Below are 55,619 nucleotides of genomic sequence, written 5' to 3'. Positions count from 1 at the left end.
CCCCCTCCGCTGTGGGCGAGGCCGGCAGACGGTCGAGCGTAATGGTTTCGCCATAAGGGGGCTTACGGCGGGGCAAAGGGAGCCGGGGTACTTCCGGAAGCGACCTTGCAGATATCTGGCACGGCGGATCCGCGCGATCCGTCGATACCCGCCAGGCGCCGGACCCGAACCCTGATCGGGTCCCACTATCCAGACAGGGCTCGGGCGCTACCTGTAGCCCTGCACCAACCTTCATGATCACTTCCGGGCCGTAGTTCCACGCAATACCCAACGGGTTATCCCCGTAGTCACAACATCCTCCGCCCAGTTGCAGCACCACAGGCCAGAGCGTCACGGAGCCGGGTATCAAGCGCCCCTGCAGCACACCACACCAGGTCAGACGGCAAACCAGAGCTACATATATGTAACTCAAATACCCAAGGTCAGCGCATCGAGCATGTCGTAACTAGAGAGAAAGTCGACAGGCGGGGAAAGTGCGCAGGGCGGGGAAGGTGGCTTGTCGGCCCTCGCGCAGGGGCTTCTGTCTTTTTCTACGCCGCGTGATCCGGCGATTCTGGCACGGTTCATGAGCCTGCGTGTTCTCCGGCCGGAAAACACCTATTGGCGTGCCGGAATCCAAGCAGCCACCCGCTACGTGAAAGAGAACGGCGATTTGCGCGTGCCGTATGCGTTCACGACTCCCGAAGACTGGGATCCCGCCGATTTCCCGCTGGGGACGTGGATTGCGGACCAGCGCAGGTTTTTCCATGCGGGTCAGATGAAGCCGGTGCGGGCTGCCGAACTGGGCGATCTGGGTATGGTGTGGTCGCACTGGGACGTCGCCTTCGCCGAGGGACTGTCCGCCGCGGCGGAGTGGGCGGCCGTGCACGGGCATCTGCTGCCGCCCGCCACCGCGGTCTGGAACGGGTACCCCGTCGGCGTCTGGATGAAGAACCAGCGGACTGTCGGCAGGCTGGCGGACGTCATCGCGCAGCGGCGCGAGGCCGGTCTGCCGGTCGGCTCCACCGCCGGCGCGTTGTCGGAGGAACGCAGGGATGCACTCGAGGCGATCGACCCGTCCTGGTGCCCCACCTGGCCTGTGGCATGGCAGCGCAGCTACCGGCTGTGCCGGACCCTCGTCGAGGATGGCCAGTCGCTGCCGACCGTGCCGGGACAGGTGAGCGTGCAGGGCGAGGACCTGGGCGCGTGGGTTAAGGCGCAGCGCCTGGGCTGGGACGCTCTGCTACCCGCGCAGGCATGGATGCTGGAAAACATGCTCCACCTCAGCCCCGCGGCACCTGACGAGTGGCCGCCGGGACGCCGTACGCAGGCCGACAAATGGGCGATCAACCTACGCGCCGCCCGCCAGTACCACTCGCGGGAGAACAGTCTGCAGGTGCCGAGGAAGCACGTCGAAAGTCTCACCGAGCCCGACGGCACCGTGACCGAGGTCAAGCTGGGCCAGTTCGTGGACAACACCCGCCGCCGGGCCGCGAAGCTGACCGAGGACCGGCGGGCGGAACTCGACGCCCTCGGCATGCGCTGGTAGCAGCAGAGCGAAGGGCTGGCCGGGGGTCTCAAAGGGAATCCCGGCCTTGCAAGCCTACTCGGCGGTTGTAGCTTGACGGCTCTTGGCACGTTCAATCTGCCGCAGGAGCAAGTCGGCGAACTGGATGATCTCGGCCGCCTCGATCGGGTCATCGAAGTCGACGGTGCGGTGGCTGGAAGGGTTCTTGAACGCACCCATGGCGCCAGCGAAGAGCGCCGACGCCGCTTCCTGCTCCCCACCCTCGGCTCCCGCGTGGGCGAGCGGTCCGCCTTCCTTCCCGTTCTTGTGAGGCTGGAACGCCGCGCGCATTAGGTGCACACCGACCAGGGAGTTGTCGAGGCCGGAGGCGTCACGGACCGCAACCTCGACAGCCTTCATAGCAGCGAAGCACGCCGTCTCGTAGTCGCCCAGGTGGAAGTTGGTGCGTACCGTTCCTTCCAGTGTCGGATGCAATGAGCCGGACAGCCGTTCGCGGGCTTGGAAGCGCGTGATGCCTTCCGGATCTTTCACCAGGTCCATGCCGTCGCGGGAGATCCGGCGGAAGGCGTCCGACTGGCTGGGTTCCCTGGAGAGAAGCGCACGTCCTTCCAGCCAGGTCCAGGCGTCAGACAGTCTGTCTACGAGCGCGTCCCTGTCTGGCTCATCCTGGAACGCTTGACGCGCCGAACCCATCGTGCCTATGTACTGCTGATAGCCGGTACCACTAGCGAGATGCTGCAAGAGCAGGAGAGCAACGTCACGAGTCGGCAACTGCCGGATCTGCTCCGCCTCGACGGGCGCGACGTACGTGTATCTCATAGGTCCTCAAGGTACGGGTCGAGCCGACACGCCACTCCGGACTTCCTACCGAACGACACCGGGAACGCGGTGAGCCTGACATTCAGCCCAGGGGAGTTCGGTCCAGCCTCCTGGGTCGGTCCGCGCAGGTACTGCACCGGCAATCAAGTGACCCGCGTCAGTTTTCGGGTATGCGCATCGACCTCAGACACTGATCACTACCGTCTTGACCATGGCGAAGGGGAAGACATTCATCGGCCCGGTCGACTGGGTCGATGCGACCGGTGGCACATCTGTCGCTTTTATTGGGATACCGAGGCGTATGGGAATCTTTCGCCATATATGCGGCCGCTGGGGCCAGCAGTTACCCGCCGGTAACCTGCGTTTCTGGTTGCCAATCGTCCTTCTCGGCGCAGCGCTGGGTTGACATGGGGGGCGGGTGAGCTGCATTGGTGTCTAATATCAACACATTGCAGGCGAAAGTTGCTGAACTGGAGCGGGATGTTGCCTGGAAGCGGAGGCGTGCACGTCTGCTCGCGATTTCTCTTGTTGTTGCCATGCTGAGCGTCCCGGCGCTTGTCGCGTGGAACGCCCTGCACGCCGGTGACCATGCCGTGCTCCTGGCTGGGAGAGCTTTCCTCGTCACTCCGTTGGCTGCCAGCAGCCTCACAGTCGCAGTGATCTGTGTAGATCACGTTTTCCAGCGTGACCCGCTTGACGTTCGGAACCTGCACTCACCGCCGGACCGCTACGCGTACAGCCTGGCGCAGCTACGCGACAGTCTTGCCTCCAAGCGTGAGGAGCTTCGCCGCGCGAGCCTACGGGCGCATCCACCGCTGACGGAGCGGCGCAGCATGTACCGCGAAGATACCGTTGCGGTCATTGCCCAGTATGGGCGGGAGAGCCGCCACTACCGACGCGTCCACAACACCCTGCAGTCACTGATCATGATCGGCTCGACTGCGATGACCACGATCGCAGCCCTCAGCCAGCAGGACTGGAACTGGCAGACCCTGTCCGTCGTGGCTCTGGGCTTCAGCGTCACCCTCGCGTCCGCGTTCACCGGGTACTACAAGTACCGCGAGCGCAGCTACTTCCTTCGGCAGACGGCTGACGCCATCGAAGAAGAACTAAATGCCGTGATGCTCGGGATCGGTGACTATAGCCAGTTCTCGGAGGAGCAAGAGAGCGAATCTCTCGCCAAGTTCACCCAACGTGTCGAGACGCTTCGCGGTGAACAACGACGGCGCGAACAGCAACTGGACCAGCCAGCCGAGCAGGCCGCGCCCGCCACACCGCCGCCCGCTATGTGACCGGCACCGCCCTTCGGGAAGGGCCCAGGCCGGCCGCACTGAGCTGCTCACTGACCCGAGACGGCAAATCCCACCTGCCGCTGACACGAGGCAGCACACCGGGCTCGCACGGGAGGAGCACCCGGTGTCGGCGAGCGATGCAAAGATGGTGTGTTTCCTGGGGAGGGCGGGGCCGTGGCCATCGAGTGGGACCGGATCGGGCAGCCGGAGTTCGACCGGATCGTGGAGGCGCTGGTACACCGGCTGTACGACCAGACCGCGCGGGTGCGCGCGGTCAACGGGCGCGGCGGGGACGGCGGGATCGACATTGAGGTCGTCAGCGGCGGGCGGCTGCGGATCTTCCAGCTGAAGTACTACCCGGACGGGTTCCCCGCGTCGTCGTTCAAGGGACGGCAGACCTCGATCAAGAAGTCGTTCGCCCGGGCGATGGCGCACTCCCCGTACGAGTGGGTGCTGGTGGTGCCGTGCACCCTGGGCCCGGGCGAGCAGGCGTTCGTGGACGGCCTGGCGGCCGGGCGTGGCGTGCGGGTGCGCGTGATGGACCGGGCCGAGCTGGACGACCGGATGGCCGCGCACCCGGACCTGGTGGACTTCTTCACCCGGGAGCAGCTGCTGGAGAAGGCGAAGGTCTTCGGCCAGGAGCAGGCGGTGCTGCTGGGCGGGGATCGGGACCTTGCCGAGCGGGTCGCCGCGCTGGGCGCGGTGGTCGACGGCCTGGACGATCATTGGACGGTGGACTTCTCCCGTGTCGAGGGCATGGTGGTGCACACCCTGCGGGCCAAGCATCCGCGTGCCCACGAGGTCAGCCCCGTCACGTTGGAGCTGAAAGGCAGGCCCGGCGGGATGGACGCGGACCTGACCGCCACGCTCACCAGGGCGCTCGGCTTCGGGCTCGCCGAACAGGTCGTGCTGCCCGCTGAGGCGATCGCGTCGCTGACCGTCAACGGGCCGCAGTGGCTGGCGAAGACCCTGACCAACGTGGAGGTGGTCTGGCGGCCCGTCGGGCCGCTGCCCGGGGCCGGCGCCCCGGCGGAGCTGGCCTTCCACGACGAGGCCGGTGCTACCGTCGCGTCGTTCTCGGGGCAGGTGCACGGCCTGGGGAGCGGCAGTATGGGCCGCTCGGTCGACGTCGACCTGCACGGCAGCCGACTGCAGCTGCTGCTCCCCCACGACCTGGACCGCCCTGCCAAGCTGAACTTCTCCTTCGACCTGGCCGGGGCCACCCCTGCCCAGGCGCTCAAGCGGCTGGGGCTGCGGCGCAGGCTGATGTCCGGCGGCACCTTCGCTCTGACCGTCGAGGGCCAGGACGCGGGCGGGGGCCAGCTGGCGGCCGCGAGTACCGGCGAGCGTGACGAGCTGGAGCAGCTGCGGCTGTATGCGCAGGACCTGGAGGTCCTGCAGCGGCACTGCGAGCAGGAGTTCCCGCTTCCCGATGACATCACGGCCGCCGAGCGGGTCGCGCTGCGTGTGGCGCGGCTGGTCGTCGAGGGGCACTGTGTCATCTCCCCGTTTGCCCGCGCTCTGACCGTCACGCTCAACGGCGAGGACCACCCGGCGCTGCGGGCGGTCCTGGGCGGCGAACCCCAGTCGGTGCGCGTCCTGGACCCGCAGTTCACGCTGACTCTGGCCGGGCGCACCTTGTCACTCGGCGAGGTGATGGCCTTCCACACCCAGGTCGTCGCCGAAGACGGTCCCGCTGCCCTGGCCGCCCTGGACGCGGGCCAGGCCGAAGGCCGGCGCGTGGCGCTGCGCCCCATCGACGGTCAGCGCTACCGGCTGTGTCTGCGAAACGTCGACCCGCAGCGGCCGTTGGTGCCTGTCCCGCTCGGGCTGCCCGGATACCCCGAACCGCACTGAACCGCACGGCGCGAAAAGCCGAGCCCGGTGGCCATGTCCGTCGGCCGCCGCCTGTGCCATTCCGGAGCGCCGCAGCATGGGCAGCCAGTCCGCTCCCGTACGTTGACAGGCTATGGGGAACGCTCTCGTCCACGAGGCCAGCGGTTTCATCAACTTTCGGCACTACACGTTCGAGGATCCGCGCGAGCACGGCTTCCGGTGGGTAGACAGCAAACACCTACGTCTCACCGGTGAAGCCAGTGGTGACGTGCAGCTACTCGCGGCGCTCATCCGGCATGAACAGTTCCGGGACGACTACGCCGGCGGCGGGGTGCTGGCAGACGGGCCCCGGCACGGTCCGTACTGGCTGAGGCGGGTCTGTACGGTCTTCGGTGTAACTCCCGATCAAGGAAGAACACCTGATGAGCGACGTGACTGCCTCCGTCGAGGCGGTTGAAGAGGTCCGACCGGTCGAGTTGTCGACGGACGTGCTGGATGAGCAGTTGATCGGGCAGTTGGTCGACCGGGCCCGCGCCGGCGGGCTCCAGCTGACCGGCGAGGGCGGACTGCTGCAGCAGCTGACCAAGCGGGTGTTGGAGTCCGCCCTGGAGGGCGAGATCACCGACCACCTCGGCTACGAGAAGCACGACTCGGCCGGAGCAGGCAGCGGCAACTCCCGCAACGGGATCCGGTCCAAGACGGTGCTGACCGACGTCGGACCGGTCGAGATCGACGTTCCCCGCGACCGGGAGGGCAGTTTCGAACCCCAGATCGTCAAGAAGCGGCAGCGCCGGCTGACCGGCGTGGACGAGATGGTCCTGTCCCTGTCCGCCCGGGGTCTGACGCACGGGGACATCTCCGCGCACCTGGCCGAGGTCTACGGCGCGAGCGTGTCCAAGACGACGATCTCGACCATCACGGACAAGGTCATCGACGGGATGGCCGAGTGGCAGAACCGGCCTCTGGACCCGGCTTGAGTTCTATTGGTGGTTGCGAACGCCCGCGATCAGGGAGATTCGCATGCTTCGACGTCCTCCGATCAGAAGATCGACAGGGGTGAAGAGGAGGTACTTCGAGCTCCTGCGGCAGGGCCTCAAGGGGGCAGCGGCCGCCCGGATCGTTGACGTCTCCACCAGCTGTGGGTCCAAGTGGTTCCTGGAAGCTGGTGGGATGCTCGTTCCGGACCCCGGCCCTATATCCCCGCGCTTCCTGACCCAGGACGACCGCATCACTATCGCCGACGGCCTGCACGCCGGGCGGAGCGTGAAGGAGATCGCCGCCTCGATCGGCAAGAGCTTCCAGACGGTCTATCGAGAGATCAAGCGAGGCAGCAAGCCGGACGGCGGCTACCAGCCCTGGTGGGCGCACAACCAGGCACTGCTTCGCAGGAAGCGACCCAAGGAACAGAAGATCCGCTGCAATGAGCCGCTGCGGACCATCGTGCGCAAGAAGCTTGACGAGCAGTGGTCGCCGCAGCAGGTCTCCCGGTTCCTCGCCCGCGCCCACCTCGGCAATCCGGCGATGCGGGCTTGCCCAGAGACGATCTACCGGGCCCTGTTCGCCGGCCTGCTTGGCAACAGGGACGGCAGGCTCCGGACGGGCCGGACCCGGCGCAAGAAGCAACGCCGGGGTGTTCCCACACCGAACAAGATCAAGAATATGACGTTGATCCACCAGCGTCCGGTCGAGGTCAACGACCGTGCTGTTCCCGGTCATTGGGAAGGCGATCTGATCATCGGGGCCAACCAGGGCTCAGCAATCGGCACCCTGGTCGAGCGGACGACCCGGTACGTTCACCTCCTCCACCTGCCCGACGGCTGGAAGGCTCCACAGGTCCGTAACGCGCTCATCACTCAGACCGCGCACATCCCGCCTCAGCTGCGGAGAACGCTGACCTGGGACCAAGGACGGGAGCTGACACTGCACGAGGACGTCGAAGCCCTCACCGGCTTCCGGATCTACTTCTGCGACCCCCACTCGCCCTGGCAACGCGGCACGAACGAGAACACCAACGGCCTGCTCAGGCAGTATTTTCCCAAGGGCAGTGATCTTTCGGTTCACAGCGCCCATGACCTACGGCAAGTCGCCCGACGGCTCAACCGGCGACCTCGCCTCGTGCTCGGAGACAAGACTCCCGCCGAAGCCATGAGAGACTTCCTGCAGCACGATTGACCTGGCGATTCGCAACCATCGATGGAAACCGCCCGGTCTATCCGGTGATCTTCATCGACTGTGTGCACGTCAAGGTCCGTGACGGGCAGGTCGCCAACCGTCCGATCTACGTGGCGCTTGCGGTGACGGTGGACGGGACCCGCGACATCCTGGGCCTGTGGGCCGGTGACGGAGGCGAGGGCGCCAAGTACTGGCTCCAGGTCCTTACCGAGATCCGCAACCGCGGCGTCGAGGACGTGTGCATGGTCGTCTGCGACGGGCTGAAAGGCCTGCCCGACGCGATCGGCACGGTCTGGCCGCAGGCGATCACGCAAACCTGTGTCGTTCACCTCATGCGGGCGTCGTTCCGTTACGCGGCCCGCCAGGACTGGGACAAGATCTCCCGCGCCCTCAAGCCGATCTACACCGCGCCGACCGCGAAGGCCGCTGAGGACCGCTTCTTGGACTTCCAGGAGGAATGGGGTGCCAAGTATCCGGCGATCGTGCGCCTGTGGGAAGTCGGTTTCATACTGCCTGTCCTGTCTAGTAGTTGGTGTTCGCTCGCCGCTTGAGGTGGGAGGATGTGGCCACGCGCTGTTTCCAGTACGCCTCGGTGCCGCTGTCCCAGGTGATGCACCAGCGGCGGTGGCGGGCCTGGCGGGCGGCCATCTCGCCGCTGCGGATCCAGGGGTAGATCGCAGCTTCGTGGACGCCGAGGATCCGGGCGGCCTCGGGCACGGTGATCTCCCCGGGCCCGGTGGGGTCGTTGCGCCTGGAGCCGATCGCGTGCTGGGCTCGGATGTGACGGATCGAGTTCACCGTGAAGGGACGACAGTTCCCGGTGATGAAGCCGAGGCTGTTGAGGTGGTCGGCGATCTCGGCGTCGCTGCGGCTGTCCAGCAGGTTGCGCACGATGTCGACGGCCTGGGTGGGGTTGCGGTTGGTACGACGGTCGCAGGTGATCTCGTCGACGGAGCCGGTATGCCAGCGCACCCCGATGTCAGCACGAGTGTTATCGACGTGCCGCACGGTCACGTCCGCGATCAGGGTCCGCAGCAGGCGCTTGCGGTCCTTGGCCGTGGTCGTCGGCGATTGCCACAGAGCCGGCACGTCTCGGGCGAGCTCCCGCAGCCGTGCGGGCTCGGGCAGAGCCAGCTCGGCGGCGATCAGGTCCGCCAGCGCCGCTTCGGCCTGGGCCAGCGCGGCAAGTTTCGCCTCCCAGCGGCTCTCCAGTGAGCGGGCCACCAACCGGTTTTCCGGCTCGACCTGGCCAAAGGCCCGCTCGGCGCGATGGGCCTCATAACGGGCCCGTTCCACGGCGAGTTCGGCGGCCCGGTGCGAGCGCTGGTGACGGTGGTGGACCTCATCGGCCGCGGCCAGGGCGAGGTCCACCTGCTCGGGTGTCAGCGCGGCCAGCAGCAGATCGACCACCTGCGGGTCGACGGCCGCGGCGGCGATCGAGTGGCAGCCCGGTGTGAGGAGCGCATCGCTGCGGGCCCGGGTGCACACATAGTCCGCGGTGCCGTCCGCACGCCGGTAACGGGTGCTCATCGGGAAGCCACACGAGCCGCAGAAGATGATGCCCTGACACACCGGCACCCCCTCCCGCGGCGGCCGGGCCTTCGCACGGGTGCGATTGGCGGCCAGCTTCGCCTCGATCTGCAGATACTGCTGCCAGGAGATATAGCCCTCGTGGTGGTCACAGATCAGCACGGCCCACTGATCGCGGGACCGCTGGTTGACGGTGGTGATGACAGTGCCGTCGGGCCGCACCTTGCGAGAGCTCACCGAGCGACCGAAGACATAGGCCCCGGCATAGACGGGATTCTTCAACACTGCGGCGGCCCGGCCATGGGTGAGCCGTCCCCAGGCCAGCCGCCCGTCCCACACCCCGGTATCCCGGCGGGGGAAGCGACGTCCGGCGAACGCGCGGACCACGGCGAGAGCGGAGCCGTGCTGGTCAAAGAGGGCGAAGACGTCCGCGACCGCAGCTTGCACCTCTTCATCAGGGTCCACCACGATGGTCCCGTCGTCGGCATAGACCATGCCGACGGGCAGCGGCAGCCGCAGGTCCCCACGCTCGGCGGCCGCCTTGCGGGCTCCCTGCAGGCGTCCAGCCAGGATGTGCAGCTCGGCCTCGCTCATCGTGGACTTCAGGCCCAGCACCAGGCGGTCGTTGAAATCGCCGAGGTCATAGACGCCGTCGGCGTCGATCAGGAGGGTGTCGGTCAGCCGCGCGAACTCCAGCAGCCGGCCAAACTCGGCCGAGGAACGGGCAAGTCGGGAGACTTCCAGCCCGAAGACCGCGCCGACCTCGCCGAGACAGACCCGGGACACCAACTGCTGGAATCCGGCCCGCATTCCGGAGAATCGGCCCGAAACCCCCAGGTCCGCATCCACGACCTCGATGTCGCATGGGGCCCAGCCGAGCTCCCGCGCGCGGTCGGCCAGCCCGTACTGGCGGGCAGTCGACTCGGTGTTCTCCCGTGTCTGCAGCAAGGTTGACTGCCGCACATAGATCAGTGCCTGCCTCGACCGGTGCGAGGACGTGATCTTCTGCAGCCCGCTCACCGCCGTCCTCCTCCCCTCGCACCGAGGACTCGACCATGTTCGCCACCAGCAGCACGACGCTCCGGCTCCAGTTCTCCACCATGGTCACCGCCCGTCACCGATGCCCGGGCGCCGAAGGCCACAAGAAGAAGGGCACCCTTCACGAGGATCCACCATCCCCCGGCTCGACACCACGGCTCATCAGGGCATCCACCAGCGCAGACAGCGCACCAAGCCCGTCGGTTGCGAGCCGGTTCTCACCCGGCGCCGGGCCGCGGTCCGTCCACCCCTGCGGGAGTGTCACCGTCACGCCGTTACCGGCAGTGCAGATGAACACCAAACCGCTGGAGCGGCGCACCGCGCGGCATACACGCAACCGCCGCCCCGCCAGCGGATGGAATGGATGCGTGACCAGCAGCGTGTCCTCAGAAACGCCACGAAGAGAGGCACTATGCGATGCCCTCTGGGAGAACTCCTGGGCCGAGTTCGTGCCGTTCCTGCAGTTCGACACCGAGATACGACGTGTCGTCTGCACCACCAACGCCATCGAGAGCGTGAACGCCCGCATACGCAAGGCTGTTCGGGCCCGCGGACACTTCCCGAACGAGGCGGCAGCACTCAAGTGCGTCTACATGGCCGTCATGAGCCTGGACCCCACCGGCAAGGGCCGCAAACGCTGGACCATGCGATGGAAGCCGGCCCTGCAGGCCTTCGACATCGCCTTCGACGGCCGGCTCTCCGTCGGCCGCCGATAACTCACACCACCCGAGTTACACCGTTGACTGCACCCTATCGGCGCGAGTTGCTGACAGCCGCCGTGGTCAGGGCCTTGCGTCGGTGGAAGTCCCGGCCCATCTCGTCGAGGACCATAGGGCAGCGCACCCCAGCTACAGCGCGCCCAGGGCCGGCCTCCCTTCCGGTAGGCCGGCCCTGGGTGCGATGGTGACGACGGGAGTCAGCAGGTCCGGTAGTTGTAGCCGGCCTTCCGCCAGTTGCCGTGACTGTCGACGAACTCGTAGTTGCCGTCCCCGAGGCGCCTCATCTTGAAGTTGTTGACCGTGCCGTCGTATCGCAGATTCAGCGTCTGGCCAGGAGCGTCACTGCCCGACACGTACGCGATCTGATAGTCAGCCGCGTAGCTCCAGGTCGCCTTGCCGGCACTTCCGTCGACTGTCAGGTAGTCGGTGTCATCTTGATACGCCGCGGTCGCGCTCTTGGTGTTGGTTCCGAAGACGCCGTCGATGTCCGATGCCAGGTAGCCGTTTGCCCAAAGGACCATCTGCCAAAGGCAAGTAGCGTTGGAAGATGCGTTCGTGTTGATGTCCGTGACGCCCTCGTCGCCCCAGTCGTTGGTGTAGACGCCGGTCCCATACACGTAGGCCAGGCCGCTGTATGTCCCGCTTGCCGCGGCCGGGGTGGTGCTCACAGCGAGGAGGGTGGCGGTCAGTGCCCCCACCGTGCACGCGCCCAGCTTGGTGCGCATCCCGTGCCAACTCATGAAGACTCCCGGACTCAGGCCCCCCCTTGGAGCCAGATCGCGCCATTACACAGCAGCTCAGGCCGAATTCGCACCTAAAATTCAGGCCAAAAATACGCCATGTTCACGCCAACCTAATTGAGCGTAGACGCGTTGAGGATGAGTCAGGCGAACGACTCCCCCTTCCTGTTGCACTGTGTTCGGAACTTTGGCCCAAGCGGGCTAGCGGTGGTTTGTTGACGGCGGGTCAGGGTTGCAGTGGGCCGGTAGCAGAGGAACGTCGCCTCGCTGCCTGGGGGCTTGTGATGACCCGTCGTCTGCCGTGTCCGCCCGCACCTGGCCCGCTGGAAGCCTACGCCGCATGCTTCGATGACCTGTTCTCCACACTGGCACAGCGCCGCGGGTTCCGCGAGTACCTGACCGGACTGCTGCTGCCGCGGGACCGTAACAAGGCGTTGACCTGCCTCGCAGGCACCGCCACGCGGCGGGGTTGCCGTTCGTCATGGCCCTCAAACCGAGCCACGGCACCTGGGCCCACGGCAAGGACGCCTACACCCCCGTCGACGCCGCCCGCGCCCTGACCTGGACGGACCCCCAGCATCCCGGCGACTGGACCCCGGTCCGGCGGACCTTCCGCGACGGGCACACCGAGACATGGTGGGCCGCCGACGCCCACCTCGGCTGGTGGGGCCCCGACGGACACATCCGCCTGGTCGTGGCGACCGCGGACCCGGCCACCCTGCCCGCCCACCGCCGCAACCTGCTCACGGGCCACACGCGCACGGCCTTGCAGCCGGACCGCCCGGGGGCACGACGGCCGCCGGTCGGCACTGCGGTGCTGGCTACGCCAAGTCCCCCGGGGCCTGAGCCGCTGCAATCGCTGATCAGGTGCACGGTGGCAGGAAACTGCGGTCGTGCGCCCGTGCGGAAGCATCACACTCATCCGGTACGGGAATGCCGGTAATGTCCCGCTGCCGTACGGAAGCGGTGTGGCTCTGGGGGCGGGATGCGGGGACGGACATTCGCGGCGGTGATGGTGGTATTCGCCGTCATCAACCTGCTGCTGGCAACCGCTGTGGCGATTGCGGCCAACCCGGCCACCAGCGCCACGTACAACGGCTAAGGGGGTGTCGCCCCGAGCTCTTCGGAGTCAGCGTGGCGTAGGCTCCCAAACGGCTGGGGTTCAGGTGCCCCAGCGAAGCAGCAGGAGAATTGTGTGGCCGGGCAAGACAACACCCACGGGTTGGAGATGCGCTCCAACGTGGTGGTCAAGCGGTTCCGGTCGTGGGGCCGCGGTGAGCCGCAGCGCGAGTGGCGGGCGCTGACGCTCCTTGCAGAGCACGCGCCCGGTCTGGCTCCGCAGCCCCTGAAGGCCGACCTGGAGGGGGATCCACCGACCGTGGTGATGTCCCGACTGGCCGGGGTCCCTTTGCGAGGCACCGTGGTCTCCGGCCGCAGAGCGGCCGCCTTGGCGGAAGCTCTGGCCACCTTGCACGGTGCTGTTCCGCAGGACGTACTGGCGGCGGTTCCCGAGGGTGCCTGGAACGTGGTCAAGGCCGTCGACAAGGCCCGGGACTGGTGCACGCAAGCCCAGCAGTTCGGGCCGGATCCGCAGGTTGAGAGGGCGTTCAACGAGGGCTGGCGGTGGCTGGACGCTGCGCCGCTGGATGACCTGGTCAAGGCCGATCCTGTACCGGTGTTCGGTCTTACAGACGGAAACCTCGCGAACTACCTGTTCGACGGCGAAGTTGTCCGGTTGGTTGACTTCGAGGACTCTGGCCGCAGCGATCGCGCCTTCGAGCTCGCCGAAATCGTCGAGCACCCCTCCGGCTGGGTGGACAGCACCCTGGATGTGCCAGGCCTACTGAGCCACTTTCCTCTGACTGGCGCGGAGGCTGCCCGGCTACGGGACGTGCGGCGTTTGCTGGCGCTGCTGTGGCTGATCATGCTGCTTCCCGGACGGCCTGGATTCGACCGCAACCCCGCCGGCACTGATGAACGGCAGGCGGCCCGGCTGCTGGCCCTGCTGGGCTGAGACCCGCAGCCGGGCGCGGGATGGTCACACGATGGGCGGACGGCCCAGTCGCGTCATCTTCCATACGGTGCGCCAGCGCATGGGATGCCGCGGCGGGCACGGCGTGCGCCAGCCTTCGGCGAAACCGCCGACCCACGCCCGCAGGCCGGCGGCCGATGGTCTGCGGGCGAGCGTGAGCGCTGCCCAGATACCGAGGTAGATCGGCACCAGCACCGAGGGCAGGTGTCGCCGGGCCAGCCAGACCCGGTTGCGGGCGACCATCCGGTAGAACACGGCGTGCCGGGTTGGAGAGGTGCGTGGGTGCTGCAGGAAGTGCTCCACCGCAGTGATCAGTCCGTGCCAGGCCACACTGGACACCGGATGATCCGGAAACAACTTGTCGTCGCCGGACAGACTGCTACCCGGCTCCACCCGTGCTGGCCCGCTGTCGTCCCCGCTCGTTCGTTTCGCCCACAGCTCGACGGCGCTCTTCATCCGGCCCAGTCGGGCTTCCCACGATGCATGTTCCGACATGGCCGGAGGTTAGCGATCCGCAGGTTCGAGGGGCCAGGCAATTCTGCACGCGACGGACGGAGGCGCTCCTTCAGGCAAGAGTCACGGCGTCCAGGAGGTGGGCCCGTTGTTCCGGACGCTGTTGACCGCCGTATCTACGGGCCGGATCGATAGCTGACCGTCCGCGGGCGCGGTCAGCAGGGCGCGGAATTCGTCGGGGTCCTGGTGCTCGGGATCTAGCCAGGCGTCGTAGTCGGCGGCCGCGACGGTCAGCGGCATCCGGGGGTGGACCCGGCTGGCGGCTTCGGTGGCCTCGGTGGTGATGATCGTGCACGTGGCCAGCCAGGCGCCCGGGTCGTCGTCACCGGCGACCTCCCTTGTTCCGCCACCACTCGTACAGGCCCGCGAAGGCCAACCAGTGCCGCGATGACCTCACCAGCTTCCTCGCCAACCTTGGTCACCCTGCCCCATAGCAGTGCCTCCGGATCGCGGTCCCGGTTGTCGGGGTGGGCGTCGATCCACCGCGACACCGCGACACCGGCGTTGATCCGGCCTGGATGTTCGGCCGCCCCGGTGGCGGTCACCGGATGTCCACCCCGGTGTGCGGCGACACCATGGGAGCGGCGACGGCCAGAACGTGTTCGGAGGTGCCGAACACTGGGCTGGTCCTCCAGACGCCGCAGGGCGTCGAGGACCTGGGCACGGCGGCCCGGGTTCTGCAGGCGCTCGGCGAGATCAGACAGCAGCTTGGGCGGGACCTACGGCCCCAACCGGGGCCTACGCGGCCCCGGACCCCACGCCAGCGCCTAGGGCGCGCTGGACCGCCCTTTCCTGCCGCCTGCCCTGCGCTCCGCGCACCCCTCGGGCGCTGGGCGCCCTCGGTGGGCAGTTGCCCTTGGTAGGCCGCCCCCCTCCGCTGCAAGCGAGGCCGGCAGACGGTCGAGGGCAATGGTTTCGCCATAAGGGGGCTTACGGCGGGGCAAAGGAGCCGGGGTACTTCCGGAAGCGACCTGCAGACATTTGGCACGGCGAATCCGCGCGGTCCGTCGACCGCCAGGCGCCGGACCCGAACCCTGGTCGGGTCCCACTATCCAGACAGGGCTCGGGCGCTAGCCCTGCACCAACCTTCATGGTCACTTCCGGGCTGTAGTTCCGCAGCACCCAAAAGGTTATCCCCGTAGTCACAACATCCTCCGCCCAATTGCAGCACCACAGGTCAGAGCGACACGGAGCCGGGTATCAAGCGCCCCTGCAGCACACCACACCAGGTCAGACGGCAGACCAGAGCTACATATATGTAACTCAAATACCCAAGGTCAGCGCATCGAGCATGTCGTAACTAGAGAGAAAGTCGACACTCGGGGAGGGCATCGACACACCGGGATGCGATTCCGTGTTCTTCGGCGACGTGCACGGATCCGCCGTCGACATCCTCCAGATCGTCGGCCGGGCACTGCGCATGCAGCCCGGCGAGGGCAAGGTGGCCAGCCTGGTCGTGCCGGTCTTCCTCGCCCCTGGCGAAGACCCCGACGCCATGCTCACGAGCAAGGGCTACAACAACCTCGCAAAGGTGATGGCCGCGCTGCGCTCGCACGACACCGAGACCATCGAGCAACTGGCAGAGCAACAAGCGCACAGCCGCGCCACGAAGCCGTCGGCTGCTGAGAGCGCCGCAACCGGCGGCCCGGGCGGGGAAGGCGAGCAGAGCGGTGAGGGTGGGGTGTCGGCTCCGGCGCAGGGGCTCTTGTCGTTCTCCACGCCCCGTGATCCGGCGATCCTTGCCCGGTTCATGAACCTGCGTGTTCTCCGGCCGGAGAACACGTACTGGCGGGCTGGGATCCAGGCGGCTACCCGGTATGTGAAAGAGAACGGGGATTTGAAGGTCCCGTACGCGTTCACGACTCCGGAAGACTGGGACCCTGCCGCTTTCCCGCTGGGGACGTGGATCGCGGATCAGCGGAGATTTTTCAACGCGGGTGAGATGAAGCTCAAGAGGGCTGCTGAATTGGATGATCTGGGCATGGTGTGGTCTCACTGGGACGTCGCTTTTCAGGAGGGATTGTCAGCCGCGAGGGAGTGGGCGGCCGTGCACGGGCACCTGCTGCCGCCCGCCACCGCGGTCTGGAACGGCTACCCGGTCGGTGTCTGGATGAAGAACCAGCGGACCGCCGGGCGGCTGGCGGACAGCATCGAGCAGCGGCGTGAGGCCGGGCTGCCGGTCGGCTCCACCGCAGGCGCCCTGTCAGAGGAACGCAGGGACGCTCTGGAGGCCATCGACCCGTCCTGGTGCCCGTCCTGGCCCGTGGTCTGGCAGCGCAGCTACCGGCTGTGCCGCAGGCTGATCGAGGACGGCCAGCCGCTCCCCACCGTGCCGGGCCAGGTGAGCGTCCAGGGCGAGGACCTGGGCGCGTGGGTGCAGGCGCAGCGCCTGGGGTGGGAGCAGCTGCTGCCCGCGCAGGCCTGGATGCTTCAGAACATGCTCCACCTCACCCCGGCAGAACCCGGCGAGAGGCCGCCAGCGCCCCGTACACAGGCCGACAAATGGGCGGTGAACCTTCGGGCGGCCCGGCAGTTCCACGCCCGCGAGGGCGCCCTGCAGGTGTCGCGTAAGCACGTAGAACAGCTCACCGACCCGGACGGGACCGTGACCGAGATCAAGCTCGGCCAGTTCGTGGACAACGCCCGCCGCCGCGCCGAGAAGTTGACCGAGGACCGGCGGGCAGAACTCGACGCGCTCGGCATGCGCTGGTAGCCGGAGCGCGGTGGCGGGCTGGGCCGGACTTCGAACGGGGCGTCCCGGACCGGCCCTGCCTCAGCGGAGATCAGGGTACGGCCTCGCGCAGCTGGGCGTCGAATGGGCGTGACATCGGCGGCGGCCGGTCGTTGAACCCGCGACTGTGCACAGCGAGACTCCCGGAACTTCCCCCCGGGGTTCCGGGGTCTCGTGCCAGCGCGCAGCGTTGGCGGTGTTCATCGGCGATGACGGTGGTGAGGACCCGGGGACGCAATAGAGCGCGGCGCTGTGTGCGTGGTGGTCAGCCTGTTTCGCGAAGGGCTTGCCCGCTGCTACGCGGCCGGCACCGGTCTGCAGGTGGGTTATGGGCAGGGGGTGTCATCGAGCGGCTAGGACGGTTCAGCCGCCAGACCACGACGATCCCGCTGCCGGAGGGAACTGCGGGCGGTGTTCCCTGCTCACGCAGGACTTCGCTGAAGCCCAACCGGCGCGGTATCGCGGCGCTGGAGGTGTTGGATAGGTCGTGCGCGATTTCCAGGTACTCCACGTCGGGCAGGGTGAACATCTCGGTGACCATGGCTGCCGTTGCTCTGGTAGCTATGCCCTGGCCAGTGGCGGCAGGGTGCAACCAGTACCCCATGCGCCGGCCCTGGGACTCGACCCCACGGTAGGTCTGGCACATGCCAATGAGAGTGCCGTCTTTGGCGATGGCGTAGTTGTACACGTCACCGCTTGCCCACTTCGACTCTGACATCGCGAGGAACTCGCGGGTGCTCTTCGCGCTGTGACGGGCGACCCACGACTCCCAGGGGCGCAAGTGGTCCAAAGACTCCTCGATCAATTTGAATGCCGGAGCGAAGTCCCTCTGCCCCCGCCAACATCGCAGGACGAAGTCTCCGCACTCGATGATCTGCCTTGGTCGCTCCATGACGGCCATGCTGATCCGCAAAACGGCCCGCTGCAACGGTAGGAGCAGCCACCCCCACAACTGCGATCTCTCGCGCCCACAACAGCATGCGCACCTGCTGGATAACACCGCATGGCAGTCGCCCCGAGCCAGATCTCTCACCCTCGTGACAGTGGCCCCACCCCCATTTACCAGCAACAACACACCAACGATCAACTGTCTCTCGCAACCACTGCCCCGAAACCGAGAGATCGCAGCGTGTGCGATGCCCTGTGAGCCAGTTGAGAATGAGGTAGGGGCCGGAGATCAAGGAGGTGTGGCCATCTGGCCCGCCGGCCTCCGGCACGAAAGGAGGCGGTCCCCGTGACGTCGGTGAAGGAGATGCTCGCCACCTACCCGGCCGACCTCGGTCGCGTCGACCGAGAGAAGCTCACCAAGTGCATCGAGGAATGTATCGCCTGTGCCCAGGCGTGTACCGCGTGCGCCGATGCCTGCCTGTCGGAGGGCATGCCGGCCGAGCTGGCCAAGTGCATCCGCACCAACATGGACTGCGCCGACATCTGCAATGCCACCGCCTCGGTCCTGTCCCGCCACACCGGCTACGACGCCAACCTCACCCGCGCCATCCTGCAGGCGTGCGCCACCGCCTGTAAGGCGTGCGGAGACGAATGCGGCCGCCACACGCACATGGAGCACTGCCGCCTATGCTCCGAGGCCTGTCGCTCCTGCGAAACGGCGTGCAACGAACTGCTCCAAACCCTCGGCTGACGAACGCGCGGCCATTGCCGACGCGCCCGAGCGCGGTGCTCATGTGCCCTGGGGGGTATGCCCCGCCGGGCACCAGCACACCGCTTGCGTACGGCGGTGGTGACACCGCTCTCCTTGGCCAGCTGATCCAGCCGACCCAACGCACCGCGCCGCAGGGCCACGGCCACGGCCACGAGCGGTCCCGAACTGCAGGAACAGTCGCCAGTCGCAGGCCTTGGTCATCAGGGGACGCAGTTCGCCGAACGAGAGACGCTCGTACACCGGCCTTGTGCGACGGCAGACCATCATTCGCCCTTTGGGGCAGACCAATGGAGGTGCATCACAGTGTCAGAGCAGAACCCAATGCACGCGACCCCTGCCGAGGGGCACGAGGTGTCGCTGCCGCCCGAAGTCAAGTTGCTGCAGGAAGTCACCCCGCCCTTCTTCCCCGAAGGTGGTTCGGGAATGACCATCCTCGTCGACTGGCCCCCCGGTCACCCCGGCCTCCCTCCGCACCGCCACTCTGGACCGTCATTCGGCTACGTGATGGAAGGCGCGCTCCGGTTCGAACTCGAGGGCGAGCCGGAGCGTGTGATCAAGGCCGGCGGGACGTTCTGGGAGCCAGGCGGTGACGTGATCCACTACCAGGACGGCAACGCCCTGTCAGACGCACCCACCAAGTTCCTGGTGACCATGGTGTGCGCGCCGGGCCAGCCGATGCTCACGCTGGTCGACGAGGAGGAACTGAAGGAACGGGCGCACCTGCGCGCCCCGCGTCCCTCCGCAGGCTGAGCTGCGGCTCCCCTGCCGGATAGCGTTCCTCGATAGGGGAAGACCCGGTGACCGCCGCTGGCAACCACGGCGCTGAGGGACCTACCGGCGTGGCACGCCCCTCTCGGCTCGGTTCATGGGATGTGGAACGGTACTGGAAGGCAGACGACGCAAACGAATCTCAGTTGCCGTCCCCTGCGGGATGCCGAAAGTCGCGCACTGCCTGTGACCTGGCACTTTGCTATGAGCTGCGGTGGCGGCACAATCCCCGCCCTGGCACTGACATGAGGCGGCACACGGCCGCGCAGCCGCCCTGCGGTCCGTCTTCGCCGTGCCCCGTCGGGCATTGACTTGGGCCAGCAGACGACGCAGGGTGAACCCCGGGGGAATGATCAAGGGGGTAACCGCGTGGTGGAGTACCGCTTCACGCCGGCCCGCATCGTGCCTGCCGGGCCGATCACCGCGCACGCGGTCCTGGACGAATGGGCCCACGGGCAGATCACCGTCCCCGTGCCCACGCTCGCCCTGTCACAGATCAGCGGACTGACCCGGCAGGAACTGACGGGGGCGGTGTTCGAGATCATGGCCAACACCGCCGCCGCAACCGACACCGACGTCGACCCACACGGCTGGCGCCTCCTGCCCCGCCATGACAGCGAACAGCACCTCGCGGTGGCGCAGGCTCCACCGCCGGCGCCCTGTCGGAGGAGCGGCGGGATGCGCTGGAGGCGATCGACCCGTCCTGGTGCCCGTCCTGGCCCGTGGCCTGGCAGCGCTCCTACCGGCTGTGCCGTCGGCTCATCGAGGACGGCCAGCAGCTCCCGACCACGCCGGGCCAGGTGAGCGTGCAGGGCGAGGACCTCGGGGCGTGGGTCCAGGCGCAGCGCCTGGGCTGGGAGCAGCTGCTGCCGGCGCAGGCTTGGATGCTGGAGAACATGCTGCACCTCGCCCCGGCGGACCCTTCTGAGAGGCCGCAGGCGCCCCGTACACAGGCCGACAAATGGGCGGTGAACCTTCAGGCCGCCCGGCAGTTCCACGCCCGCGAGGGGGCATTGCAGGTGCCCCGGAAGCACGTAGAACGGCTCACCGAGCCGGACGGGACAGTCACCGACGTCAAGCTGGGTCAGTTCGTGGACAACGCCCGCCGCCGGGCCGACAAGCTCACCGAGGACCGGCGCGCGCAGCTCACCGAGCTGGGCATGCGCTGGTAACCACCACAGCGCAGGGGAAGAGTCGGACCGGAACTCCGAACGGAGAGTCCCGGCCCAGCCCCTGTCTGCGGCTCATTTGTCAGGATGTCGGCGTAGCGTCGCAGCGTGGCACGGTCCATGCACGACACCCGGGCGCCCAGCATTCGGCCGTCCCTCGCGGCGGCTTCCAGCAGTCGGTTCTGCGTGGGGAAGTCGCGCCGTGCTCGAGGTGGCCGAGGTAGAGCCGGGGCGCGGGTTGGAGTTCCCGGCGCCACTCAATGGTCTCCTTTGCGCGCGCGGCGCCCTCGCAGGAGCGGTGCCGCTGTACGAGGGAAGTTCATCAGGCCGGCGGTCCGCCGGCGCTGTATCGCCCCTCACAATCAGGCCTGGGAGATGCTGAGTTTGCCCTGATCATCCACTACTGTGACCTTGACAAATGCTGTGCCGCCGTTGGCTTCTTCCACAGAACACTCGAAGGTGTTGCCTTTCTTTGCGTCCATCGCGGCCGGACAGAAGACGCCATCCCTGGACATGTTCCTCTTCCCTTGCACGGTGGCCGCGACCTGCCGTTCCACCGCTTCCTGGTCCAGCAGACGCTGAGGGTGGGTACCCACCACCACGACCGTCACTACGACGGCGCATGCGGCAATGACGACAGCTGAGAACCCGATGAGGGCACGAGTGAACTTTCCTTGATCAGTCACACCGGTTTCCTACCGCCCACGTCACGGCTGCGACAAGAGGCGTCTCAGACTACTGCTGAGAGCAGCCACCTCCATGACAGCCGGCCCACCTCACACTGGCCAGAAAACAGCAGCCGCCTGGTCACTTCATGACAGCAGACCTGCCCGCAACGACCTCGTGACCAGGCACCCGACATCCCGCCCCGCTGACGCCCACCCAATGCCACCAACGCACCCACTCACATGGGCCTCCGGGTCGGCAATGGCCCGGCGGCCCACGCTGTCAGCTCACGTCTTCTTCGTCGGGGCTGCTATCGGTGCGGTGAAGGGCGCGGGCAATCAGTGAGATCGTTTCATCCTGAACTTGCAGGTCACGGGGCTGGTGTGGCCGGACATGGGGGTGCTCATGCTGGTCGGTGGCGTGATCGGTAGCAGGTGATCGTCTGGTCATGGAGCGATTCGCCGGAACTGCGGCCACAGGGCGTCAGTGCCGTTTACTGACCACGGAATCAAGGGAGTTCACGGGACGGGAAAGGGGGGCGGCGGGTGGCTGCGGTGCTGACGTGGGCGATTCGGCGGCGGGTCGTGCTGGCGGACCGGTTCGAGTAGCTGGGCAAGGAACTGGCGGAGGCGGAAGCCGAGGTGGCCCGCCTGGAGCAGGCCGCAGTGGCGGGCCGTCGCCCGGCGCGAGGCACACCAGCGCCACTGTCGGCGGCCGAGCACGTCGGGGAGGCGCTGGAGCGGATCGCAGCCCCGAGGTGGCGCCGCAGCTCACTTGAAACGCGCTGCACCACGTGTCCTGCCTCACAATCGAGGTCGCTAGGCAACCTCTCCACCGCTGGAATCTTCTCCTTTCGAGTGAAGATCCTGAAGAGGCGGCCTCGCCTGCTCATACTCCTGACCCTGGCCGTGGTGGCGGCCGTGACGGTGACCGTCGTCATGGTCATCCAGGCGAACAAGATGGAGACGCTCTCCCCGGGCGAGGAACGCGGCCGGGCCGCGTCAGGAGCACGCGTACCGTCGGGGCAGGTGGACTGCCGGAAGGACAAGTGCATCGCGCTCACCTTCGACGGCAATCCGGGCGAACCCACCGACCGGCTGATGGACCTCCTGAAGGAGTACAAGGCGCCGTCGACGTTCTTCCTTGAGGGCCGGCGCATCCACAAGTTCCCGGATGTGGTGCGGCGGATCGCCAAGGACGGCCACGAGATCGGGGACCACACCTGGACGCACGCGGTGCTGACCGATGTCGCTGATGCGCAGATCCGCGACGAGCTGCGCCGCACGGCACGGGCCATCTCCGGCATCACCGGCAGCGAGCCGATGCTGATGCGCCCGCCCCAGGGCCGCACCGACGACCGCGTCTCCAAGGTCTCGAAAGAACTGGGGATGGCGCAGGTGCTGTGGACGGTGACCGCGAAGGACTACGAGACGGATGACACCGCGCTGATCACCAGGCGCGTACTCGAGGGCGCCGGCCGCGACGGGATCATCCTGCTCCACCCGCTGCACAAGGGCACCGTGCCGGCCATGCCTTCCATCCTGGAGGCGCTCAGCAAGCAGGGCTACACCTTCGTGACCGTCTCCCAGCTGCTCGCTCCGTCCAAGGCCGAGCCCGGCAAGATCTACAAGTGACTGACTGACGCGCGAAGCGTCCGCCTCCTTGGGCCCCTCGCCACCGCGGGAGCGGCGGCCACCGGTTCCGCCGAACTCCGGCGACTCGTTCGGCATCCCATTTCAGGTGTGGTCGGTCGTGAGGTCCCTGCGGCCCGCTCTCTGCGGGCCGCCATCCCACCACCGGCCCAGCGCGGCGGCTCCCAGGCCGCCTCCGCGACGGCCGGAGAGGCGGGCGCACCCCCGCGCAAGGAGCCGGCTACGCCACGCCCACACCCCCATACAGGAGAAGTCAGACCGGCACGCGCCCGTAAAACCGCCTGTGACCAGGGCGAATACAGCTCGGCCGCCGGACTGTGCGCAACGCCCGCCGCAACCCCTGCCACGACGCCACAAGCGGCCTCCAGCCGGCATGCCGCCGCCCCCCACGCGCGGCCCCGACCCGGGGCCGCCACAACCCCAGGCCCGGGCGCCGGGCCAGCGGCGCGCCCTCGCCCCGCCCAGCGGCGGGGAAGCGTTCCCCACGAACCAGCCCTCTCCATCCTGTTCGTGGATCCAAGGGGCGGTTCCAGGGGAAGTCAGAGCCACACGCCTCACTCACCACCGGGTCTGGCCTGCGGCAACAGACCGGTGAGTCACCGCAAAGCCGCAGGTGATGGCGCAGGTAATGACGCAGGCGTTGCCGCAGGTGATGGCGCAGGCAATGTCGCGGCCCGAGACCGGGGTGCAAGCGATAGCGCAAGGGATAGCGCAAGTAATAGTGCAAGGGATATTGCAAGGAATGGTGCCGGGGTCTGCGGGGACGTTCGCTGTGCCCTGCCGGGCATTGACGTGGGCCAGCAGACGACGCAGGGTGACACCCGGGGGAGTGATCAAAGGGGGGTGACCGCGTGGTGGTGGCGTACCGCTTCACACTGGCCCGCATCGTGCGCGCCGGGCCGATCACCACGCACGCGGTCATGGACGAATGGGCCCACGGACAGATCACCATTCCCGTGCGCCCACCCTCGCCCTGTCCCAGATCAGCGGACTGACCCGACAGGAACTGGCGGGGGCGGTGTTCGAGGTCATGGCCAACTGCGCCGCCGCCACGGACACCGACGTCGACCCGCACGGCTGGCGCCTGCTGGCCCGCAGTGACGGCGAACACCACCTCACGGTGCCGCGATCGTGGAGCGGCGTAACCACCTGACCGGAGGCCGTTCCCGCCCCGCGGTCGACACCAGATACCTCTCCCTCCCCTGCGGCTATCGCGCTGGGCAGGAGGTGTCGCCGTCCCGCACCGGCTTGCCCACCGGCCATGACCAGCAGCAACACCACCGCACCGAAGACGGGCCTGGCTACCTTCGGTCCCACCCCCGGTGCACCCCTGCACGCAACCGTCCAGACCACCCTCCAGCCCACCCTCCAGGCACCCCGCCAGGAGCACCAGGAGCTGGTCGCGGCAACCCGCCGCCGCAGGCGCGCCCGCCGGTCCGCAGCGTGGGCAAGCCCCCGGGAACGGGCTTGCCCACCAGAGCGAACGTCGCGTCCCTGGCGCTGGCTGCTCTGCGCCAGTGAGGGCGTGCGTGGGCGGGCGATGCAGGCGCCCTACCCGAGACTTCGGGCCCTGCTGCGGGCGGTCGGGGACACCCCGTACGAGGCGGACGACGCCCGGGACCTACGCTTCCGCCTGCCCGATGCCCAGGGCAAGGAGCGCTGGCTGAGGCTGGATGAGATCCCGCTGCCACCGACGACTCCCGCGGCCTGGCCTCGCTTGTAGCGGTACCGGGCCACCCCTGCCCGATAGGCTCGGCGGTACCTCTTCAGGTCCCATGCGAGACAGTTGGGCAGGCGTTGTGAATGACCTTCTTTCGGTCGAGGTGACCGAGTCGGGCCCCTGCCTGGTGGCGAGGGTGCACGGGACCATGGACTATGTCTCGCAGCCAGAGCTGCGCGGGCGGCTGACGCAGGTGATCGATCGAGCGGAGCGGGCCGTCGTGCTGGACCTGACCGATGTGTCGTTCTGTGACTCAGCGGGTCTGAACGTGCTGCTGGGAGCCCGCCGTGAGGCGGAGGCCGCAGGGGTGGTGCTGGTCCTGGCCTGCGTCCCGGACCAGTTGCGCCGGATCCTGGAGATCACCGGAGCCGATCACGTCCTTCGGGTCTTCGACACCGTCGCCGACGCCGAGGCCGCCCTGAGCAGCTGACAGCACCTTGCATGAGCCAGCCACGGTGTACACGAGGCTTCGCTGCGATCTCTCGCGCCCACAACAGCATGTTCACCTGCTGGATAACACCGCATGGCAGTCGCCCCGAGCCAGATCTCTCACCCTCGTGACAGTGGCCCCACCCCGCGAAAACAGCCATTTACCAGCAACAACACACCAACGATCAACTGTCTCTCGCAACCACTGCTCCGAAACCGACAGATCGCACATGGCTTTGGCCATTCGTGTGGGGTGACGCCCGCAGGGTTCCGTCGTTGAACTATCCGAAGCACAGCCCCGCTTGGCCCCCCAGGGACGCATGGGCCTGGGGGCCACGTGCTGCCGGGACCGTAAAATCCTTGACCATGCCCGCTTCCGTGACTTTGCCGGTGGCTGTAGCTGTGGCGGTCCCCGCGCCCCGCCGACCCGCACGCTGGCGGGTGCGGCACGGTCAGGCTTCGTGTGCGGACTACGGCTGTACCCGGCCGGTGTGTCGTCAGGCCGCCCGGCGCTACGGCATGAAGATCATCGCGGCAGCGCCGAGCAGGTCGACGACGAAGCACCACTCCGCCCACGCCCGAGGTCTTGGCCCGGTGGTGGGCGAAGTCCCAGGCTTCGACCAAGCTCAGGCCCGCGACCCCAGGCACCCACCGGCGCGGGATCACGGTGCACGTCCTGCTGGACTTCGTTCACGTTGCCGAGTACGTCTGCGCCGCCGCGCACGCCTTCCACAGTGCGGAGCCGGAGGACGGCTTCGGCCCCGGGAAGGCCCCAGCGGGCGCCGGTGATGTCGAGTCCCGCGGCTTTCGCGCTCGGCCTGGAGCGCGGCGACCCTCGCGTGGCTTTCGCAGTCCTCGCACAGTTCTCTCTCCCCGTGGTTCCCGGGAGCCTCGTGCCGTTCGGAAAGCCCGCGGACCGCCACCGCGGCCCGCCCCGCCGGGCCGCACCCCGCTTCTCGTCAGCCCCGCGCAGCGGCCCCCCGGGCCAGGTCCCGCTACGGGCGAGAGCGGGCGCGCCCGCGCAGGGAAACCCCGCCTACCCCCTCCCACAAGGGGAAGTCAGGACCGCGTGCTTCGGGAAAATGGGCTGTGACCTGGGAAAACGCGGGGCGGTCGGTGGTGCGTGCGCAACGGACGCCGCAACGGCCCGCGCAACCGGCGCCGCAACGCACAGCGCAACCCCCGCCGCAACGGCAAACGAAGGGCCGCGCACCGGTGTTGCGCCCGCTCTGTTTGCGGATGATGGGCCCGCCACGGACTCATCCGCCAAACCGGACCCGCCAACTACACCAGCCAGGGCAACCCATGAACCCATTGCCACCAGCACGAATACGTTAACTACCCGGCCTTGCATCAACCCCCGGTCTCAGCTGGCTCATACCGCTCTTCCCACGGGCCGCATGAGCCAGCTGATGGCACCGAGAACGAGGCACGATTCCTGGACCGCTCGCGGACGCGGCCGTGGACGGTCAGCTGACCCGGAGACCGACCGCCAGAGTCAGCTCAAGGACCCGGTGTGGCGATGCGAGATCCGGAAACAGCTCCCGCAGCTGCGACATCCGGTACCGGACTGTCTGGGGGTGGACGAACAACGCCGCCGCCACCTCGTCCCGCCTGCCCTGGTGCAGCAGCCACGCCCGCAACGTCTCCTCCAGCCGCTGTGCGGTCGCGACAGGCAAGGTCCGCAACGGTGCGAGGGCTTGGACACGCAGGTCTGCGAACGCGTCCACGTCGGCGCTCAGCACCAGCTCGGGCAGGTGGTCCTCGGTGTCGCGAATATCAGAGGAGAGGGAGCGCGCGCGTACGGCTCGTGCGTACGAGGCGGACGCACGAGTCCATGGCCGGGCCGGGCCGACCACGGCGGTGCGGCCGGTTAGCTGCCGCAAGAGATGTGATCGGTCGGCATCCGGGACGAGCAGCACACCGGTGGCATCCGGCAGATCGTCGAGGACGAGGGTGCTCGGGTCGAGCGCGCGGTAGGCAGGCCTGGCCTGCGCGGCAGGCAGCAGGACCGCGGTCAGCGAAACCGGAGGCTGCCACCCGGCCCGTTGAACAGAGGCCAGCAGCACGTCCGGGCTCGCGCCGGCGAGAAGGTCGCGGGCCAGGTGTTCCAGCTGGCGCTCGTGGGCCCTGCCCCGGGCAGCCAGTTCGTCAGCGTGGCCCGCGGCGCTCGCGGCGGAGAGCTCGTCGATGTAGGCGAAGGTCAGCTCGGCGAACTTGGCGACCTCGGCGGCGGGCAGACCTGCGGACACGGCACCCGCTGCCAGGCATCGCCAGGCCACGCGGGCGCCGACGCGGTAGGCGCTGAGCAGGGCGTCCATCGAACGGCCGTCGCGCACCTCGCCGCGGCCCAACTCGTAGGCTGCGTCACCGGCGTCGCCGCCTGTGGCGTTCCCGCTCGCGAGGTCCAGGTAGTGCCCCAGGGCGGTGCGGACGGCTCGGCGGATGGTGCCGCCCATGCTGCCCGAAAGGGCGTTGGCGTAGGAAGGGACCTCGTCGATGATCGCCTGGACGACCTCGTCGGCGGTGGTCTTCAGCGCGGCCCGAAGTGCGGTGACCGTCGTCTCATCCAGGGCCAGTCCGCTGGCCCTCCTGATTGCATGGCTCACGTTTTGTTCCCTGCGAACAATTCAGCCGACCAGATTCACGTCCTGCGGTCAGGACTTTACGCCTTGAGGCGCAGCAAGCTGGAGTCATGACGAGTGCAGCCCTCCGCAGCAGGGCGTGGAAACTGCTGGAGATGGTCACGACGCCGCTGCTGCCGTCGGACTACCTCGACCTGGTCAGCCCGCTACGTGCGGGCGCTGACCTGCGTGGGCGCATCGAGGCCGTGCACCCCGAGACGGGTGACGCCGCGACTATCGTGATCAGGCCAGGACGGGGCTGGCGCGGCCACACAGCCGGTCAGTACGTGCGGATCGGGGTCGACGTCGACGGGGTGCGCCTGTGGCGTGCCTACTCCATCACCTCGCCGACAAACCGCCAGGACGGCCGCGTCACGATCACCGTGAAGGCGATCCCGGACGGCAAGGTCAGCAACTACCTGGTCCGCAGGGCGAAACCGGGCACGCTGATCCAGCTCGACCAGCCGACCGGTGACTTCGTGCTGCCGCAGGCCAAGCCCGACAAGGTGCTCTACCTGACGGCCGGCAGCGGCATCACGCCCGTGATGGGCATGCTGCGCGACATCGAGTTCGACGACGTCGTCATGGTCCACTGCGCGCCACAGCCGCAAGACGTGATTTTCCGCAAGGAACTGCACGACCTGGTCGCGGACAAGAAGCTGCGGCTCAGGGAGGTGCACACCGACACAGACGGCATGCTCGACATCGCCCGTCTCGACGAACTCGTGCCCGACTGGTCCGAGCGCGAGACCTGGGCTTGCGGGCCCGCGGGCCTGCTCGACGCCGCCGAAGAGCACTGGACCGAGCACGGCGTACAAGAGCGCCTGCACACCGAACGCTTCCGCCCCAGCATCGTCGTCGCCGGCGACGGCGGCGAGGTCACGTTCAGCGCCACCGGCAAGACCGTCGACGCGGACAGCGCCACGCCGTTGCTGGACATCGGTGAGGAGGCCGGCGTGCTCATGCCCTCCGGGTGCCGCATGGGCATCTGCTTCGGCTGCATCACGCCGCTCAAGGCGGGCGCCGTCCGCGACCTGCGCACCGGCGAGATCACCGAGGCCGAGCCGGGCGTCCTCATCCAGACCTGCGTGTCCGCCGCGGCGGGCCCCTGCGACATCGAACGGTAGGAGCACCTTGACCGCCATCGACCCCACCGCCCACCTGACCGCGGAGCAGATCAAGGAGCTTGGCCGTGAGCTGGACGCGATCCGCGACGAGGTGATCGCCAGCCGCGGCGAGAAAGACGCCGCCTACATCCGTAAGGTCATCTCGGCGCAGCGCAAGCTCGAGCTGGTCAGCAGAGGCGTGCTGCTGTTCTCGATCTTCCCGCCCGCGTGGCTGCTCGGCACCGCCGGGCTGTCCGTGGCGAAGATCATGGACAACATGGAGATCGGCCACAACGTCCTGCACGGCCAGTGGGACTGGATGCGAGACCCGAAGATCCACTCCACCACCTGGGAGTGGGATCACGTCTCGCCGTCCGAGCAGTGGAAGCACTCGCACAACGAGCTGCACCACACGTACACCAACGTGATCGGCAAGGACAACGACCTCGGCTACGGCATCATGCGCGTCGACGAGGACCAAAAGTGGCACCCGTTCCACCTCGGCCAGCCGCTGTGGAACTTCATCAACGCCTGCTTCTTCGAGTACGGCATCGCAGCGTACGACCTGGAGCTCGGCAAGAACCTGCACAAGCGCCGCCGCAAGAACCCGGAGTTCCGCGCGCGGGCCACGGCCGTGGGCCGCAAGATCCGTAAGCAGGTGCTCAAGGACTACGTGATCCACCCGCTGCTGTCAGGTCCGTCGTTCCTCACCACGCTTACCGCCACATTCACCGCGAACCTGGTCCGCAACATCTGGTCCCATTCGGTGATCATGTGCGGGCACTTCCCCGAGGGCGTACAGGTCTTCGAGCGCCGGTCGATCAAGGGCGAGACGCGCGGCCAGTGGTACCTGCGCCAGATGATGGGCTCGGCAAACATCAGCGGCAGCAAGGCCATGCACTTCATGACCGGCAACCTGTCGCACCAGATCGAGCACCACCTGTTCCCGGACCTGCCGAGCAACCGGTACGCCGAGGTCGCGGTGAAGGTGCGCGCGCTGTTCGAGAAGTACGAGCTGGAGTACGTCACCGGCCCGCTGCCCAAGCAGGTGTTCTCCGCGTGGCACAAGGTTGTCCGGCTCTCGCTGCCGAACAAGAAGCCCAAGGTCACGACGCCGGACTGCGAGCAGGAGCTCGTCGCGGCCTGAATTCCCGGTATTGGTTCAGATCTTCCGGACGTACCGGCGGCACCGCCGGGTTCGGTGAGATCCGTTGCGGACGGTGGGCGACCGCGACATCAGACCGTACGACACGGGATCCGGGCAGCCCGGTGTCCGGCTGCGCTGCCTGGACGTGCGCCAGGAGCTCAGCACCCAGCCCCCGGCGAGGTGTTGTAGTGCGCTGACCTGCCGTGGTCGGGCCCTGTCCGGTCTCCGGTGGAACTCAGGCCGGCCCGCTCCCGGCCCCGGCTCGTCACGGCCTTCGTCGTCCGTTTCCGCCTCGACCCTGCCGGATCCGGCAGCAGGGAACAGCCGTACTACTGTCAGGATGGCCAGGACTTCCCCTTCTTGTTGGACAGCCTGGCCCCCTACCTTCCCGCCCAGCCCTGCGTGTTCGAGGAACCTCAGACACGTTTCGCCGAGCTGCACAGACGCGCCTACGAAAAGCGTGTGCACCGGGCGCTGGTCTCCGGCGCGTCCGACTCCCTGACGCATCTGTATCTCCGCCAGGGTGAGCTCACAGCCCTCCTGCTGCTCGAGTACAGCCGAAAGCGCCAACCCAGTGCTCTCAACAGGCTGCTGGCCGCCGACCTCAGCGCCCGCGCAGGCCGACCCCCAGAAGCCGCAGAAACATACAAGAGGGCCCTCCAGGAAGCAGACCACCGCCGCCGACAAGAACCATGACCCCAGGCGGGGAGCGAAGAGGCAAACGCGGCGGTCGCTGCCGGCTCTCTACGCCGCCTCGACAGCCTTCTCCAGGTACTCCCTCACGGCCCTAGCCTTTGGGCAGCTCAGCCCACACGCGTGCGGCCATCTCATCGGCCTCGTCCTGTGGGGTCCCCGCCTGCACCAGGATGATCCCGCGGGAGTGGTCCGGGAATGTGATCTCCCGCATCTCCGTACCCAGCGGGCCCATCGGCTTATCCGACATGGCGGCCTCCCTTCGACGGCTGCCCCCAGACTAAAGGGACAACACGCACAAGACGAGGACCCTCCACCCGATGGACTACAACCCTGGTGTCAAAGACAGCCCGGCACTACTCTCAACAACCGGGGATGCTGAGCTGTACTGAGATTTGTGGAGTCCCCGATGCCAGGGTTGCGGTCCCTGCGAAGGAGATCCACCAGCACCATGGCAGCACCGTAAATACCCGGACGAGCTCCGCGAGCGCGCGGTCTGCGAGGTCCGCATCACCGGCCGCCCGATCGCCACGTCGCGAAGGACCTCGGCATCTATAAAGAGGCTCTGGCAGGTCGCGAACCACATGAGGACTGAACTGCCCTGGTTACGCTGGAGATGGCTCTGTGGAGACGCCGGATCAAGGCAGGCTCCGGCCTCATTCATCACAGCGACCGCGGGTCCCGATACGTGCCAATTCGGTAGGGTGCGGCTCGTTTCGAGGGAACTCGTGACCAGCCGGTCGTAGGTGCCTGGGCGCCTGGAGCACTCGATATTCCGGTGTGGGCGGTGTGACCTGGGGTTACTGTGCTGCCGTGATTCTGACTGACGCCGAAATTGCTGACTTGCTCAGACCCGCGGGGCTTCGACTCGTGGAACGGGTCCAGCAGGAGGTTCTGCTGCCCCCGCTGCCGCAGTACGTGTCGCCTGCGAGCGCCCGGCCTGAAGACGGGCGCTTCGACTCCGACCCGGATGAAGTCGCCGACCTGGATGCTCCGAACTTCGCGGACAAGGTCAACGCGAACTGGCACCGTATGGCCACGGAGTATGGGCTCCTCGACGACCAGCGGGAGTTCCTCCTGTCGCTGGGCCGCGCACGCCTCGGGGAAGACCCAGACGATGAGCCCTACGAGGTGTGAAGTTTCCCCGTGATCTCGGACACGTGATCGTTATGCCGCGAGCGTGTGCTGCTGACGTTGCCTGGTCTCGGCCGGGGTGAGGTAGCCGAACGTGCGGTGCTTGCGTAGGCGGCGGCGGTTGTAGAAGGTCTCGATGAAGGAGAAGACCTCGGCGCGGGCGGTGGCCCGGTCGGGCCAGGTGCGGGTGCCGATCTCTTCCTTGAGCAGGGCCCAGAAGCTCTCCGCGGCGGCGTTGTCGAAGCATGATCCGGTGCGTCCGCAGCTCTGCCGCAGCCCCAACCTCCCTATGCGCTCACGGAATTGGGTCGAGGTGTATTCGCTGCCGCGATCGCTGTGGACCACGCAGCCGGGCTCGAGTCCGCCTCGGCCGTGCGCCATGTCGAGAGCGTCGACCACCAGCTCGGCGCGGTGGTGGTCGGCCATGGCGTAGCCGACGACTTCGCGGGTGGCCAGGTCCAGCCAGCAGGCGAGGTAGAGCCAGCCCTCGGCGGTGGGCAGGTAAGTGATGTCGCCGACCAGCTTGGTCCCGGGGCGTTCGGCATGAAAGTCGCGGCCGATCAGGTCCGGGGCCGGCTTCGCTTTCGCGTCCGGCCGGGTCAGCGAACGCCGTCTGCGCCGGGTGACGCCGCGGATGTCGCGTTCACGCATCACGCGGGCGACGCGCTTGCGGTTCACCCGTCGGCCCAGGCGGCGCAGTTCGGCGTGGATGCGCGGGACGCCGTAGGTGTGCCGGGAAGCGATGTGCACCACGGTGATCTCGTGTGCGAGTGCGTCGTCGGCGGCCCGCTTGGCACGGCGGGCGGCCTCGCCCTCGCACCAGGCGTAGTAGGAGGACCGGGCGACCTTCAGCACCCGGCACAGCAGAATGATCGGATAGTTCGCCTTCTCCGTGTGGATAAACCGGTACAGCTCGCTCACCGGTCGTTCTCCTTCGCGAAGAAGGCCGTCGCTTTTTTCAGGATCTCGATCGTCTGCTGCTGTTCGCGGACCTCCTTGCGCAGCCGCTTGAGCTCCTCGCGCTCGGCGCTGGTCAGCTCACCGGACTTGCCCTCGCCCTGGTCTGCCTTCGCCCGGCGGTACCAGCCGCGCAGGGACTCGGAGCTGATGCCGAGTTCCCGAGCGACGGCAGTGACCGTCTTGCCCGAGGAATCAACGAGCGCGATCGCATCCCGCTTGAACTCCTCGGTGTAACGCTTCGTGTACTTACTTCCCACCTGGTGCTACTTCCTCTGGAACCTCAAGATCCCAGTCTCCAGGTGTCCACGATCGAGGGGAAGCTTCAGTGTGGTTCCGGGTCCAGCTGCTCGATGAGTGGAACCTGGTGGGGAGCGAGGTGGACTTGCTGCGGAGCGGGTTCGCGACACTCTTCACTGATCGTTTCGTTCCGGAGTTCACGGTGGCTTCCCTGGACGGTCGGATGATGATGCAGACCACGGTGTGGGGTGACGGCACTCTCAGCAGCATCGTGATCCGTCCGTAGCTGTCCCCGAACGAGACAGCCACTCCCGCTCTGGTCTGCTCGTCTCTACCGTGGTAGCGGGAGAGGAGCGGTGGATGGGCTCGCTGTTCGAGGAACTGGAAGCCCGCGAGGCGACTGCCCGGACGCGGGTGGAGGCGCTGGAAGCCGAGCTCGCCGAGGTGTCCAGGCGGCTGAGTGCGGCCCGGGAAGGGCTGGAGCGACTGCGGATCGCTCGGGAGACGGTCGCCGAGGTGCTGGCGGAGATGACACCGCAGAAACCGGGGGACGCGGTCGACACCGATCGGTCGAGCGCGGTTGATTCCACGGCGTCGGCGTATGCGGGGGCCGAGCGGCACGTGATCGGGGTGCTGACGGTGCCGAACTGGCAGCCCGGGATGGGGACGGAGGTCCTGCCACGCGTGTATCGGGACATTCTGGAAGTGGTGGCCGACGCTCCGGGGCCGGTCCGCGCCAAGCAGATCGTGCCGAGGATCGGGCTGCCGGCCGAGGCCGGGAAGATCGAGGGCACGCGGTCGAAGCTGAAGCGGCTGGTGGAGCGCGGTTGGCTGGACGAGGACACGCCGGGCATGTTCGCTCCGGCTCGCCGCCGGGGTGGCGCTTCACCCAACTCCCGTTAACAGCAGGGCTCTTCCGCGCCTACATTCGAAGGTGCGACCCAATCGATGCTGGACGGGAAGAGCCCTGGAGATGACACCGTACGACACGCATGCCACCGCTGACCCCTTTGCCTACTCCCTCAGTGCCTTCGAGACGCTGATACGCACCCTGTCAGGCGGCGATGCGAGCACCTGGACCCATGCCGAACTGGAGGAACACCTTGAAAAGGCCGGGCGGGACCTGCTCCGGCTGCTGCTGCAGGACCACCTGGACCTGCGTGCGGCGCGCGAGGAGAAGCAGGTCCGCGCAGGTGCCGGCCCAGTCGTGGTAGGGTCGGAGGGCCGGATGCGCCCCTGGCGCGAACCAGGCCACCAGCGCTGGCTGGCCACCGTGTTCGGGATGGTCCGCGTCACCCGGGTCGCCCACCGCGGCCCCGGCGCCTGCAACGTCCATCCCGCCGACACCGCGTTGTCGCTGCCCGCCGGCCGGCACTCGACGGGTTTACGGCGACTCGCACTCACCGAAGCCGTCCGCGGCTCGTTCGACCAGGCACACGACGCGATCGAGCGCCGATGCGGGAACGTGCTCGGCAAGCGCAGGCTGGAAGAGCTCGTGGTCGCCGCCGCGGTCGACATCGACGGCTTCTACCAGGCCAGGATCCCGGTCCCGTGCAGCCGAGAGATGCCGCTGGTGGTCCAGGTGGACGGAAAGGGCGTGGTCATGCGCCCCGAGGCTCTGCGCGAAGCCACCAGACGAGCCGCCGAGAAGGCAGCCAGCGGCCACCGCGGCCGACTCGCCCCCGGCGAGAAGCCGAACCGCAAGCGGATGGCGACCGTGGCCTGCATCTTCGACACCCGCCCGGCGCCCAGACGCCCGCACGACGTGATCCACCCACCCGGCGGCCGCAGCGGCGAGCGTCCCGCCCGCCCAGGACCGAAGGCGGAGAACAAGTGGTGCAACGCCTCGCTCGTCCGCTCGCCCGAACAGGTCATCGCCGACGTCTTCGACCAGGCCCAAGCCCGCGACCCGAAGCACCTGCGACCGTGGGTCGTCCTCGTCGACGGCGCCCGCCACCAGCTCGACCTCATCGCAGCGGAGACCGCCCGACGCGGCGTCACGGTCCACATCCTGCTCGACTTCGTGCACGTCGCCGAGTACACCTGGGCTGCCGCCCACGCCTTCCACAAACCCGGAACCACTGAGGCAGAAGCCTGGGCGGCCGACCATCTGACGGCGATCCTGGCAGGCCACGCCGCCCGCGCGGCCGCGGAGATGACCGCTCAAGCCGTTGAAGAACAACTGCCCGCCGCCCGGCGCGAGGCCGTCGACGCCTGCCACCGCTACTTGACCGGGCACCTCGACCAGCTTCGCTACGACACCGCACTCAACAACGGGTGGCCGATCGCCACCGGCGCGGTCGAGGGCGCCTGCCGACACCTGATCGCCGATCGCCTCGACATCACCGGCGCCCGCTGGGGCCTACCCGGAGCCGAAGCCATCCTGCGACTACGTGCCGTCGTCGCCAACGGCGACCTCGAACCCTACTGGCGCTTCCACACCCGCCATGAGCACGCGCGCATCTACCCCGACTCCTACCCGCAGCAAGTCGCCCTCACTGCTTGATCAACGTCGTCCCTCGAAACGAACTGCACCCAATTCGGTATACCGACCGGCTCGCCGACATCGGTGCCGCCGCCTCCGTCGGCTCCGTGGCCGACTCGTACGATAACGCGATGGCCGAGGCGCTGAACGGCACCTTCAAGGCCGAGCTGATCGAGATGCAAGGGCCGTGGCGGGACTTCGACCAGGTCGAGCGGGCGATCTTCCAGTGGGTCACCTGGTACAACGAAGAACGTCTTCACTCCGCGCTCGAGTACGTACCGCCCGCCGCCGACGGCGCTCACCCCGGAGGGGAAGAGGACCTTCGACAAGCGGCTGCCCAACACCGAGCCGAAGCTCCGCGAGGTCTTTGCCAAGCTCCAGGCCAAGCACGGCACCGTCCTGGTGATGGTGGACCCGCCTGCTTCCATAGGTGCACTGCCTCTGGCGGTGGCTCGTGACGCGGGCTGTCGTGTCGCCTATCTGCCGGGCCTGACGATGCGGCGGATCGCTGATCTCTACCCCGGCGAGGCCAAGACCGACGCTCGCGACGCCTATGTCATCGCGGACGCGGCCCGTTCGATGCCGCACACGCTGCGGGCCATCGAGGCGGCTGACGAGACCGTGGCCGAGCTGGAGATGCTGACCGGGTTCGACGATGACCTGGCCACCGAGGTGACACGGACCAAGAACCGCCTGAGGGGCCTGCTGACACAGATCCATCCGCCGCTTGAGAAGGTCCTCGGCCCCCGCCTGGACCACCCTGCCGTGCTCGCCCTCCTCGAGCGCTTCGGCTCTCCTGCCCTGCTGAGGAAGGCAGGGCGGCGCAAACTGGTCACGCTGCTGCGGCCGAAGGCCCCGCGGATGGCCGAGCGCCTGGTCGAGGACATCTTTACCGCGCTCGACGAGCAGACCGTGGTCGTCCCCGGCACCGACGCCGCCGCACTGATCATCCCCAATCTCGTCTCCAGCCTCGGCTCCCTGGTGGACCAGCGCAGACTCCTCGCAGCCCGGATCGAGGAACTGCTGGAGGCTCACCCTCTTTCCCCGGTCCTGATCTCGATACCTGGCATCGGGGTCAGGACCGCCGCCCGGATCCTCATCGACGTCGGCGACGGCAGTGGCTTCGCCACGGCCGGACACCTGGCCGCCTACGCCGGCCTGGCTCCGGTCACGCGCGCCTCCGGCTCCTCCATCCGCGGCGAACACCCCGCTCGGCGAGGTAACAAGCAGCTCAAACGCGCCTTCTACCTCGCCGCATTCGCCTCGCTCTCGCAACCGGAGTCACGGGCCTACTACGACAGACAACGCCGCGAGGGGAAACACCCCGTCGCAGCCCTGATCGCCCTCGCCAGACGCCGCATCGACGTGCTCTTCGCCATGCTCCGCGACGGCACCTTCTACGACCCGCCGACCCCTACCGCGGCTTGACGAAGGCCATAGGGGCACCTTTTCGTGCCCCGGCGGCATGCTGGTGGGCTCGCACGATGGTGGAGTCGACGGACACCATCCAGTCGACGGCCCCGGCCGCATCCGCCTTCGCCTGGGCGGCCCGCAGCATCCGGTCGAAGGTGCCGTCGGCAGCCCACCGGCGGAACCGGGTATGCAAGGTGGCCCAGGACCCGTACCGCTCGGGCACGTCCCGCCAGGCGGACCCGGTCCGGAACTTCCACACGATCCCGTTCAGGACCATCCGGTCGTCCAGCCGTTTCCGCCCCGTCTCGGCATGGGGTAGCAGCGGCCGCACGAACTCCCACTCGGCGTCCGACAGTTCATGGCGACGTATCAGGCAAGATCGTTTGACGACACGCTCTAGGGTCGCCCTCGCGCCGGGGTGATGCGGCTGTGGACGCGGAACCGGGCGGGCGTGTCACCTGGAGCGGGCCGTAGGTCGACGGCGACCGGGCCGGCGAAGGTGTATCCCTGTTCGGCGGCATGACGGCACACCTGATGGACGAGGGCGGGTGCCACGGGCAGGGGGCTGTCGCAGAGCAGCCGGTGGATATCCGGGGGCAGTTCGATGACGAAGGCATTGGGCACGACGATGTGCTGCCGGCCGAAGATAAGGGCGTTGTCGTCGCACTGCCGCAGGAGTATTGCCACGACCTCGCCCGGCTTCGGCTTGGTCGGCAGCAGGTAGCACCGCACATTCGTTGCCCAGCGCTCCATGAGGCGTTCACTCGCGCGTAAGAACCTCATCGGGGGCTCCTGAGTCAGGCGGGCACATGGGGCGCCGAGCATCGCGGAAGCCCGCTGGAGCGGATCGACGATCCTCGCGTCGCGGCCTTGGGAAGGGTGCGGCAGGTGAAGCCGAGCTGGGTCATGGCCCGCAGGACCTCGCCCGCGCTGACGTCGCGGGGGTCTTGACGAGTGACGACCTGGCCGACCTGCTTGGCGGGGTAGTGGCGGCGCCCGACGATCACGGAGTCGCCAGTGACCGGCTCGGGCTTGATGCCCTTCATCGTCTCCAGCACGCCGTTCTTGGTCAGGTCGAACGGAAAGCGGGCGATGACACAGCGCATGATGCCTCACAGGGAGAGAGGGAAGGAGGAGGGGCCGGAGCCGGCCTCTGTATGGGGTCGGGAACGGCCTGCTGACACCAGGCAGCCGACCCCGCCTGGCTACTGACACGAGGCGGCACACGGCCGCACAGCCGCTCGCGCCTGCTCGTCGGTCAGATGGCCGCAGGGGCGCCGAGCATCGCGGAAGCCTGCTGGAGCGGGCTGAGGGCGCGCGTGGGTGCGGCCGTCTGGGGAAGGCCGCGGCAGGTGAAGCCGAGCTGGGTCATGGCCCGCAGGACCTCGCCCGCGCTGAAATCGCGGCGGTCTTGGCGTGTGATGACCTGGCCGACCTGTTTGACGGGGTAGGTGCGGCGGCCGATGGTCACGGACTCGCCAGTGACCGGTTCGGGCTTGATGCCCGTCATGGATTGCAGGACGCCGGTCTTGGTGAGGTCGAAGGGGAAGCGGGCGATGACACAGCGCATGATGCCTCACAGGGAGAAGGAGGGGATGGTTCTGCCGCGGTGGGGCGGTTCAGCGGGCAAGGGCGAGGACGCCGAGAGCGCTGCCTTGTTCGTCGACGACAGGCAGGGCATCGAGCCGGCGGTAGCGCATGGCGTGCTCGGCTTCGGCCATCGTGGTCACGGGCGAGGTGAACGGCCCGCGGTCGCCGAGGATGTCGCGCAGCTGGACCCGGTCGGTGTAGGCGGAGCTGTCACGAACGGCGGTGAGCTGGGCCTGGGTGACCAGTCCGGTGCACAGGCCGTCGTTGTCGCAGATGAGCAGGTGCCCGACGCGGGCACTGGCCATGACGGACAGGGCCACCTCGACGGTCATGTCGTCACAGACCTGCGGTCCGGCGGTGTCCATGGCGTCGGCCACCGTCTTGTGCACGGGGGTGGCACTCGCCGAGCGGGGCTGCATCTGGACCAGCGTCAAAAGGTGCCTCCTGCAGAGATGGGTCAGTTTCCTGATCACGTGGTGCTCAGGCCGCCGCGTCAAAGGCGGACTGCCGCACGCTTACGCGGCGGGCACCCGAAGCGGGACTGCGTCGACCGCGGGAGGCCGCACTGCGCTTGCGCCGCTCGGGCGCCGGCGCGGTGATGGTGACGGGGATGCCGGAGGGGGTCTGGGCGCCGGTGATCCGGTTGAGGGCTTCATCGCCGGAGCGGACCTGGGTGGTCTGGGGCACGATGCCGGCGGCGGCCATGAGGCGGGTCATGTCGCGGCGCTGGTGGGGGGTGACCAGGGTGACGACGCTGCCGGACTCGCCCGCGCGGGCCGTACGGCCGCCGCGGTGGAGGTAGTCCTTGTGGTCGGTCGGCGGGTCCACGTTGACGACGAGGTCAAGGTTGTCGACGTGGATGCCGCGGGCCGCGACGTTCGTGGCGACCAGCACGGTGACGTGCCCGGTCTTGAACTGGGCGAGGGTGCGGGTGCGCTGCGGCTGTGACTTCCCGCCGTGCAGGGCGGCCGCCCGTACTCCGCTGTCGAGGAGGTCCTGGGTGAGCCGGTCCACCGCGTGCTTGGTGTCCAGGAACATGAGCACCCGGCCCTCGCGCGCCGCGATCTCCGTCGTCATCCGGTGCTTGTCGGCGCCGTGCACGTGCAGGACGTGGTGTTCCATCGTGGTGACCGCGCCGGCGGACGGGTCCACGGAGTGAACGACGGGGTCGGTGAGGTAGCGGCGGACCAGGAGGTCGACGTTGCGGTCCAAGGTCGCGGAGAACAACATCCGCTGGCCCTCGGGGCGTACCTGGTCCAGGAGTGCGGTGACCTGCGGCATGAAGCCCATGTCGGCCATCTGGTCGGCCTCGTCGAGGACGGTGATCGCGACCTGGTTCAGCCGGCAGTCGCCGCGGTCGATGAGGTCCTTGAGCCGTCCTGGGGTGGCCACGACGACTTCGGTGCCACCCCGCAGCGCACCCGCCTGCTTGCCGATCGACATCCCGCCGACGACGGTGGCCAGACGCAACTTCACCGCTCTGGCGTAGGGGGTGAGGGCATCGGTCACCTGCTGAGCAAGTTCCCGGGTGGGGACCAGAATCAGGGCCAGCGGCTGGCGGGGTTCGGCGCGCTGTCCGGCGGTTCGGGCCAGTAGGGCCAGGCCGAAGGCGAGGGTCTTGCCGGAGCCGGTCCGGCCGCGACCAAGGACATCGCGGCCCGCGAGGGTGTTCGGCAGGGTCGCGCCCTGGATCGGGAACGGCACCGCCACGCCCTGCGCGGTGAGCGCGGCCAGCAGCTCCCGGGGCATGTCGAGGTCGGCGAACGCCTCAACGGCGACCAGTGCGGGAGTGATCGTTTTCGGCAGGGCGAACTCGCCCGGGATGGCTGCGGGCCGGCGGCCGTAGCCGCCCGAGCGGCTCGGACCCCCGGAACGGCTCGGGGCGGACGGGCCGAAGCGGCTGCCCAGAACCGAACCGGCGGCGGAACCGAAAGCAGGGCCGCCGGTGCGGCGGCGGGAGCGGGAGGAGCGGTCGTTCGTACGTGTGGGGTTCATTGAGAACCTTCCTTGATACGGCACGTATCAAGGAATTCCCGCAGCGGGAGAGCAGCGCGGGGAATCACAAGAACGAACCGAATGGAATGCGAAAGCGAACGGGGATCACGGGAAATCCGTGTCGGCGTAAGCGAAATTTCGTGATGGCACGCGGGGGTTCAATCCGGCGCATCGACGGGTACGGCCCCGAAGAGGTCGCGTCCCCTCACTATCATGTTCCCGCAGGTGCAATCACTGCGGAAATATATGCAGCTGGGGCCCGCACCCCGAGGGATGCGGGCCCCAGCTACGTATTACACGTCAGCGTCAGACGGACACGATGTTCTCGGCCGTCGGGCCCTTCTGGCCCTGCGCGATGTCGAAGGTGACCTTCTGGCCCTCCTGCAGCTCGCGGAAGCCCTGGGCGGCGATGTTCGAGAAGTGGGCGAACACGTCAGCGCCGCCACCATCCTGCTCGATGAAGCCGAAACCCTTTTCCGCGTTGAACCACTTCACGGTGCCAGCAGTCATTTCATATCTCCTTTGGGCAGTACGCCGGAATCCGTACCGTACGGACGCCGTGTCGCCGCGATGATGCCCTGCCCGGAAAATGACCGGAAATACAAAGCGCTTCCGTTCGGCACATGGCCAGCGGGAGACGCTTGAAGTTTTTTGGGTACCAAAACTGCAACCGGGATCGACAGTAGCACGCCGTGGCGGCCCGCGTACGCTGAATAACTCCCTTCCGTTCATTGCGGGCAGAATTCTCCCCGCATCACGCGTCAAACCCTCCCCTGGCGGCAATAGATACTGGCCCATCGGGAGCGCAGATCAAGGAAGACGGTTGCCGTTCACCACTCGAAGGATCATCTCTTCTGCACCCCTGATCCGCCCCCGCCTCGGGTGGCTGAGCACGGGAGGGAACTCGGCCCCCGCCAAGTCAGTCATGTGGCTGCCAGGACGATGGCCGTGTAGTGCGCTGTGAAGGCGGCGATGGTGAGGGCGTGGAAGACCTCGTGGAAGCCGAACCAGGCCGGTGACGGGTCAGGGCGGCTGCAAGTTCCTGGGGTGTGCGGCTGGTCGGGTTGTGACCGGTTGGGGCGTATAACAGGGCAGGCACGGGCTTCGTGATCATTGTGGTGTCTAAGCCCGATGATCACGAGGTTGCCCGTGCCTGCCGCTGTATCTTCTCCCATCCCTGCCGTGCTGGTGAAGCTGGGTCCACTGGATGCCGGTCGGATCGCCGACCTGCGTCCCTACTTCGACTCGGTACCCGACCCGCGCTCCCGGCGGGGCCGGTGGTACTCGCTGACCGCGATCCTGCTGGTGTCCGCCTGCGCGGTCGTCTCGGGAGCCAGGAGCATCGACGAACTCGCCGAGTGGGGCCAGCGTGCTTCGAACGCACTCCTGACAGTGATCGGTATCCGCCGCCACCTGCTCAGATGGCGGCGCGCTCCGTCGCCTGCCACGATCGGCCGTGTGCTGGGGGCTGTTGACGGTGACGCCCTGGACCGGGCGGTGGGCGCCTACCTGGCCGACCGGCATCGCGCCGCCACCGAGCCCGCCCAGGCGCCGTCGCCCTCCGCGTCCGGGCGGCCGCGCGTGATCGCTGTCGACGGCAAAGCACTCAAGGGATCAGCCCGTCTGGCCGCGACGCGCCGGCATCTGCTCTCCGCGGTCACCCACGGCACCGTCGTGACCCTCGCCCAGGTGGAGGTCGGCGCGAAGACGAACGAAACCACACACTTCCAACCGCTCCTGGCGCCGCTGGACCTGGCTGGCGCCGTCGTCACCTTCGACGCCCTGCACTCGGTCAAGGCGAACATCTCCTGGCTGGTCGAGACCAAGAAGGCCCACTACATCGCCGTGATCAAGACCAACCAGCCGATCGCCCACCGCCAGCTCGCGGCCCTGCCGTGGCGGGACATCGCAGTCCAGCACACCGCCTCCGCCTTCGGGCACGGCAGGCGCGAGTCCCGCTCGATCAAGACCTGCGCGATCGCTGAGGAACTCGGCGGGATCGCCTTCCCCCACGGCCGCCTGGCCATCCGCGTCCACCGCCGCCGCAAGCAGACCGGCAAGCGCGAAACCCGTGAGAGTGTCTACGCCGTCACCAGCCTCGACGCCCACCAGGCCGGCCCGGCCGATCTGGCCGCCGCGATTCGCGGGCACTGGGGAATCGAGAACTCCTCGCACCACATCAGGGACGTCACCTTCGCCGAGGATGCCTCCACCGTCCACGCGGGGACCGCACCACGAGCCATGGCGACCCTCCGCAACCTCGCCATCGGCGTGCTGAAAACCCTCGGAGCCGACAACATCGCCAAGACCACCCGAGCCATCCGCGACGAACCCGAGCGAGCACTCCCCATCCTGGGCATCACCAACGATCCGGACACCTACGGAACTTGATCAAGCCCTGACGTACAACTTCACCCAAACGGCGTCGGTGTGTGCTTCCACAGCCTTGACGATGAGGTCCCAGGGGACGCTGTCGAAGAACTTCTGGATGTCGAGGTCGACGACCCAGTCCTTCTTCCAGCAGCGTTCTCGGCACTTTTCCACCGCGTCCAGTGCAGACCGCCCGGGCCGATATCCATAGGAGTCCGGATGGAATTTCGGTTCCACCTCGCGCTCCAAACGGGCAGCCACTACGGTCTGTGCGATTCTGTCCGCGACCGTGGGAACGCCGAGGATTCTGGTACCACCGCCATGCGGCTTCGGAATCTCCACCGCTCGCACCGGGGGCGGAAAGTAGCTGCCCGAGGACATCCGGTTCCAGATCTTGAAGAGATTTCCCCTCAGATCCTTCTCGAACTCTTCGATCGAGCAGCCATCCACACCCGGCGCCCCCTTATTGGCTCTGACCTTCTCCCATGCCTCCCATACTTCCCACTTCGAGATCTCAAACGACTTCCCTGGCGACTTCAGCTCGCCCACCCGACTCCTCCCAGGACACGCCCGGTTGATCGAACGAACACAGCCACGGATGACCCGGCCCCTTCGCTCCATCCCCATTACAGAGACTTCATCACTACTACGAGCCGGTCCGCCGGCGAGTCCCGCACCGGTACTCGATCCCTCGCGGTTTCCGCCGCTTCGGGACACTCCCTCTCCCTGCCCATGAGGCAGGATTATCGGGACTCGCCTTCCCACGTTCCACGTGAAAGCAGCAGACCAGGCTCGCGTCGCCTCCATGCCGGGCACCGTCTGGCCAGTAGACGGGTGTCCGCCAGACTTGTCCTGGAGCCATATCTACACCCCCAGTTTCGATGCCGTCTGAATACGTTTTCGACACGTCATCAGCGATTCGCTTGCGCTCGCCTTCCTGGTCCCCACCTGACGCCTCGTGGACGCCTTTTCCACATCGCTCACCACGACGGTCTTCAGCCAACGCAGCATGTGGTGGTTTGAAGCCTCCCCCCGCAGGGCGGCTCCGAAGGGCCTACCTTCATCTTTCACGCAGCACCGCATTCAAAGAGGTGCCGACCTACATTCCTGAACCTCTCCTCCTGCGTTCGTGGCACACTGACATCACCTATATCCCCACCGATGAGGGCTGGCTGTATCTGGCGACCTGGCTGGACCTGGCGACCCGCGAGGTCGTCGGCTACTCCATGGCCGACCACCACCGGGCCGACCTGGTCGTGGACGCGCTGATGATGGCCGCTGGACGCGGGCAGCTGAAGCCCGGATGCATTGCGCACTCGGACCGCGGCAGTGAATACACCTCCAACGAACTCCGGTACGAGATAGACCGGTTGGGACTGCGGCAGAGCATGGGCCGCACCGGTTCGTGCTTCGACAACGCCGCCGCCGAGTCGTTCTTCGCACTGCTGAAGGAGGAGATCGGAACCCGCCGCTGGCCCGACCGCGCCAGCGCCCGCGCGGAGATATTCGCTTTCGTCGAGACCTTCTACAACCGACGGCGCCTACGCCGCCATCCACGCTGGGGCTACCTCACCCCGCTGGAGACCCGGCAGCGTCTCGAACAAGAACACGCCCTCGCGGCGTAAGCATCGAGTGTCCAAGATCACGGGGAAACTTCACACCTGCTGGTCCGCCGCTACTGACTTTTGAGTGGTGATGTCGTGGGGGCTGACGGAGCTTGATCGTCGCGGTATGCCGGTTGCATGAGGTATCCGCAGGGTGGTGGGCTGACGCCTGAACGGCAGGCGTTTCGCGAGCGGATCCGGATGGAGGCCGCCGAGCGGTTTGCCGCGGGCGCCTCCAACGCGGAGGTCGCCAAGGACTTACGGGTGAGTGTGCGCTCGGTGCAGCGCTGGCGCCGGGCCTGGCAGGACACCGGTAGCGATGGGCTGCGGTCGTCCGGGCCGGTGTCGCTGCCGAAGCTGAGTGACAGGCTGTTCGCGGTGCTCGAGGAGGAACTGGCCAAGGGGCCGGTCGCGCATGGCTGGCCGGACCAGGCGTGGACGCTGTCGCGGATCAAGACGCTGATCGGGCGCCGGTTCCACAAGAGCCTCACCCTGTCGGGCATCGCCTTGATGTTGCGGCGCCATGGATGGAGCCATCAGGTGCCGGCCCGGCGGGCGCTGGAACGTGACGAGGACCGGGTGACCGGGTGGATCAAGGAGACGTGGCCGCAGGTGGAAGCACCGCGGCGGCGCTCGGGGCTTGGCTCGTCTTCGAAGACGAGGCCGGATTCTCGATGACGCCGCCGACCCGCCGCACCTGGTCCAGGCGAGGGCACACGCCCGTCATCCGCGTCCGCGGACGCTCCCAGCGCCGCTTCTCCGTCGCCGCGCTGGCCTGCTACAAGCCTGGAGAACGCTCCCGCCTGATCTACCGGCCCAAGCGGCACGAGGACCACAAACGCGGCGGCCGGCGCAGCTTCACCTGGACCGACTACCGCGACCTGCTGATCACAGCACACCGGCAGCTCGGCGGCCCGATCGTCCTCATCTGGGACAACCTCAACATGCACAAGGACGCCCGGATGCGGGCCTTTATCGACAGCCAGGACTGGCTCACCGCCCACTACCTGCCGCCCTACGCACCCGACCTGAACCCGGTCGAGGGCATCTGGTCACTGCTGCGACGCAGCTGCCAGGCCAACACCGCTTTCGCCGACCCCGAGCACCTCATCCGCGCACTCCGCCGAGGCATCCGAAAGATCCAGTACCGCAGCGACCTCATCGATGGATGCCTCACCGAAACCGGACTCACGCCGACGACACCACGCCTACAACCTCAGTAACCGGGCGGGTCCCGCGCCCTGTCACCCGATGGACGGTTGCCAGGTGGCAGAGGCATCAGACGGTGAGCACGCTGTGACTGGTGCATCCAGAGGGCTTGGCCCCCACCCCTCCAGCCCTCCACCACCCGGGCCCCCGCCGCACACCCCCGTCACCGGCGGGGGCCCTCCTAAACGTCGCATCTACGGCACGGTGCCCAAGAACCGCAGGTCAGCCCTGCCGGACACGCCACGATCCGGTAGGCGCTGCACACGCGGGCAGGCTACATAGGCGACGTGGGCCTGGTCGACGTGACCCGCGTCGTCCTGGACTCCGCCCACGTCCGGGCCAAAAAGGGGGCGAACTCACAGGTCCGAGCCCCGTGGACCGAGGCAAGCCGGGCTCCAAAATGCACATCCTCTCGGACGCGAACGGACTGCCCCTCGTCGTCGGCGTCTCCGCGGCCAACACCCACGACAGCGAAGCACTGAAGCCGATGATCAACGGTCACCAAACGGGACACGACCCCGAACGCGGCCGTCACTTCAAGCCCCAGCGCCTTCACGCCGACAAAGCCTACGACGTCCCCCACCTGCGGAAATGGTTACGTGGACAACGGATCGGCGTGCGTATCGCCCGCAAAGGAATCGAGTCCAGCGAACGACTTGGCCGCCGACGATGGGTCATCGAACGCACCATGTCCTGGCTCACCGGCTACCGCCGACTCAACCACCGATCCGAACGCGATCCCCGCAACTACCTGGCCTTTCTCGGCCTCGCCGCTGCCCTGTGCTGCTACAAACGGCTCGTCCGCCTCACCACATAGGACACGGTCAAAGCAGGCCCCTCCGCGTCGCCGCGGAGGGGCCTGTCTCGCGTGCGAGTACCACGTCTGGGGGGGAGACGGGGCCCTCAAGCACTCGGAGCAGTATGGCACCCGTCGAACCGAACAGCACGCCTACGAACCCGGGTGTAGCGCGGGCCCGCCCGATGGATGTGTGCGTATGGGGGGTACGCCGGACGGGACCGCGCTTCCAGAATGTGCCCTTGCCGGGCGCGGCGCGCGCCGGGGCTGAGGTGGATGGGCATGCACCCCGGGAGCCCACCCGGTGAGTGGATGACTCGCACGACCAGCCGGGCGGAGGGTGGGGGCGGCCGCACCCTGTGCCCGGTGCCTCGGGACACGCAGGAAGAGATCCCGGACGTGTGCCGCGGCGGCGGTTAGGCTCGCTTCGTTGTCTGTGGCCACATCTGCGGGCACCGAGGGCCCCGCGCGCGGGGCCCTTCTCGTGCTTAGCGACCCGTCGTGCGTGCGGTGAGGTCGACGGGGCCGCGTACTCGGGCCCGCCCGGCCGCAGCTTCGCCCCGCACGGCCAGGCGGGCGTCTGAGCGGCCCCGCCCGCCCCCTCTCTGACAGCCTCGGCTGAGACACCCGGTTTATCGGGTTAGTCTGGATGGGCGAGACAGGAGATCCCTTCAGCATGGCCAGCACGACCCCGATACCCGCCGGTGACGATCCGGCGCCGAAGCCGAAGCGGCGGACGTTTTCCGCGGAGTACAAGCTGCGGATCGTTGCCGAGTACGACGCCGCCCCGGCCGGGGAGAAAGGCGCGATCCTGCGCCGTGAGCGGCTGTACCACTCGCACATCATCGAGTGGCGCCAGGCCCGCGAGGCCGGCGCCCTGGATGCCCTGGCCGACCGGCGGACCTCGGCGGTGCGGCCGAAGAAGGCGGCCGAGCAGGCCGAGCTGGAACGGCTGCGCAAGAAGGTCGCACGACTGGAGAAGGACCTGGCCCGCCGGGACGCGGCCCTGGAAGTCATGGGAAAAGCCAACGCGCTCTTGGAACTGCTCTCCGAGAGCGCGGACTGAAGCACGCCGCCGCGCCCCTGATCGACGAAGCGTTCACGGGTGTGCAGGGCCAGTTGGGGACCACAGCAGCCTGCCGGCTGACCGGGCGCTCACGCGCCACCCACTACCGTCACATCAACCCCAAGCCGAAGCCCGCACCGTCCCCAAGACCCACGCCCGCCTCGGCCCTCTCGCCGGCCGAACGGGCAGAGATCCTGGCGCTGTTGAACCGGCCGGAGTACGTAGACCTGCCGCCCGCGCAGGTCTGGGCGCGTGAGCTGGACGCGGGGAACTACTGGTGCTCGGAGCGGACGATGTACCGGATCCTGTCCGCCGCCGGGCAGAACGGCGAACGCCGCCGCCAGGCCACCCACCCGCCCAGGACGATCCCCGAGCTGACGGCGACCGGCCCCTCGCAGGTCTTCACCTGGGACATCACGAAGCTGCCCGGCCCGGACAAGGGCATCTGGTACCACGCCTACGTGATCATCGACATCTTCAGCCGCTACATCGTCGGCCACACCGTCGAGCGGGCCGAAACGGCTGAGCGGGCGGAGGAGTTGATCCGCGAGACGATCGAGCGCAACGGCATCGTGCCAGAGACCGTGCACGCAGACCGCGGCACCTCGATGACCAGCAAGAAGGTGTCCCAACTGCTGATCGACCTCGGCATCACCAGGAGCCACTCGCGCCCCAGGGTCAGCAACGACAACCCATACTCGGAAAGCCAGTTCAGGACCACGAAGTACACCGCCGACTACCCAGAACGGTTCGATTCGCTGGCCCATGCCCGGGAGTGGATGGACGCCTTCATCACCTACTACAACCACGACCACAGACACTCCGGGATCGGCCTGCACACCCCCGCCTCCGTCCACTTCGGCACTGCAGAGGAGGTCCGCGACCAGCGGGCCACCGCTCTCGCCGAGGCATACGAACGCCACCCCGAACGCTTCGCCCGCCGACCAAGACCACCCGAGATACCCGGCCAGGTCTGGATCAACGACCCGGCGAAACGAAGGCAACCCGAACCACAAGGTTCATAGCACCGCGAACGTCTCATTTGACTTGACAACTACCGGCCAGAGCCAAGGGGAAGCCGGGCGGGGCCGCACTTCCAGGATGCAACCCACCAGGCTGGGGATCACGTGGGCTGCGGGGGATGTGGGCCCGGCAAAGTCACGGCCTACCTTGCCGAACGGCAAGTGCCTCGGGCTCGTCCTCACCGCACGTCTGGTGGAGGAACCCAGCGAGGGGCTGAGAGGACTTTCGCTACCTTTCTTGCCCGCAAGCCCGAACGGCCTTGAGGTTCGGATCCGTCTGGGGAATCGGTGAACACGGGCTGAGAGGGCTCCGGACTAGATTCGCGCGGCCGTCATGCCTTTCCGCATTTCTCCATGCAGGTGGTAGCGCGGTGCGGCGTGCTTGGTAGGTGGGCCGCACCTCCCGTGCACATCGGCGTGTCCTGCCGTAGTCCGGTCAACATGGTCGACGTCGGCCAGCACGACCACGGCGCGCGGGTCGCGCAGCACCGGGTGAATGCCCCCCGCGTCCACACGCCGGTGAGCGGGTCACGCCGGGCCGTGGTCAGTCGTGCGTGCAGCCACCGGGACTGAGACAGTGGAGCACCGAGTGACTCGGTAGGCCTCTTCGCCTTGGTTGATGACCGCGACTACTCCAGCGGAAGTTGCGGTGATCCCTTGCAATCCGGTCATGACGCGTTCGTAGGCAGCTACACCCAGAGTCTGACGACCCCGGCGACTATGCGGTCACAGTGCCAGCCGCGCAGGAGGAGTTCCAGCCCGCCCAGGGCCGCCTTGTTGGTCACCGCCCCCGTGGTCGCGGTCGACGGCAGAGCGCCCCGGGTCATGGTCGACGATGACCAGCTCGTGGCGATCCGGCGGGCCTGGGTGCCAGCTCCAGTGATGTGCTTGCCCTTCACCACATCGAACATCAGGTACGACCGGGCGGCGTGGCCGGCGGCGTCGTAGGTGCCCGACTTCAGCTCCGTGGAGGAGAGCCAGTGCCTGTTTGCTGTTCCTCACGCGGTCAGCACACCGGTGGCGAGCAGGCCGAACAGCAGCACTCCGACGACGACGCGGTAGATCACGAAGGCGTTGAAGGAGTGTTTGGCGACGAACTTCAGCAGCCACGCGATGGAGGCGTAGGCGACGACGAAGGAGACGGCGGTCCCGACGACGAGTGGAGCGGCGGCGGCCCCTGACCCCACGGCGTCCTTCAGTTCGTACAGTCCGGCGCCGGTCAGTGCGGGGATGCCGAGGAAGAAGGAGAGCCGGGTGGCGGCGACCCGGTCGAGGTCGAGGACGAGGGCGGTGGACATGGTGGCGCCGGAGCGGGAGAACCCGGGGAAGAGGAGCGCCAGGATCTGCGAACTGCCGACCAGCATGGCGTCCTTGAGGCTGGTGTCGTCCTCGCCGCGCTTGTGGCGGCCCATCTGGTCCGCCGCCCACATCACGACGCTGCCCACGATCAGGGAGCCGGCCACCACCCACAGCGAGGCGAGCGGGCCTTCGATGAGTGGTTTGGCGGCCAGGCCGACGACGACCACCGGGATGGTCGCGTAGACGACCCACCAGGCGAACTTGTAGTCGTGGTGGTGGCGTTCATCGCGGTTGCGGATGCCGCGGCCCCAGGCGGAGACGATGCGCACGATGTCCTTGAGGAAGTACACGAGCACGGCGGCGATCGCGCCGACCTGGATGACGGCGGTGAAGCCGACGACCGAGGTGTCGTCGACGGGGATGCCCATCAGCCCTTCGGTGATCTTCAGGTGGCCGGTGGAGGAGATGGGGAGGAATTCCGTGATTCCTTCGACCACTCCCAGGACTGCGGCCTGGCCGATGCTGATGGCGCTCATCTGGGTCCGTTTCTGTGACGCGGTGCGGGCGGTGGTTGTCGTGCGGTGCGGGCGGGCTCAGCGGCGCAGTCGGCGCAGGGCCCGGCGCGCCCGGCTGCGCCAGCGGGCCCTGTGGCGCTGCCAGGTGCGGGAGCGCCGGGAGGCGGCGAGGTTGGTGAGCAGTTCCTCGTAGGCGCGGGCGACGTGGGCGGGGTCGAAGCGTTCGGCGGCGTGGCGGGCGGCCTGGCCCATGCGGAGCCGGCCGGGTTCGTCGGCGATCAGGTCGCACAGCGCGGAGGCCAGGGCCTGCGGGTCGCGCAGGGGGACCAGGCGGCCGTCGACGCCGTCGTCGATGATCTCGGCGGGGCCGAGCGGGCAGTCGGTGGCGACGACCGGTACGCCGCAGCGCATCGCCTCGACCAGCGTCATGCCGAAGGACTCGGCGTCGGAGGCGGAGGCGACGATCGAGGCCTTGGCGAACTCGGCCTCGATCGGTGAGACCGCGCCCATCAGCCGCGCCTGCCGTCCCAGGTCGTGCTGGTCGATGAGTTGCTGGAGCCGCTGCTGGTCGGTTCCCGTGCCGTAGATGCGCAACGTCCAGTCGGGGTACTTGGCGGCGACCTGCGCGAACGCCTCGATGAGCAGGTCGAACCGCTTGCCGCGGACCAGCCGGCCGGCTGCGGCGATCACCTTCGGTGTCTCCTGCGTGGGCGGCAGGCTGGGGTCGGGGACGCTGTTGGGTATGGCGAGGATGTGTACGCCGGGCAGGCTCATCTTCGCCCGGTAGGCGGCGGCGTCCGCTTCGGTGGTGGTGACCACCGCGTCCAGCTCGCGGTACGAGCGGGCGAGGTGGGCGCGGAGCTTCTTGCCGTGGCCGTCGTGGGTGAGGTGCTCCTGTGCGATGCGCAGGGCGCGGGCAGGGCCGAGGCGGGCCAGGTAGACGTTGATGCCGGGCCGGGTCCCGATGATGACGTCCGCGTCGCAGGTGCTCAGGTACTGCTCGACACGCTGGTCGGTGAGGCGGTTGTACTGCTTGTACCGCTTCTCCGCGCCGGGGAAGACACGGGCCGGCTCGTGTGTCAGCGGGTCGGCCGCGTCGGCGGAGTCCGGGCGGATGTCGACCAGGGGCACGACGGTCACGCGGGGGTCGACGGCGAAGCGGGGATCGGCACGGTGGCGCAGCATCGAGACCACCGTCACCTCGTGCCGGCCGGCCAGGGCTGTGGCGAGGTTGAGCGTGGTGCGGATGGTGCCGCCGATCCCGTAGACGTTGTGGATCAGGAAGGTGATCTTCATGCGGCGGGCCCCCGGCTCGTTTCCGTGCCGGTACGACGGCGCGAGCGGAGCAGTTCCAGGGCCAGCGGCAGCAGGGACACGGCGACGATGACGCCGACGATGGGGAGGAGGTAGCGGTCGACGTCGGGGACGGTCTCGCCGAGGGCGTAGCCGCCGAGGACGAGCCCGACTGTCCACGCCAGGCCGCCGGTGATCTGCCAGAGCGCGAAGGTTCGGGCGGGTACGCGGACGATACCGGCGAGCGGGTTGAGCACGGTGCGTACGACCGGGATGAAGCGGGCGAAGACGATCGCCTTGCCGTGGCCGTACCGGGCGAGCAGGTCCTCGGCCCGGGTCATGCCGTCGATCAGGTGCCGGTTGCGGGCCCGGGTCAGCAGGGTCCGTCCGGCGCGGCGGCCGATCAGGTAGCCGGCCTGCGCGCCGAGCAGCGCCCCGGCCGCGGCCGCCACAAGCACCCGGGGCAGGGACAGGTGCAGGCCGTGCGCGCCGGTGGTGCACAGCAGCCCGGCGGTGAACAGCAGGGAGTCGCCGGGCAGGAAGAACCCGATCAGCAGCCCGGTCTCGGCGAACAGCACCAGGAAGACGCCTGCCGTGCCGAACGTCGTCAGCAGCGATGTGGCGTCCAGCGGGTTGAGGGCGAGGGGCACCGGTAAGCCTTTCCTGCCGTGCGCAGCCAGGGGGCCGTGCTGTCTGGTGCGGGCGCATGGCACACTCGGGGGACGGCGGCTTTTACACCGTCGTAGAAGTTTTACACGACTGTAGAAGACGAGAGGAGGACCGGCAAACTCCATGAGCACTCCCATGCAAGGCCGCGGCCCGAAGCGGGCCAACGGCGAGCGCGAGGCCGAGATCCTGGGCCTGCTCCAGCAGGCCGACGGCGCGCTGACCCCCGGCGAGGTAGCCGAACGCCTCGGCAGCGAGCTGACGTACAGCACCGTGGTGACGATCCTCACCCGCATGCACACCAAGCAGCTGCTGACCCGCACCCAGCGGGGCCGCGCCTACGCCTACGCCCCGGTGACGGACGAGCCCGGCTTCGCCGCCCGTCGTATGCGTTCCGTCCTGGAGGAGCGGCCCGACCGCGAGGCCGTCCTCGCCCGCTTCGCCGACGGGCTGTCGGACGCCGATGCGGATCTGCTGCGCCAACTGCTCGGCCCCGACCAGAATCCGTAGAGGGGCGCCCGGATGCGCATCGCCGTCTACCTCCCGCTGCTGCTGTCTCTGCTCGCCCCGCTCGGGGCACGGCCTCTGTCGAATCGCTGCGATCCACGCCTGGCCACCTGGCTGCTCACTGCCATCTGCGTGGTCCTGGGCGCGGCAAGCACGGTGTCGCTGGGCTTGCTGGCAGTCACCGGCCTGATCCGCATCCCGCAGCTGGCCGCCCTCGGGCACTGGTCAGCGCGGGCAGCACAGCGGAACGACCCCGCTGAGATGTCCGTGGCGCTGATCGCCGGCCTGCTCCTGGGCGTCGCTGTCCTCATGGCCGCCCGCATGCTCTGGTACCGCGCCCGCTCGCTGGCCACCGCCGCGCTTGAGGCGGCCTGCATGCCCACGCACGACGGTCTGGTCGTGGTTGACGACGAGATCCCCGACGCCTTCGCGGTTCCCGGCCTTCCCGGCCGCGTGGTGGTCTCCACCGGCATGCTGCGCACCCTGGACGCCTCCGAGCGCGACATCCTGCTCGCTCACGAACGCGCCCACCTGACCGGCCACCACTACGCCTTCGTCGCATTCGCCCAGCTCGGCGCGGCCGCCAACCCCTTCCTGCGCCCTCTCGCCGCTGCCGTGACGTACACGATCGAACGCTGGTCCGACGAGAACGCCGTCGCCCGCACCGGCGACCGCAGGCGGGTGGCCCACACGGTCGGCAGGGCCGCCCTCGCCGCCCATCGAGCTCCCGCCCGGCCCGCATGGGCATCCCTGGGCATTCTCGGGCGCCGCACCTCCCCGCTCGCCGGAGCCGGGCCCGTGCCCCGTCGGGTCGCTGCTCTTCTCGCTCCGCCGCTTCGCCACCACCCGGCCCTGGCCGTCGCTACTGCCGTAGTCCTGGCGGCAGCGGCCATGTCCACCGTTGACGCCGTGCGCGACCTTCACCTTCTGCTGGAAGTCGTCGGCGCCGGGTAAGGGAGCCGCAGCCCGCGGGGGCAGCGGCCCTCGGGTGGGAGCCGGCTCCGGTGAATGTCCGGCCGACGCCTCTCACCGGGGATCCGGTGGCCTCTGCGTTCCGGTTCGGCCGCGCGTATCCGGAGGACCCGGCAACTCGTCATGCCGTCCGTGCAGGCCGCCCGCCTCGTGTGCCGGTGCTTCGGCGCTCGCGAAGGTGGGCGTATCCCATGAATCCGAACAGGATCGCAAGGAGCACTGCCGAAGAACCTGCGGTGCCGAGGTCGAGGCCGCCCTTGGCGGTGGGCTTGGTCAGGAAGTCGCCCGCGGTGGCGCCCAAGGGGCGGGTGAGTACGAAGGCGATCCAGAACAGCAGCACGTTGGGTACGGCGGGGACGTACATCAGGGCGAGCAGGCATGCGAGCAGTCCGGTGATGAGCAGTGCGCCGCCTGCGTAGCCGAGTCCGGAGCTGTCGGACAGGAAGTCGCCCATCGAGGTGCCCAGGGTGTTGGACACGAGGATGGCCGTCCAGAACAGGGTTTCGGCGCGGAAGGTGTGGATGTCCTGGAGGGTGAACGGCAGTCGGGTCAGGCGCCAGGCGGCGAAGATCGCGATCAGCAGGGAGACGAGGATGCCCGCGCCGGCGGGGTAGCCCAGCCCCAGCCCCTGAGGTCCCCAGCCCAGTGATGTCGAGCCGTGGGCGAGGTACTTGGCGCCGGCATCACGGTTCATGAAGTCGGACATCGTGGTGCCGGCCGTGCTGGTCGAGAGGATGACCGTCCAGTAGACGAAGGGGTTGTAGCGCCGCGACCGGAGCTGCACGGCCAGCGTGCCCAAGAAGATCACGAACAGGGCGATGGTGGTGAGGAAGTAGCCGATCTTGAGCGTCTGGGCGAAGAGGTCGCCTGCGGTCTCACCCAGCGTCGTCGCAGCGATCTTCATGATCCAGAAAGCAGCGGAGACCTGCGGCAGTTTCCCGACTGCCTCCGTACTTGCGTTCTCGCCGATGCCGGCGGCGGGTTTCCGAGCAAGGGTCAGCGGTTTCTCCATCTCCGTCCCTCCGGGGTGTAGTGAATGAGTGCTGGCGTCACGGAGGAGCCGGAAAGGATTCGCCGTCCGGCCGCCCTCGCGCGGGGTGTTCCGCGACGGGTTCAGCCGGCTATCGGGCCGGATCGCGCGTCGAACGGGCCGTCGGACGATCGTCGGGCCGCGCTCACGAGGCGTGCTGCTTCAGGCATCGCGGAGGGCATGGCTGGCGACCTTGCTGACAGAGCGAGTGCCCGCTGGGCAGCACCCCTCGCATGTTTGTCTACAGACATGTAGACGGTCGGTTGCAGTCTAAGAGCGGACGCGGCAGGACGACGGCAGGGCACGCCGGGCGTCCGGGATTCGGGCCCCCATGGCCCGGATCGGGCCGTCGACGGGCTGCGGCTCGCGCGGCCCTGCAGCGATAAGTGCCGCTAGGAGCACGTCGGTGGTCGGCGGGGGCGGGCCGATCGGGGTGTCATGACGCTGCGCCGGGGTCCTCGCCTTGGTGAGGCAGCAGCAGGGTGAAGGTCGTTGGATGGTCGCGGGTCAGGTCAAGTCGGCCGTCCGCGGCGGCAGCCATTTCTCTGGCAAGGGCCAGCCCGATGCCGCTGCCCTGGCCGGTGGTGGTGCCGCGGGAGAACAGACTGGTCGGATCCAGCGTGAGCGTGCCCTCGTCTTCCACATCCAAGGCGAGGACTCCCCCGAGTTCCCTGACGGTCACGCGCACCGCGCCGCGTCCGTGCCGGTGGGCGTTGTCGAGCAGGACATCCAGGATCTGATCGTTGATCTGGCCCGGAACGCCGAGCCGGGCGGTTCCGGGTTCCGGTGCGACGGTCAGACGCCGGCCGTCCTGGGCCAGCGGCCCATGCACCGGCGCTCCGCCTGCTCGAGGACCTCGCCGACGGCGCGGACCGCGGGGCCGCCCGGAGAGG

The 55,619-nt window shown here is 68.0% G+C and carries 48 protein-coding genes and 11 pseudogenes; 32 read left to right on the top strand and 27 right to left on the bottom strand.

Going from position 1 to position 55,619, the window contains the following annotated elements:
- The first annotated feature begins 496 nt into the window (after window positions 1–496).
- Window positions 497–1,528, top strand: coding sequence for a helicase associated domain-containing protein (locus AC1VWI_RS44545; protein WP_499516682.1), 1,032 nt, complete (start codon window positions 497–499; stop codon window positions 1,526–1,528).
- 54 nt (window positions 1,529–1,582) lie between these two features.
- Here the strand turns inward: AC1VWI_RS44545 and AC1VWI_RS44540 are convergent, their stop codons facing one another.
- Window positions 1,583–2,326: a TIGR02391 family protein gene (locus AC1VWI_RS44540; RefSeq protein ID WP_499516681.1), complete on the bottom strand. Its 744-nt coding sequence runs from the start codon at window positions 2,324–2,326 to the stop codon at window positions 1,583–1,585.
- Window positions 2,327–2,537: 211 nt separating this feature from the next.
- On the opposite strand from AC1VWI_RS44540, the gene AC1VWI_RS44535 reads away from it, so the two are divergent.
- The 6 genes and pseudogenes from AC1VWI_RS44535 to AC1VWI_RS44510 all read left to right on the top strand — a co-directional run.
- A complete protein-coding gene (locus AC1VWI_RS44535) occupies window positions 2,538–2,732 on the top strand; it encodes a hypothetical protein (RefSeq protein WP_499516680.1) in 195 nt (64 codons plus the stop codon).
- A gap of 25 nt (window positions 2,733–2,757) precedes the next feature.
- Window positions 2,758–3,618, top strand: coding sequence for a DUF4231 domain-containing protein (locus AC1VWI_RS44530; RefSeq protein WP_499516679.1), 861 nt, complete (start codon window positions 2,758–2,760; stop codon window positions 3,616–3,618).
- A gap of 174 nt (window positions 3,619–3,792) precedes the next feature.
- Window positions 3,793–5,475: a hypothetical protein gene (locus AC1VWI_RS44525; RefSeq protein WP_499516678.1), complete on the top strand. Its 1,683-nt coding sequence runs from the start codon at window positions 3,793–3,795 to the stop codon at window positions 5,473–5,475.
- Between the two features lie 401 nt (window positions 5,476–5,876).
- Window positions 5,877–6,422: pseudogene (locus AC1VWI_RS44520) on the top strand (transposase); the annotation flags it as partial.
- Window positions 6,423–6,474: 52 nt separating this feature from the next.
- Entirely contained in the window at window positions 6,475–7,626 is a 1,152-nt protein-coding gene (locus tag AC1VWI_RS44515; RefSeq protein WP_499516677.1) for an IS30 family transposase, read from the top strand.
- A gap of 26 nt (window positions 7,627–7,652) precedes the next feature.
- Window positions 7,653–8,123 (top strand): annotated as a pseudogene (locus tag AC1VWI_RS44510) (IS256 family transposase); the annotation flags it as partial.
- 25 nt (window positions 8,124–8,148) lie between these two features.
- Here AC1VWI_RS44510 and AC1VWI_RS44505 read toward each other — a convergent pair.
- On the bottom strand, window positions 8,149–10,176 hold the full coding sequence (locus AC1VWI_RS44505) for a recombinase family protein (RefSeq protein ID WP_499508782.1): 2,028 nt from the start codon (window positions 10,174–10,176) through the stop codon (window positions 8,149–8,151).
- Window positions 10,177–10,315: 139 nt separating this feature from the next.
- Window positions 10,316–10,702, bottom strand: a complete 387-nt coding sequence (locus AC1VWI_RS44500; protein ID WP_499516676.1) for a DUF5372 family protein — start codon at window positions 10,700–10,702, stop codon at window positions 10,316–10,318.
- Here AC1VWI_RS44500 and AC1VWI_RS44495 point away from each other — a divergent pair.
- Window positions 10,617–10,910 (top strand): annotated as a pseudogene (locus AC1VWI_RS44495) (transposase); the annotation flags it as partial. The gene AC1VWI_RS44500 and the pseudogene AC1VWI_RS44495 sit on opposite strands and share 86 nt — an antisense overlap.
- A 200-nt stretch (window positions 10,911–11,110) precedes the next feature.
- On the opposite strand, the gene AC1VWI_RS44490 reads toward AC1VWI_RS44495, so the two are convergent.
- Window positions 11,111–11,638 (bottom strand): peptidoglycan-binding domain-containing protein, encoded by a 528-nt coding sequence (locus AC1VWI_RS44490; protein WP_499508784.1) that lies wholly within the window; start codon window positions 11,636–11,638, stop codon window positions 11,111–11,113.
- A 299-nt stretch (window positions 11,639–11,937) separates the two neighbouring features.
- On the opposite strand from AC1VWI_RS44490, the pseudogene AC1VWI_RS44485 reads away from it, so the two are divergent.
- Window positions 11,938–12,449: pseudogene (locus tag AC1VWI_RS44485) on the top strand (hypothetical protein); the annotation flags it as partial.
- Window positions 12,450–12,848: 399 nt separating this feature from the next.
- Window positions 12,849–13,667, top strand: coding sequence for a phosphotransferase (locus AC1VWI_RS44480; RefSeq protein ID WP_499516675.1), 819 nt, complete (start codon window positions 12,849–12,851; stop codon window positions 13,665–13,667).
- Window positions 13,668–13,691: 24 nt separating this feature from the next.
- Here the strand turns inward: AC1VWI_RS44480 and AC1VWI_RS44475 are convergent.
- A pseudogene (locus tag AC1VWI_RS44475) lies at window positions 13,692–13,976 on the bottom strand (glycosyltransferase family 2 protein); the annotation flags it as partial.
- 285 nt (window positions 13,977–14,261) lie between these two features.
- A pseudogene (locus AC1VWI_RS44470) lies at window positions 14,262–14,574 on the bottom strand (SOS response-associated peptidase family protein); the annotation flags it as partial.
- A 978-nt stretch (window positions 14,575–15,552) separates the two neighbouring features.
- Here AC1VWI_RS44470 and AC1VWI_RS44465 point away from each other — a divergent pair.
- Window positions 15,553–16,911: a helicase associated domain-containing protein gene (locus AC1VWI_RS44465; protein ID WP_499508786.1), complete on the top strand. Its 1,359-nt coding sequence runs from the start codon at window positions 15,553–15,555 to the stop codon at window positions 16,909–16,911.
- A gap of 283 nt (window positions 16,912–17,194) precedes the next feature.
- On the opposite strand, the gene AC1VWI_RS44460 is transcribed toward AC1VWI_RS44465, so the two are convergent.
- Entirely contained in the window at window positions 17,195–17,821 is a 627-nt protein-coding gene (locus AC1VWI_RS44460; protein WP_499508787.1) for a GNAT family N-acetyltransferase, read from the bottom strand.
- Between the two features lie 360 nt (window positions 17,822–18,181).
- Here AC1VWI_RS44460 and AC1VWI_RS44455 point away from each other — a divergent pair, with 360 nt between their 5' ends.
- From AC1VWI_RS44455 to AC1VWI_RS44445, 3 genes are all read left to right on the top strand, one after another.
- Window positions 18,182–18,568 carry a four-helix bundle copper-binding protein gene (locus AC1VWI_RS44455; RefSeq protein ID WP_499516683.1) on the top strand — a complete coding sequence of 129 codons (387 nt, stop codon included), beginning with the start codon at window positions 18,182–18,184 and terminating at the stop codon, window positions 18,566–18,568.
- Between the two features lie 342 nt (window positions 18,569–18,910).
- Window positions 18,911–19,339, top strand: coding sequence for a cupin domain-containing protein (locus AC1VWI_RS44450; protein WP_499508788.1), 429 nt, complete (start codon window positions 18,911–18,913; stop codon window positions 19,337–19,339).
- A gap of 740 nt (window positions 19,340–20,079) precedes the next feature.
- Complete coding sequence (locus AC1VWI_RS44445) at window positions 20,080–20,529, top strand: helicase associated domain-containing protein (protein WP_499508789.1); 450 nt, start codon at window positions 20,080–20,082, stop codon at window positions 20,527–20,529.
- A gap of 359 nt (window positions 20,530–20,888) precedes the next feature.
- Here the strand turns inward: AC1VWI_RS44445 and AC1VWI_RS44440 are convergent, their stop codons facing one another.
- The gene (locus AC1VWI_RS44440) at window positions 20,889–21,212 is read right to left on the bottom strand and encodes a DUF4333 domain-containing protein (RefSeq protein WP_396574184.1); all 324 of its coding nucleotides are present in this window, start codon (window positions 21,210–21,212) and stop codon (window positions 20,889–20,891) included.
- 837 nt (window positions 21,213–22,049) lie between these two features.
- Here AC1VWI_RS44440 and AC1VWI_RS44435 point away from each other — a divergent pair.
- The 3 genes from AC1VWI_RS44435 (at window position 22,050) to AC1VWI_RS44425 (ending at window position 24,994) form a co-directional block, all read left to right on the top strand.
- Window positions 22,050–22,826, top strand: a complete 777-nt coding sequence (locus AC1VWI_RS44435) for a polysaccharide deacetylase family protein (RefSeq protein WP_499508790.1) — start codon at window positions 22,050–22,052, stop codon at window positions 22,824–22,826.
- Between the two features lie 946 nt (window positions 22,827–23,772).
- On the top strand, window positions 23,773–23,997 hold the full coding sequence (locus tag AC1VWI_RS44430; RefSeq protein WP_499508791.1) for a hypothetical protein: 225 nt from the start codon (window positions 23,773–23,775) through the stop codon (window positions 23,995–23,997).
- Between the two features lie 520 nt (window positions 23,998–24,517).
- Window positions 24,518–24,994: an STAS domain-containing protein gene (locus tag AC1VWI_RS44425; protein WP_499516674.1), complete on the top strand. Its 477-nt coding sequence runs from the start codon at window positions 24,518–24,520 to the stop codon at window positions 24,992–24,994.
- Window positions 24,995–26,462: 1,468 nt separating this feature from the next.
- On the opposite strand, the gene AC1VWI_RS44420 is transcribed toward AC1VWI_RS44425, so the two are convergent.
- A complete protein-coding gene (locus AC1VWI_RS44420; RefSeq protein WP_400809119.1) occupies window positions 26,463–27,602 on the bottom strand; it encodes a PucR family transcriptional regulator in 1,140 nt (379 codons plus the stop codon).
- An 86-nt stretch (window positions 27,603–27,688) separates the two neighbouring features.
- Between AC1VWI_RS44420 and AC1VWI_RS44415 the strand changes: the two genes are divergently transcribed.
- Both AC1VWI_RS44415 and AC1VWI_RS44410 read left to right on the top strand, forming a co-directional pair.
- The gene (locus tag AC1VWI_RS44415) at window positions 27,689–28,744 is read left to right on the top strand and encodes a ferredoxin reductase (protein ID WP_026251266.1); all 1,056 of its coding nucleotides are present in this window, start codon (window positions 27,689–27,691) and stop codon (window positions 28,742–28,744) included.
- 7 nt (window positions 28,745–28,751) lie between these two features.
- Window positions 28,752–29,870: a fatty acid desaturase family protein gene (locus AC1VWI_RS44410; RefSeq protein WP_400809115.1), complete on the top strand. Its 1,119-nt coding sequence runs from the start codon at window positions 28,752–28,754 to the stop codon at window positions 29,868–29,870.
- A 787-nt stretch (window positions 29,871–30,657) separates the two neighbouring features.
- Here the strand turns inward: AC1VWI_RS44410 and AC1VWI_RS44405 are convergent.
- The gene (locus tag AC1VWI_RS44405; protein ID WP_018560463.1) at window positions 30,658–30,813 is read right to left on the bottom strand and encodes a hypothetical protein; all 156 of its coding nucleotides are present in this window, start codon (window positions 30,811–30,813) and stop codon (window positions 30,658–30,660) included.
- Between the two features lie 563 nt (window positions 30,814–31,376).
- Here AC1VWI_RS44405 and AC1VWI_RS44400 point away from each other — a divergent pair.
- Window positions 31,377–31,700 (top strand): hypothetical protein, encoded by a 324-nt coding sequence (locus tag AC1VWI_RS44400; protein WP_499508793.1) that lies wholly within the window; start codon window positions 31,377–31,379, stop codon window positions 31,698–31,700.
- 30 nt (window positions 31,701–31,730) lie between these two features.
- Here the strand turns inward: AC1VWI_RS44400 and AC1VWI_RS44395 are convergent, their stop codons facing one another.
- Together AC1VWI_RS44395 and AC1VWI_RS44390 are read right to left on the bottom strand one after the other, a co-directional pair.
- Complete coding sequence (locus AC1VWI_RS44395) at window positions 31,731–32,618, bottom strand: IS3 family transposase (protein ID WP_499508794.1); 888 nt, start codon at window positions 32,616–32,618, stop codon at window positions 31,731–31,733.
- Window positions 32,615–32,914, bottom strand: coding sequence for a transposase (locus AC1VWI_RS44390; RefSeq protein ID WP_499508795.1), 300 nt, complete (start codon window positions 32,912–32,914; stop codon window positions 32,615–32,617). Before AC1VWI_RS44390 ends, AC1VWI_RS44395 begins: the two co-directional genes overlap by 4 nt.
- A 340-nt stretch (window positions 32,915–33,254) precedes the next feature.
- Here AC1VWI_RS44390 and AC1VWI_RS44385 point away from each other — a divergent pair, with 340 nt between their 5' ends.
- The 4 genes and pseudogenes from AC1VWI_RS44385 to AC1VWI_RS44370 form a co-directional block, all read left to right on the top strand.
- A complete protein-coding gene (locus AC1VWI_RS44385; protein ID WP_499516673.1) occupies window positions 33,255–33,797 on the top strand; it encodes a hypothetical protein in 543 nt (180 codons plus the stop codon).
- A 70-nt stretch (window positions 33,798–33,867) separates the two neighbouring features.
- Window positions 33,868–35,400 (top strand): ISKra4 family transposase, encoded by a 1,533-nt coding sequence (locus tag AC1VWI_RS44380; protein WP_499516672.1) that lies wholly within the window; start codon window positions 33,868–33,870, stop codon window positions 35,398–35,400.
- 110 nt (window positions 35,401–35,510) lie between these two features.
- Window positions 35,511–35,603 (top strand): annotated as a pseudogene (locus tag AC1VWI_RS44375) (hypothetical protein); the annotation flags it as partial.
- A gap of 73 nt (window positions 35,604–35,676) precedes the next feature.
- Window positions 35,677–36,807: pseudogene (locus tag AC1VWI_RS44370) on the top strand (IS110 family RNA-guided transposase); the annotation flags it as partial.
- On the opposite strand, the gene AC1VWI_RS44365 reads toward AC1VWI_RS44370, so the two are convergent.
- The 8 genes and pseudogenes from AC1VWI_RS44365 to AC1VWI_RS44330 all read right to left on the bottom strand — a co-directional run.
- The gene (locus AC1VWI_RS44365) at window positions 36,794–37,147 is read right to left on the bottom strand and encodes an IS5 family transposase (RefSeq protein WP_499517067.1); all 354 of its coding nucleotides are present in this window, start codon (window positions 37,145–37,147) and stop codon (window positions 36,794–36,796) included. The pseudogene AC1VWI_RS44370 and the gene AC1VWI_RS44365 sit on opposite strands and share 14 nt — an antisense overlap.
- 41 nt (window positions 37,148–37,188) lie before the next feature.
- Window positions 37,189–37,575, bottom strand: a complete 387-nt coding sequence (locus AC1VWI_RS44360; protein ID WP_018560465.1) for an FhaA domain-containing protein — start codon at window positions 37,573–37,575, stop codon at window positions 37,189–37,191.
- Window positions 37,576–37,602: 27 nt separating this feature from the next.
- Window positions 37,603–37,898 (bottom strand): annotated as a pseudogene (locus AC1VWI_RS44355) (SCO5918 family protein); the annotation flags it as partial.
- Between the two features lie 152 nt (window positions 37,899–38,050).
- Complete coding sequence (locus AC1VWI_RS44350) at window positions 38,051–38,362, bottom strand: SCO5918 family protein (RefSeq protein WP_018560466.1); 312 nt, start codon at window positions 38,360–38,362, stop codon at window positions 38,051–38,053.
- Between the two features lie 49 nt (window positions 38,363–38,411).
- Window positions 38,412–38,816, bottom strand: a complete 405-nt coding sequence (locus tag AC1VWI_RS44345; protein ID WP_018560467.1) for a CBS domain-containing protein — start codon at window positions 38,814–38,816, stop codon at window positions 38,412–38,414.
- Window positions 38,817–38,862: 46 nt separating this feature from the next.
- Window positions 38,863–40,377 (bottom strand): DEAD/DEAH box helicase, encoded by a 1,515-nt coding sequence (locus AC1VWI_RS44340; protein ID WP_499516671.1) that lies wholly within the window; start codon window positions 40,375–40,377, stop codon window positions 38,863–38,865.
- A 306-nt stretch (window positions 40,378–40,683) separates the two neighbouring features.
- On the bottom strand, window positions 40,684–40,887 hold the full coding sequence (locus AC1VWI_RS44335; protein WP_018560469.1) for a cold-shock protein: 204 nt from the start codon (window positions 40,885–40,887) through the stop codon (window positions 40,684–40,686).
- Between the two features lie 413 nt (window positions 40,888–41,300).
- Window positions 41,301–41,408, bottom strand: a pseudogene (locus tag AC1VWI_RS44330) (PAQR family membrane homeostasis protein TrhA); the annotation flags it as partial.
- 151 nt (window positions 41,409–41,559) lie between these two features.
- On the opposite strand from AC1VWI_RS44330, the gene AC1VWI_RS44325 reads away from it, so the two are divergent.
- Window positions 41,560–42,768 carry an ISAs1 family transposase gene (locus AC1VWI_RS44325; protein ID WP_499516457.1) on the top strand — a complete coding sequence of 403 codons (1,209 nt, stop codon included), beginning with the start codon at window positions 41,560–41,562 and terminating at the stop codon, window positions 42,766–42,768.
- On the opposite strand, the gene AC1VWI_RS44320 is transcribed toward AC1VWI_RS44325, so the two are convergent.
- Window positions 42,769–43,296: a reverse transcriptase domain-containing protein gene (locus tag AC1VWI_RS44320; protein WP_499516670.1), complete on the bottom strand. Its 528-nt coding sequence runs from the start codon at window positions 43,294–43,296 to the stop codon at window positions 42,769–42,771.
- Window positions 43,297–43,838: 542 nt separating this feature from the next.
- On the opposite strand from AC1VWI_RS44320, the gene AC1VWI_RS44315 reads away from it, so the two are divergent.
- The 5 genes and pseudogenes from AC1VWI_RS44315 (at window position 43,839) to AC1VWI_RS44295 (ending at window position 48,447) form a co-directional block, all read left to right on the top strand.
- The gene (locus tag AC1VWI_RS44315; RefSeq protein ID WP_499516669.1) at window positions 43,839–44,372 is read left to right on the top strand and encodes an IS3 family transposase; all 534 of its coding nucleotides are present in this window, start codon (window positions 43,839–43,841) and stop codon (window positions 44,370–44,372) included.
- Between the two features lie 117 nt (window positions 44,373–44,489).
- Window positions 44,490–45,574, top strand: a protein-coding gene (locus AC1VWI_RS44310) for an IS630 family transposase (RefSeq protein ID WP_499516668.1) whose coding sequence is annotated in 2 segments (ribosomal slippage) — window positions 44,490–44,948 and window positions 44,951–45,574 — 1,083 coding nt in all. Because the reading frame shifts where the segments join, the coding sequence is not laid out codon by codon here.
- A 264-nt stretch (window positions 45,575–45,838) separates the two neighbouring features.
- Window positions 45,839–46,377: pseudogene (locus tag AC1VWI_RS44305) on the top strand (IS5 family transposase); the annotation flags it as partial.
- Window positions 46,378–47,032: 655 nt separating this feature from the next.
- Complete coding sequence (locus tag AC1VWI_RS44300; protein ID WP_419249714.1) at window positions 47,033–47,422, top strand: transposase; 390 nt, start codon at window positions 47,033–47,035, stop codon at window positions 47,420–47,422.
- 41 nt (window positions 47,423–47,463) lie between these two features.
- Window positions 47,464–48,447, top strand: coding sequence for an IS3 family transposase (locus AC1VWI_RS44295; RefSeq protein WP_419249715.1), 984 nt, complete (start codon window positions 47,464–47,466; stop codon window positions 48,445–48,447).
- 686 nt (window positions 48,448–49,133) lie between these two features.
- On the opposite strand, the gene AC1VWI_RS44290 is transcribed toward AC1VWI_RS44295, so the two are convergent.
- From AC1VWI_RS44290 to AC1VWI_RS44275, 4 genes are all read right to left on the bottom strand, one after another.
- Complete coding sequence (locus AC1VWI_RS44290) at window positions 49,134–49,355, bottom strand: hypothetical protein (RefSeq protein ID WP_499516667.1); 222 nt, start codon at window positions 49,353–49,355, stop codon at window positions 49,134–49,136.
- Between the two features lie 87 nt (window positions 49,356–49,442).
- Window positions 49,443–50,279: an undecaprenyl-diphosphate phosphatase gene (locus AC1VWI_RS44285; protein WP_499516666.1), complete on the bottom strand. Its 837-nt coding sequence runs from the start codon at window positions 50,277–50,279 to the stop codon at window positions 49,443–49,445.
- Window positions 50,280–50,336: 57 nt separating this feature from the next.
- Window positions 50,337–51,554: a glycosyltransferase family 4 protein gene (locus AC1VWI_RS44280; RefSeq protein ID WP_499516665.1), complete on the bottom strand. Its 1,218-nt coding sequence runs from the start codon at window positions 51,552–51,554 to the stop codon at window positions 50,337–50,339.
- The gene (locus AC1VWI_RS44275) at window positions 51,551–52,201 is read right to left on the bottom strand and encodes a DedA family protein (RefSeq protein WP_499516664.1); all 651 of its coding nucleotides are present in this window, start codon (window positions 52,199–52,201) and stop codon (window positions 51,551–51,553) included. Before AC1VWI_RS44275 ends, AC1VWI_RS44280 begins: the two co-directional genes overlap by 4 nt.
- A 142-nt stretch (window positions 52,202–52,343) precedes the next feature.
- Between AC1VWI_RS44275 and AC1VWI_RS44270 the strand changes: the two genes are divergently transcribed.
- Window positions 52,344–52,727 carry a BlaI/MecI/CopY family transcriptional regulator gene (locus AC1VWI_RS44270; RefSeq protein WP_499516663.1) on the top strand — a complete coding sequence of 128 codons (384 nt, stop codon included), beginning with the start codon at window positions 52,344–52,346 and terminating at the stop codon, window positions 52,725–52,727.
- A gap of 12 nt (window positions 52,728–52,739) precedes the next feature.
- Window positions 52,740–53,678, top strand: a complete 939-nt coding sequence (locus AC1VWI_RS44265; protein ID WP_499516662.1) for a M56 family metallopeptidase — start codon at window positions 52,740–52,742, stop codon at window positions 53,676–53,678.
- A gap of 139 nt (window positions 53,679–53,817) precedes the next feature.
- Here AC1VWI_RS44265 and AC1VWI_RS44260 read toward each other — a convergent pair whose 3' ends face one another.
- The gene (locus AC1VWI_RS44260; RefSeq protein WP_499516661.1) at window positions 53,818–54,600 is read right to left on the bottom strand and encodes a COG4705 family protein; all 783 of its coding nucleotides are present in this window, start codon (window positions 54,598–54,600) and stop codon (window positions 53,818–53,820) included.
- Window positions 54,601–55,162: 562 nt separating this feature from the next.
- Entirely contained in the window at window positions 55,163–55,558 is a 396-nt protein-coding gene (locus AC1VWI_RS44255) for an ATP-binding protein (RefSeq protein WP_499516660.1), read from the bottom strand.
- Window positions 55,559–55,619: the final 61 nt, after the last annotated feature.

It is taken from the genome of Streptomyces sp. TOM-9 (assembly GCF_056858595.1).
Note: the sequence above shows the minus strand (reverse complement) of the source record. Positions and strands in the feature narration are given on the sequence as shown.

Coding starts and splice junctions, on each gene's coding strand:
- AC1VWI_RS44540 (WP_499516681.1), bottom strand. CDS start 2,326: ATGAGATACACGTACGTCGCGCCCGTCGAGGCGGAGCAGATCCGGCAG.
- AC1VWI_RS44535 (WP_499516680.1), top strand. CDS start 2,538: ATGGCGAAGGGGAAGACATTCATCGGCCCGGTCGACTGGGTCGATGCG.
- AC1VWI_RS44515 (WP_499516677.1), top strand. CDS start 6,475: ATGCTTCGACGTCCTCCGATCAGAAGATCGACAGGGGTGAAGAGGAGG.
- AC1VWI_RS44500 (WP_499516676.1), bottom strand. CDS start 10,702: ATGGCGTTGGTGGTGCAGACGACACGTCGTATCTCGGTGTCGAACTGC.
- AC1VWI_RS44490 (WP_499508784.1), bottom strand. CDS start 11,638: ATGCGCACCAAGCTGGGCGCGTGCACGGTGGGGGCACTGACCGCCACC.
- AC1VWI_RS44460 (WP_499508787.1), bottom strand. CDS start 17,821: ATGGAGCGACCAAGGCAGATCATCGAGTGCGGAGACTTCGTCCTGCGA.
- AC1VWI_RS44455 (WP_499516683.1), top strand. CDS start 18,182: ATGCTCGCCACCTACCCGGCCGACCTCGGTCGCGTCGACCGAGAGAAG.
- AC1VWI_RS44450 (WP_499508788.1), top strand. CDS start 18,911: ATGCACGCGACCCCTGCCGAGGGGCACGAGGTGTCGCTGCCGCCCGAA.
- AC1VWI_RS44430 (WP_499508791.1), top strand. CDS start 23,773: ATGGGCCCACGGACAGATCACCATTCCCGTGCGCCCACCCTCGCCCTG.
- AC1VWI_RS44425 (WP_499516674.1), top strand. CDS start 24,518: ATGAGATCCCGCTGCCACCGACGACTCCCGCGGCCTGGCCTCGCTTGT.
- AC1VWI_RS44415 (WP_026251266.1), top strand. CDS start 27,689: ATGACGAGTGCAGCCCTCCGCAGCAGGGCGTGGAAACTGCTGGAGATG.
- AC1VWI_RS44405 (WP_018560463.1), bottom strand. CDS start 30,813: ATGTCGGATAAGCCGATGGGCCCGCTGGGTACGGAGATGCGGGAGATC.
- AC1VWI_RS44385 (WP_499516673.1), top strand. CDS start 33,255: ATGGGCTCGCTGTTCGAGGAACTGGAAGCCCGCGAGGCGACTGCCCGG.
- AC1VWI_RS44380 (WP_499516672.1), top strand. CDS start 33,868: ATGACACCGTACGACACGCATGCCACCGCTGACCCCTTTGCCTACTCC.
- AC1VWI_RS44360 (WP_018560465.1), bottom strand. CDS start 37,575: ATGAGGTTCTTACGCGCGAGTGAACGCCTCATGGAGCGCTGGGCAACG.
- AC1VWI_RS44350 (WP_018560466.1), bottom strand. CDS start 38,362: ATGCGCTGTGTCATCGCCCGCTTCCCCTTCGACCTCACCAAGACCGGC.
- AC1VWI_RS44340 (WP_499516671.1), bottom strand. CDS start 40,377: ATGAACCCCACACGTACGAACGACCGCTCCTCCCGCTCCCGCCGCCGC.
- AC1VWI_RS44335 (WP_018560469.1), bottom strand. CDS start 40,887: ATGACTGCTGGCACCGTGAAGTGGTTCAACGCGGAAAAGGGTTTCGGC.
- AC1VWI_RS44300 (WP_419249714.1), top strand. CDS start 47,033: ATGGCCAGCACGACCCCGATACCCGCCGGTGACGATCCGGCGCCGAAG.
- AC1VWI_RS44290 (WP_499516667.1), bottom strand. CDS start 49,355: ATGTTCGATGTGGTGAAGGGCAAGCACATCACTGGAGCTGGCACCCAG.
- AC1VWI_RS44285 (WP_499516666.1), bottom strand. CDS start 50,279: ATGAGCGCCATCAGCATCGGCCAGGCCGCAGTCCTGGGAGTGGTCGAA.
- AC1VWI_RS44280 (WP_499516665.1), bottom strand. CDS start 51,554: ATGAAGATCACCTTCCTGATCCACAACGTCTACGGGATCGGCGGCACC.
- AC1VWI_RS44270 (WP_499516663.1), top strand. CDS start 52,344: ATGAGCACTCCCATGCAAGGCCGCGGCCCGAAGCGGGCCAACGGCGAG.
- AC1VWI_RS44265 (WP_499516662.1), top strand. CDS start 52,740: ATGCGCATCGCCGTCTACCTCCCGCTGCTGCTGTCTCTGCTCGCCCCG.
- AC1VWI_RS44260 (WP_499516661.1), bottom strand. CDS start 54,600: ATGAAGATCGCTGCGACGACGCTGGGTGAGACCGCAGGCGACCTCTTC.